Annotated in this window: 36 protein-coding genes (2 of these 36 running past the window's edge); 23 read left to right on the forward strand and 13 right to left on the reverse strand. The window is 43.4% G+C overall.

Annotation, left to right across the window (positions count from 1 at the left end; all coding sequences use genetic code 11):
* The 3 genes in view from BGP76_RS02600 to BGP76_RS02610 are tightly spaced (at most 33 nt apart) and all read left to right on the forward strand, a layout consistent with a single transcriptional unit that may run on beyond the window.
* Positions 1 to 1,058, forward strand: the 3' portion of a protein-coding gene (locus BGP76_RS02600; RefSeq protein WP_119843487.1) for a TolC family protein. The gene continues 292 nt to the left of window position 1, outside the view; the window shows 1,058 of its 1,350 coding nt (coding positions 293-1,350); the start codon falls outside the window, past its left edge; the stop codon is at positions 1,056 to 1,058.
* 33 nt (positions 1,059 to 1,091) lie between these two features.
* A complete protein-coding gene (locus BGP76_RS02605; protein WP_119844311.1) occupies positions 1,092 to 2,258 on the forward strand; it encodes an efflux RND transporter periplasmic adaptor subunit in 1,167 nt (388 codons plus the stop codon).
* Positions 2,259 to 2,261: 3 nt separating this feature from the next.
* Positions 2,262 to 5,741 (forward strand): efflux RND transporter permease subunit, encoded by a 3,480-nt coding sequence (locus BGP76_RS02610; protein WP_119843488.1) that lies wholly within the window; start codon positions 2,262 to 2,264, stop codon positions 5,739 to 5,741.
* A gap of 113 nt (positions 5,742 to 5,854) precedes the next feature.
* On the opposite strand, the gene BGP76_RS02615 is transcribed toward BGP76_RS02610, so the two are convergent.
* Positions 5,855 to 7,648, reverse strand: a complete 1,794-nt coding sequence (locus BGP76_RS02615; RefSeq protein ID WP_119843489.1) for an ATP-binding protein — start codon at positions 7,646 to 7,648, stop codon at positions 5,855 to 5,857.
* Positions 7,649 to 7,811: 163 nt separating this feature from the next.
* On the opposite strand from BGP76_RS02615, the gene BGP76_RS02620 reads away from it, so the two are divergent.
* Positions 7,812 to 8,489 (forward strand): SiaB family protein kinase, encoded by a 678-nt coding sequence (locus tag BGP76_RS02620; RefSeq protein ID WP_073119570.1) that lies wholly within the window; start codon positions 7,812 to 7,814, stop codon positions 8,487 to 8,489.
* A gap of 80 nt (positions 8,490 to 8,569) precedes the next feature.
* Here the strand turns inward: BGP76_RS02620 and BGP76_RS02625 are convergent, their stop codons facing one another.
* On the reverse strand, positions 8,570 to 10,057 hold the full coding sequence (locus BGP76_RS02625) for an NAD(P)/FAD-dependent oxidoreductase (RefSeq protein ID WP_073119569.1): 1,488 nt from the start codon (positions 10,055 to 10,057) through the stop codon (positions 8,570 to 8,572).
* Positions 10,058 to 10,220: 163 nt separating this feature from the next.
* Between BGP76_RS02625 and BGP76_RS02630 the strand changes: the two genes are divergently transcribed.
* The 8 genes from BGP76_RS02630 (at position 10,221) to BGP76_RS02665 (ending at position 24,201) form a co-directional block, all read left to right on the forward strand.
* Positions 10,221 to 10,721 (forward strand): paraquat-inducible protein A, encoded by a 501-nt coding sequence (locus BGP76_RS02630; RefSeq protein ID WP_119843490.1) that lies wholly within the window; start codon positions 10,221 to 10,223, stop codon positions 10,719 to 10,721.
* Between the two features lie 158 nt (positions 10,722 to 10,879).
* Positions 10,880 to 11,308: an IPExxxVDY family protein gene (locus BGP76_RS02635; protein WP_158584015.1), complete on the forward strand. Its 429-nt coding sequence runs from the start codon at positions 10,880 to 10,882 to the stop codon at positions 11,306 to 11,308.
* 14 nt (positions 11,309 to 11,322) lie between these two features.
* Complete coding sequence (pyk, locus tag BGP76_RS02640) at positions 11,323 to 12,747, forward strand: pyruvate kinase (protein ID WP_119843491.1); 1,425 nt, start codon at positions 11,323 to 11,325, stop codon at positions 12,745 to 12,747.
* An 80-nt stretch (positions 12,748 to 12,827) separates the two neighbouring features.
* Positions 12,828 to 14,651 (forward strand): hypothetical protein, encoded by a 1,824-nt coding sequence (locus BGP76_RS02645; protein WP_119843492.1) that lies wholly within the window; start codon positions 12,828 to 12,830, stop codon positions 14,649 to 14,651.
* Positions 14,632 to 15,924, forward strand: coding sequence for a glutamate-1-semialdehyde 2,1-aminomutase (gene hemL, locus BGP76_RS02650; protein WP_119843493.1), 1,293 nt, complete (start codon positions 14,632 to 14,634; stop codon positions 15,922 to 15,924). The genes BGP76_RS02645 and hemL overlap by 20 nt, the downstream gene beginning before the upstream one ends.
* A gap of 5 nt (positions 15,925 to 15,929) precedes the next feature.
* Positions 15,930 to 18,452 carry a primosomal protein N' gene (gene priA, locus BGP76_RS02655; protein ID WP_119843494.1) on the forward strand — a complete coding sequence of 841 codons (2,523 nt, stop codon included), beginning with the start codon at positions 15,930 to 15,932 and terminating at the stop codon, positions 18,450 to 18,452.
* Between the two features lie 98 nt (positions 18,453 to 18,550).
* A complete protein-coding gene (locus tag BGP76_RS02660; protein ID WP_119843495.1) occupies positions 18,551 to 22,765 on the forward strand; it encodes a CHAT domain-containing protein in 4,215 nt (1,404 codons plus the stop codon).
* Positions 22,766 to 22,779: 14 nt separating this feature from the next.
* Positions 22,780 to 24,201, forward strand: coding sequence for a M48 family metallopeptidase (locus BGP76_RS02665; RefSeq protein WP_147407351.1), 1,422 nt, complete (start codon positions 22,780 to 22,782; stop codon positions 24,199 to 24,201).
* Positions 24,202 to 24,207: 6 nt separating this feature from the next.
* Here BGP76_RS02665 and smc read toward each other — a convergent pair whose 3' ends face one another.
* Positions 24,208 to 27,753, reverse strand: coding sequence for a chromosome segregation protein SMC (gene smc / locus BGP76_RS02670; RefSeq protein WP_119843497.1), 3,546 nt, complete (start codon positions 27,751 to 27,753; stop codon positions 24,208 to 24,210).
* A gap of 56 nt (positions 27,754 to 27,809) precedes the next feature.
* On the opposite strand from smc, the gene BGP76_RS02675 reads away from it, so the two are divergent.
* Positions 27,810 to 28,295 (forward strand): hypothetical protein, encoded by a 486-nt coding sequence (locus BGP76_RS02675; protein WP_119843498.1) that lies wholly within the window; start codon positions 27,810 to 27,812, stop codon positions 28,293 to 28,295.
* Between the two features lie 81 nt (positions 28,296 to 28,376).
* On the opposite strand, the gene BGP76_RS02680 is transcribed toward BGP76_RS02675, so the two are convergent.
* The 6 genes from BGP76_RS02680 to BGP76_RS02705 form a co-directional block, all read right to left on the reverse strand.
* Positions 28,377 to 29,615, reverse strand: coding sequence for a hypothetical protein (locus BGP76_RS02680; protein ID WP_119843499.1), 1,239 nt, complete (start codon positions 29,613 to 29,615; stop codon positions 28,377 to 28,379).
* 22 nt (positions 29,616 to 29,637) lie between these two features.
* Positions 29,638 to 30,171 carry a YceI family protein gene (locus BGP76_RS02685; protein WP_073119551.1) on the reverse strand — a complete coding sequence of 178 codons (534 nt, stop codon included), beginning with the start codon at positions 30,169 to 30,171 and terminating at the stop codon, positions 29,638 to 29,640.
* Positions 30,172 to 30,566: 395 nt separating this feature from the next.
* The gene (locus BGP76_RS02690) at positions 30,567 to 31,907 is read right to left on the reverse strand and encodes an MFS transporter (protein ID WP_119843500.1); all 1,341 of its coding nucleotides are present in this window, start codon (positions 31,905 to 31,907) and stop codon (positions 30,567 to 30,569) included.
* Positions 31,908 to 31,914: 7 nt separating this feature from the next.
* Positions 31,915 to 33,279, reverse strand: coding sequence for an alpha-amylase family glycosyl hydrolase (locus tag BGP76_RS02695; RefSeq protein ID WP_119843501.1), 1,365 nt, complete (start codon positions 33,277 to 33,279; stop codon positions 31,915 to 31,917).
* 143 nt (positions 33,280 to 33,422) lie between these two features.
* Positions 33,423 to 35,426: a glycoside hydrolase family 97 protein gene (locus BGP76_RS02700; protein WP_119843502.1), complete on the reverse strand. Its 2,004-nt coding sequence runs from the start codon at positions 35,424 to 35,426 to the stop codon at positions 33,423 to 33,425.
* A gap of 132 nt (positions 35,427 to 35,558) precedes the next feature.
* Entirely contained in the window at positions 35,559 to 37,973 is a 2,415-nt protein-coding gene (locus BGP76_RS02705; protein WP_119843503.1) for a glycoside hydrolase family 31 protein, read from the reverse strand.
* Between the two features lie 326 nt (positions 37,974 to 38,299).
* On the opposite strand from BGP76_RS02705, the gene BGP76_RS02710 reads away from it, so the two are divergent.
* Complete coding sequence (locus BGP76_RS02710) at positions 38,300 to 39,388, forward strand: SGNH/GDSL hydrolase family protein (RefSeq protein WP_119843504.1); 1,089 nt, start codon at positions 38,300 to 38,302, stop codon at positions 39,386 to 39,388.
* 19 nt (positions 39,389 to 39,407) lie between these two features.
* Here BGP76_RS02710 and BGP76_RS02715 read toward each other — a convergent pair whose 3' ends face one another.
* On the reverse strand, positions 39,408 to 40,442 hold the full coding sequence (locus BGP76_RS02715) for a LacI family DNA-binding transcriptional regulator (protein ID WP_119843505.1): 1,035 nt from the start codon (positions 40,440 to 40,442) through the stop codon (positions 39,408 to 39,410).
* 501 nt (positions 40,443 to 40,943) lie between these two features.
* Between BGP76_RS02715 and BGP76_RS02720 the strand changes: the two genes are divergently transcribed.
* The 5 genes from BGP76_RS02720 (at position 40,944) to BGP76_RS02740 (ending at position 51,306) form a co-directional block, all read left to right on the forward strand.
* Positions 40,944 to 43,955 carry a SusC/RagA family TonB-linked outer membrane protein gene (locus BGP76_RS02720; RefSeq protein WP_119843506.1) on the forward strand — a complete coding sequence of 1,004 codons (3,012 nt, stop codon included), beginning with the start codon at positions 40,944 to 40,946 and terminating at the stop codon, positions 43,953 to 43,955.
* 23 nt (positions 43,956 to 43,978) lie between these two features.
* Entirely contained in the window at positions 43,979 to 45,595 is a 1,617-nt protein-coding gene (locus BGP76_RS02725) for a RagB/SusD family nutrient uptake outer membrane protein (protein WP_119843507.1), read from the forward strand.
* A gap of 75 nt (positions 45,596 to 45,670) precedes the next feature.
* Positions 45,671 to 46,756 carry a SusE domain-containing protein gene (locus BGP76_RS02730; protein ID WP_158584017.1) on the forward strand — a complete coding sequence of 362 codons (1,086 nt, stop codon included), beginning with the start codon at positions 45,671 to 45,673 and terminating at the stop codon, positions 46,754 to 46,756.
* Between the two features lie 146 nt (positions 46,757 to 46,902).
* Positions 46,903 to 49,668, forward strand: a complete 2,766-nt coding sequence (locus tag BGP76_RS02735; RefSeq protein WP_119843509.1) for an alpha-amylase family glycosyl hydrolase — start codon at positions 46,903 to 46,905, stop codon at positions 49,666 to 49,668.
* Between the two features lie 102 nt (positions 49,669 to 49,770).
* Complete coding sequence (locus BGP76_RS02740) at positions 49,771 to 51,306, forward strand: alpha-amylase family glycosyl hydrolase (protein ID WP_158584019.1); 1,536 nt, start codon at positions 49,771 to 49,773, stop codon at positions 51,304 to 51,306.
* 90 nt (positions 51,307 to 51,396) lie between these two features.
* On the opposite strand, the gene BGP76_RS02745 is transcribed toward BGP76_RS02740, so the two are convergent.
* From BGP76_RS02745 to BGP76_RS02755, 3 genes are read right to left on the reverse strand one after another with little or no spacing between them, the layout of a single operon-like run.
* A complete protein-coding gene (locus tag BGP76_RS02745) occupies positions 51,397 to 51,654 on the reverse strand; it encodes a Txe/YoeB family addiction module toxin (protein ID WP_073119533.1) in 258 nt (85 codons plus the stop codon).
* Positions 51,654 to 52,031 (reverse strand): type II toxin-antitoxin system Phd/YefM family antitoxin, encoded by a 378-nt coding sequence (locus BGP76_RS02750; RefSeq protein WP_255416040.1) that lies wholly within the window; start codon positions 52,029 to 52,031, stop codon positions 51,654 to 51,656. Before BGP76_RS02750 ends, BGP76_RS02745 begins: the two co-directional genes overlap by 1 nt.
* 17 nt (positions 52,032 to 52,048) lie before the next feature.
* The gene (locus tag BGP76_RS02755) at positions 52,049 to 53,173 is read right to left on the reverse strand and encodes a TlpA disulfide reductase family protein (protein WP_119843511.1); all 1,125 of its coding nucleotides are present in this window, start codon (positions 53,171 to 53,173) and stop codon (positions 52,049 to 52,051) included.
* 205 nt (positions 53,174 to 53,378) lie between these two features.
* Here BGP76_RS02755 and BGP76_RS02760 point away from each other — a divergent pair, with 205 nt between their 5' ends.
* From BGP76_RS02760 to BGP76_RS02775, 4 genes are all read left to right on the forward strand, one after another.
* Positions 53,379 to 54,560 (forward strand): proline dehydrogenase family protein, encoded by a 1,182-nt coding sequence (locus BGP76_RS02760; protein ID WP_119843512.1) that lies wholly within the window; start codon positions 53,379 to 53,381, stop codon positions 54,558 to 54,560.
* 81 nt (positions 54,561 to 54,641) lie between these two features.
* Positions 54,642 to 56,090: a Na+/H+ antiporter NhaC gene (nhaC, locus tag BGP76_RS02765; RefSeq protein WP_073119528.1), complete on the forward strand. Its 1,449-nt coding sequence runs from the start codon at positions 54,642 to 54,644 to the stop codon at positions 56,088 to 56,090.
* Positions 56,090 to 56,671 carry a 3'-5' exonuclease gene (locus tag BGP76_RS02770; RefSeq protein WP_073119526.1) on the forward strand — a complete coding sequence of 194 codons (582 nt, stop codon included), beginning with the start codon at positions 56,090 to 56,092 and terminating at the stop codon, positions 56,669 to 56,671. The genes nhaC and BGP76_RS02770 overlap by 1 nt, the downstream gene beginning before the upstream one ends.
* Before the next feature lie 7 nt (positions 56,672 to 56,678).
* On the forward strand, positions 56,679 to 57,671 hold the start of the coding sequence (locus BGP76_RS02775) for a PD-(D/E)XK nuclease family protein (protein ID WP_139280882.1). It continues 1,848 nt past the right edge of the window; only the first 993 of its 2,841 coding nucleotides appear in the window; the start codon lies at positions 56,679 to 56,681; its stop codon lies beyond the right edge, outside the window.

Raw genomic sequence — 57,671 nt, forward strand, 5'->3', positions numbered from 1 at the left:
CAGATCCTAATACTACGATTGCCACGGAGTTTGGGATTGATTACACCTCTACTTTTGGTTTGTCGGCGACTCAGATGATTTTTGATGGTTCGTTTATCGTCGGACTGGAGGCTGCCAAGACCTTTACAGAGCTTTCCAAAAAGGACAACATCAAGAACAACATCGATGTAGCAGAAGCAGTGTCCAAGGCCTACTTTGGTGTGTTGGTCAACCGGGAGCGTTTCGAACTTGTCAAAAGCAACTTTGCCCGGGTAGACTCTCTACTCAATGATACGCGCTTGCTGTACGAAAGTGGTATGGCAGAGAAGATAGACGTGAGTCGTGTCAAGGTGCAGTACAACAACTTGAAAGTAGAGTTGGACAACTATGAGGCAGTGGTGCATTTGACCGAGTCTTTGCTCAAATTTCAGATGGGCTTGCCCTCCAATGCTACCGTAGAGTTGACAGATGATATTCAGAGTATCAACTTTTTTGACTTCAGCCTAGCCAATAACTTTTCGTACGATCACCGGATCGAATATGCTCAGCTCAATGTGCGTCAAGATTTGAATGAACTAGATATCAAGAACGTCAGAGCACAATACTATCCCAAAGTTGATCTCTTTGCCAGCTACGGTCGCAATACAGGGAATACAGAGTTTAGTGGAGTGTTTACGGACCAGTGGTTTGGCGCGGGCGCAGTAGGGCTTCGGTTTAGTATGCCCGTTTTTGACGGCATGATGAAACGTCGACAAGTGCAGCAAAAGCAATTGGCAGCACGGCAAATCACCAATCAGTTTGAGTTGCTACAGTACAATATCGACTATGAGATCGAACAGGCAGAGGCCAATTACCGCAAGCAAGTAGAGAACATCGAAGCACAACGTGAAAATATGGGTCTCGCCCAGGAAGTCTATGACGTAGCAAAGATCAAATACGAAGAAGGTGTAGGGTCCAACATCGAAGTGATCGATGCAGATCGAGAATACAAAGAAGCACAAACCAATTTTTACAATGCTGTCTATGAGGCATTGATATCCAAAGTAGAATTACAAAAAGCATACGGAGTACTGCTATAACAACCGATGAACGATCCATATAAAAAATCAAAAATGAAGAATACTGTACTAATACTAACGGTCCTGTTCCTAGTCGTGGGATGTGGCAAGAACCAATCGGTCAGCGATCTGATAGAAGGTGCTGACGTAGAAAAAATCAGAGAAAGGAAGAACGAATTGTCTCTGCAGCAAAAAGAAATCGAAGCGGAGATTGCGTTGTTGGACGAGGCGATCATGGGGCAGTCTGAGGAGAAGTACTCGCTCATCACTACACTCCAAGCCAAGCAGCAGGAGTTCGTGCACTATGTGGAGTTACGTGGAGATGTCGCGACCAAGAAGAACGTATTGATCTACCCTGAAGTGTCAGGAGTGCTACTCAAAGTCTACGTCGAAGAAGGACAGTCTGTCAAAAAAGGGCAGTTGCTTGCGACGATCGACAATGGGGGAGCAGCGAGTCAGTTGCAACAGATGAAGACGCAACTGGAGCTCTCCAGAACGACCTACGAAAGACAAAAGAGACTTTGGGAACAAAAAATCGGGACGGAGATCCAGTACCTACAAGCTGAGTCTAACTATGAGGCGCAGAAAAAATCGGTGGAGCAGATGCAAAGCCAATTGGGGAAATTTAGAATCACTGCGCCGTTTTCGGGACTTATCGATGACGTGATCAAGGACGAAGGAACAGTGGTCGCTCCGACAGGCCCAGGTTCGGAGGTGTTCAGAATCATCAACCTCTCCGAGATGCGTATCGAGGTACCAGTGCCCGAAAACTTCATTGCGAGCATACACTCAGGGACCAAAGTGATCGTCTACTTCCCGGTATTGGATGAGACTGTAGAGTCAACCGTGAAGCAGACAGGGAATTTTATCAACCCAAACAACCGCTCGTTCAACGTGGAGATCCCTGTGCCCAATGACAACAAAAGTATCAAGCCAAACATGACGGCTCAGGTACGTATCAATGATTACTCTAGTCCCGAAGCTATTTTGATTGCACAGAGCGTGATTTCTGAAAATGCCGAAGGAGAACAGTACGTCTACGTGGCTACCGATATCACCAAAGAAAATGTAGCCATAGCGCAAAAGAGAATCATCACTACAGGAAAGACACAAGGAGACGATGTGGAAATCCTATCTGGAATCAAGGCAGGTGAAAACATCATCCAAGAAGGAGCTAGAAGTGTGAAAGACGGCCAGAAAGTTAAAATTCTAACAAGATAGTAGATGGATAATCAAGTCAATAATAAGAACAAAGAGTTTCGGTTGGCCTCATGGTCCATCGATAATCCATCAGTGATCTATGTGATGATTGGGATATTCTTTTTCATCGGCTTGTCGGCGTATTTCGACATGCCACGGGAGGATTTTCCAGAGATCATCGAGACCAAGATATATATCAGTACTCCCTATCCGGGAAATACTGCCGAAGATATAGAGCGGCTGATCACTGATCCTCTGGAGGATGAATTGAAAAACATCAGCAATGTGGTGGAGATCATCTCTACCTCACAAGAGGATTATTCGATCATCACTGTGGAGTTTGATGAGGAGATCACCGTGGAGTTGGCCAAGCAAAAGGTCAAGGACAAAGTTGATGGAGAGAAGGCCAACGAAGACTGGCCGCTGTTCAATGATGCCAAGGTAGAACCGAATGTGTTTGACCTGAACCTCTCAGAGGAAGTGGCAATCATGAATATCAACATCTCTGGAGACTATCCAGTAGATCGACTCAAGGAGTATGGTGAATACCTCGAAGATGAGATCGAAAATTTGCCCGAGATCAAAGGGGTAGATATCCGTGGGGCACAAGAGAAAGAAGTAGAAGTAGCGGTCGATATTTTCAAAATGATGGCTGCCAAGGTGAGTTTCGATGATGTACTCAATACCATTCGAAATGGAAACATGACGCTCTCTGCCGGGAATATCAAAACCAGTGGTCAGCGCCGTACCATTCGCATCATTGGTGAAATCGACAACCCTATGGAGTTGGAAAATTTCGTCGTGAAGACGGAGAAGAACTCACCCGTGTACCTAAAAGATGTGGCCAAAGTCAGTTTTAAAGAAGAAGATAAAACGACATATGCCCGTGAATTTGGTCACAGCGTAGTGATGCTAGATGTCAAAAAGCGTGCAGGAAAAAACATGATTCACGCAGCAGACGAAATCAAATTGATACTCCAAGATGCACGGGACAATTACTTTCCACATGACTTGACGGTCACTGTGTCGAACGATTCGGCTCCTCGTACGCTCAATCAAGTAGAGGACCTGGTCAACAACATCATATTTGGTATTCTACTAGTGGTTGTCGTACTGATGTTCTTCTTAGGTTTCCGCAATGCCTTGTTTGTCGGGTTTGCGATCCCTATGTCGATGTTCATGTCGTTCATGATCCTCAATCTCATGGGTTACACACTCAATACGATGATACTTTTTGGTCTCATCATGGGACTAGGGATGCTTGTTGATAACGGGATCGTGGTAGTCGAAAACGTCTACCGTCTGATGGAAGAAGAAGGAATGTCTCGAATCCAAGCGACCAAAGTGGGTATTGGAGAGATTGCCTTTCCGATCATCATATCTACTGCTACTACGGTGGCGGCTTTTGTTCCGCTCGGACTGTGGCCAGGGATATTTGGGCAGTTTATGAAGTACTTCCCGATTACCTTGTCAGTCGTATTGGGCTCGTCCCTATTTGTGGCGGTATTCATGAACTCCATGTTGGTTTCCAAGTTTATGGAAATAGGCGACAAAGAATTGAGCCTCAAGAGCCTCATTCGCTTGACGATTATTCTGGTTGGGTTTGGTACATTCATCATGATCGTGGGAGGTGATGCGCGTGGCTTGGGTACGCTGATGATATTCACGGCGATATTGTTTTGGGTCTACAAATATGCGATCAAGCGATTGGCGAATAAGTTTCAGAGAAGTGCGTTGGTCAAATTCGAGAATTTCTACGAAAAGCAACTGCTCAAAGCGGTAAGAGGAAACAATGTATACTGGTACTTCGGAGCAACTTTTATTTTGCTCATTGCTTCGTTCGTGTTTTTTGGGATGTCAGTAGGAGGAGGGAGAACCAAAATTGAGTTCTTCCCGGACAATGTGCCGAACCAGATCATCGTATACATCGAGTATCCTCAGGGTACAGCGATCGAAAAGACGAACCAGATCACCAAAGAGATAGAAGAGAAGATGTACTCTATCCTCAATGCCGAGGAGTACTTGGATGAAAATGGGGACAATTTCCTAGTGGAGTCTGCAGTCTCTCAGGTGGGCGAAGGAGCAGGAAATCCACAGACCGACGGTGGTTCAGCGGCAGAGATGCCTCACCGTGGCAAAATCACCGCTTCGATGCGTGAGTACAAGTACCGCCGAGGCAAAGATACGGAGGAGTTGAGACAGAAGGTCCAAGCAGGATTGACAGGGGTCTACCCTGGAGTAGCTATCTCTGTAGAGAAAGAGGCCTCTGGCCCACCTGCAGGATACCCGATCAATATCGAGATAGATGGCAAGGACTATGATGAGCTGATCGTCACTGCAGAGAAAATGAGGAATTTCATCAATGAGAAAAATATCGATGGGATAGAAGAACTCAAAATTGACGTAAACAAGGACAAGCCTTCGATGGTCGTAGATGTAGATCGTAAGAAAGCTGGAGAATTGGGCGTGGCAGTAGGCCAAGTAGGGAGTCAGTTGAGACGATCATTGTTCGGCGAGAAGGCTGGTGTCTACAAGAAATACGGCGATGACTATGATATCAATGTGCGCTTCAACGAGGATTTGAGATACAATACGAGTGCGTTGTTCAATCAGAACATCATCTTCAGAGATCAGTCTTCGGGACAGTTGAAAGAAGTGCCGCTATCGACCATAGCTTCGCATCGCAATACCTCTGCTTTCAGTGCGATCAAGCGTAGAGATACGCGTCGTGTGGTGACGGTATATTCTGGGTTGAAGCCGGGCTTTACTGATGCTGGTGCGATCGTGTCAGAGATTCGTGATGAAATGGCGAGTTTCACTGAGCTGCCTGAGGGGGTACGCATAGACTATACAGGACAGCTCGAGGAGCAAAACAAGCAAATGACCTTCTTGGTGGGGGCGTTCTTTACAGGGCTCGGATTGATTATGCTGATTTTGATTTTCCAATTCGGGGGTGTTTCCAAGCCAGCGATCATTATGGTTGCCATCTTTTTGAGTTTCATAGGCGTGTTTGGAGGATTGATCATCACGGGGTGGTCATTTGTGATCATGATGACCATGATGGGGATCATCTCTCTCGCAGGTATCGTGGTGAACAATGGCGTAGTGCTACTTGATTATACACAGCTGCTCATCGATAGGAGAAAGGACGAGCTGAACATGCCGAAGGAAGAATATCTCTCCAAAGCTGAAGTGAAGAAGGCAGTAGTCAAAGGTGGGAAAGCGAGGTTGCGCCCTGTATTGTTGACTGCCATCACGACCGTGCTTGGGTTGGTGCCATTGGCCATAGGACTCAATATTGACTTCTTTGCATTGTTTACGGAGTTCAATCCTCATATCTACATGGGAGGAGACAATGTGATCTTCTGGGGACCATTGGCTTGGACGGTGATCTTTGGTTTGATCGTAGCGACATTCTTGACACTGATCATTGTGCCGGTGTTGTTTACGATAGTCTATAGGATGAAATTCTGGTTTTACACGAGAAGAGTAAAGCGAGCGTAGATTTTAAAATTGATATAATGTAAAGCGAGGGACTCATGTCCTTCGCTTTTTTTATGTTCATTTTTGTCGAAAATGGGTCTAACGAGTGGTCTAGTTTAGCTTTTAGAAGCGGTTTATACTAGACTCAACTTAACTGTAAATGTAGTGCCCTTATTGGGTTCAGAGTCGCAACTTAGTTCTCCTCCGAGAAGACCAATGTACTTATCCACTATGGAGAGACCAAGACCTGTGGATCGTTCGCCTGCGGTTGCTTTTGCAGTCAGTACTTGGAATTTTTTAAACATATTCTGCTGATCCGAAGCGGTCATGCCGGGGCCTTCATCTGAAATGTTCGCAATGGCTAGGTGGTTTTGCGCAACTAGGTTTACATATACTTTTTTGCCGTGCGGTGAAAATTTAATGGCATTAGATAGGAGGTTTTCAAATACATGGAATAGGTATTGTTCGTCTCCCAAGACTGCTATTTCATTCGCCAAGTCAGTGACGATTTCAATTTTTTTGGATAACGCTTGGGTTTGATAGTTGCCTATGACATGGAGTAGAATCTGACTCAAGTTAATCCGTTCGAACTGTTCGGAAGTTTTCGATTCTATTTTTTCAATATCTAGTATCCGTGTGACCATTTTATTGAGACGACTAGACTCGGTAGCGATATGTTCGATCATTCGCAGTTGATCCGCATTTAGGTCTTCTTTACTCATTGTCAGGATTTGAGATAGCCCTGTGATATTATTGATCGGAGCTCTCAAGTCATGGGATAGGATGTGGATGAAGTTGTTTTTTTCCTCATCTCGACTAACGAGTTCTTCATTTCGCCGTGAGAGTAATATGTTTTGTTGCTCTATCATCTGGCGGTGTTTGGTTAGAATCTCATTTGCTTTAGATTTTACACGATTGCTATTGTAGAGGAAATAAGCGATGGTTAGAACCAGAACTATAGATATGAGTAGGATGTTTTGTACGTGATTTTGCTCTGCGGCTTGTTTTTCTTTTTCATCCAATTCATGATTTATGAATTTTTTCTCTTCTTGCAATAGTACTACGTCCTCATTTTCGCCTTCTGCGATAGAGTGGATTAGCTGGTTGACATCATCACCCAAGTACTTTCGTATCCCTTTTGTTTTTAGGATCTCAAATTCCTCACTAGAGAGGTATTCATTGAATGGGGTATGCCAGTCACTATTTATATTAAAAATGAGGCAATAGCCAAACCCTTTTTTTGATAAAAGATTTTGTCTTTTGATATTTTGGTTTTTATTGAGGGCCAAGATGTAACTCGGTAAATCTACGTAACCAAAGGTGTTTGCATTGGTAGCAATAGTCTGGATGATGTCATTGCTGGAGTTGATATGAGTGATGTTAAAGTCCACATTATGTTTGTCACGTAGCTCTCTCAGATAGATATCATAGGTAGTAGCTGGTACTGCTATGCCTTGATATTCACTGAACAGCGTAGAGAAGTCTTTTCTAGAGGTGAGGGTGGGAGCTTTTCGATTGGTAATGAATACTTGTATGTCAGGGAAATAGGGGGCTGAAAACTTCACTTCTTTTTCTCTTTCAGGGATTTTGGAGATGATGTCTAGCCCCAGGTCACCTATCTGCGAGCTGTCTCGGATGTAGGCATAGATTTCTCTGAAGTTGTTTTTTTTCTTCCAATTTAATTTAAGATTATAACCGTATTTATTCTGAAGGTAGTATTTGAAGCCTACCAGCATCTCGTACTCGAGCCCGCGTAACGTGCCATTTTCGTGAACGATTAAGAAGGGGTCAGTATTCCGGTAGTAGATCGTGATTTCGCCCTGTTCGTTTTTCTGAAAAGTCTCCCAAGATAGGTCTGACCCGCTCGACAAAAAGGAATACGCAATAAGGAAGGCAGTTAGCCAGATTATGTTTGGACTCTTTATCACGGTCTAAAGATATGTATTATGTCAAGGAAGATTTGTAATTAAGTCAAATTTTGAAACTACTATGAAGTATCTGTCTCTGCTTTTTTAAACTTTTTGATTATTTAGAGAATAATATTATATTTTTGTACTTTTAAAGGAAAGTGGGATTTGCTTTCATTCGATTATGAATCAACTATCAAAACAGATATTAGGTGCGTTTGATGAATGGAAAGAGGAACAAACCAAAAAGACAGAAATGATCGATCAGGCAAATAAAGAGACTAAGTCAAGTAAGCAGGTCAAGGATGTTAATGATTTCGATTTATACAATAAGATATATAATGAGAATATCCTATTGATGTATAAGGGAGCTATTACTTTCGACTTGGTGACTTCTGTGATAGAAACTTTGGATAGAAAGGTCGCTCAGGTAGAGTCTGACAAGAAGGTGCAAAAGCTGTTTTATAGCGCGGCTGTAGAAGTGGTTCATAATCTCTATCATCATATGGATGAGATCAAGGGGCAGTTCGAAGGAGTGTCAGAGCATGATGCTAAATCTGGATTGATTACTGTTTTAGCTAAAGAAAAATATTATAATATCCTTACGGGTAATTTTATTCCTACAAAAAATACTTACGACCTAAAAGCCAAAATCGATGAGGTCAATACGACGGATAAAGATGGATTGAGAGCGTTGTACAAGGAAACATTGAGTAATGGTCAGTTTTCGGATAAAGGTACGGCAGGGCTGGGGCTCATACAGTTGGCTCGTAAGACAGGAGAGAAACTCAATTATAAGTTTGATAAGGTCAATAGTGAATATTCTTATTTTACTTTTCAGATCAAAATTAATAGGGTGTAGGAATTAACAAAATAATAAACAAAAGGGGCTGAATTCTTGAATTCAGCCCCTTTTGTTTTAACACACACATGGTAAATGTGTTAAATGAATTCTACGTTTTTCAATTCTCCATTGTGGTAACTGGCGCAGCGCATAGCTTGGCGGAGGACGCCTGGTTTGAGCATGGATTTATTGAGTAGCATACGTACGCACTCTTGGATACCTTCTATGATAGAGGGATGAGGGTGGATCAGTTCTGCCAACTCCCCGATACCTTTTCCCATGGATATTAATAGCGCAACTGCTTCGATAGAGCTAGAGGCGTGTTCGCCGACTACTCGCATACCTAGTACCCTCATTTCTTCATCGTTAGATACAATGATTTTCATGAACCCATCAGTATTTCTCATTGCAATAGCGCGTGATATACAGCTATAATCTAAACAAACGACCTTGTAGGATATCCCTAGTTCGCGGGCTTTGACCTCATTGAGGCCTACGCCTGCGACTTCAGGTGCTAAGAACATGATCGTAGAGATGTTTTCGTAGATGAGCGGTCGTTCAGGTTCTCCAAATATTTTTTCGATGGCATAGCGGCCTTCTAGCTCTCCTACGTTTACCAATGCTATATCAGCAGTTATATCACCTACAGCGAAGATGTTTGGGATGGAGGTTTGGGTAAGGTCATCGATGATGCCCTTGTTGTCTTTGTTGATTTTGACCGATCCAGAGATTAGATTTTCGTAGTTAGGAACTCGACCTACTGATACGAGTGCTTTTTCTACATGGAAGATTTCTCTGGACCCATTGTTGTACTCCAGTGTGTAGACCACCATGCCGTTTTCAATTTTCATGTCCACGAGCTGAGAGTTGCGATGTATGAGTACTTCTTTGCTCTCCAGGTTGCTTTCTATGATGTCAACAATGTCCGAATCTTCAAAGGGAAGAATCCGGTTTCCTTTGTCTATCATGTGAACTTTGGTCTGTCCAAAGTTGGAGAAGATGGTAGCAAACTCACATCCAATCACTCCCGCACCGACGATTACGATACTTTTAGGGAAGCTTTTTAGGTTTTCGATACCATCACTGGTCAGAATGGTTTCTTCATCTATGGGTATGTTGTCGAGTTTTCTAGGTCGACTACCAGTGGCGAGTATGATATTGTCTGCCTCGATTTCTATATCTTCTCCTTCTAGTTTTTTGATAGATACGACCGTATTGCCGACCACTTTTCCGATTCCTTGTACATAGTGGAAATACTCCCCTTGACTGTTGAGATTGATGTTGTGCATGTGATGCTCGAGAAGGTCGCGGCGTTTGCCTACAGCTTTGTCTACTTCTGATTTGAGAATCTGAAAATTGTGGTCGGGACTAGGGACGTTGGTGGATTTGCAATGTACCCGAAGAGCGTAGGCTTCTCTGGATAACTCCCACCATGTTTTACTAGACAGTGCACCATTTTGTATTCCTGCACCACCTATTTTATTTTTTTCTATTAGAAGTACCTTTTTTTTGAAATCTACAGCTCTCATAGCCGCAGCGTATCCTGCTGGCCCTCCTCCAATTACACAGACATCATATTTCTCCATTCGAGTTGTTTGGTTTAGGTTGATAGATTGCTGGTTGAACTTAATATTAAGTAAATATTCCCAATTTCTGGAACGAAATTAGGGCTTATTGATTCCTGTCAGATCACACTAGGATTATTCTTATATTAGTTATTATTGTGGTTATAAACGTAGCCCGATTCATATGCTCGCAAGAAATATAGTAGCTCTTTTCCTTACCATTGTCTCTTTGGTTATACTCTATCCAGGGCTCACTTTTCCGATGTTGAACATTACTGTATCTACCGAACTACCTATATTAGGTAAGACCTATTTTCTTGACCAATCACAGAGTATTTTGCAAACCATTGATACGTTGTATAGTAGTAACAATCGTTTTGTAGCGATGTTGATTTTATTATTCAGTATTGTCGTGCCTATAGTCAAGGGTGTAGTAGTTGTTTCTGTCTTGCTGGTTAAGCAATTTGGACTGAAAATTAAACTATTCAAACTAGTCCATGCGATAGGTAAATGGTCCATGGCAGATGTCTTTGTTGTTGGGGTTTTTATGGCGTTTTTGTCTTCACAATCGAACGGTTTTATCGAGGCTGAACTGCTCAGTGGATTCTTCTATTTTTCTACGTATTGTTTACTTTCTCTATTGGCCATTCAGTTGGTTAAACTGCCCTTAGGAGAACCAAAATAGCGAGTCGTTGAACTAGGTATGTTTACGTAGTTTTTATGAAGGGGTAGATGCTTCAGTGTACGGATTATCAATAAAAGCTTATTCTAATATTAATATCTTCAACGAAAGTTTGATATTGTTGAAATTGTTAACACTTTTGAATCTCAATTATGTCCAGAGTGAAAAAGCTAAAGTTGAGAACAGATTATCGTTACGACTTTCACTTGATAGGAATAATTTCAAAATCCAAAGAATATACGGTTTCATGGGCTGTTAATCAAGCACTTGGGATCGTATTGAAAAAGGAATCGGATTTAGAAATAGAGATGAAAAATCAAGGTGTGATTCGTGTATCTAACTATCAGTTTGAAGACGATCTGTTGCGATACGCTCTATTGTCGAATGTCCTGATTCCCGGACCAACAGGGACCCAAAAACTACTTGTTCCGTCACTTGGAACTTTTGACTACTTATTGAAGATAGAGGAGTTTGAAGAAGCTTCGGATTTAAGTACTGTCTTTACCCAGCTGAGGAATGCAGCTAAAATAGATTCCTTGGTCAAGTTAGACGTCAATAAAATTAAGGAAAAGGAGAGTTTTTTATTTTAACTAAACAGTAATTGATGCAATCAAAAAGGGCAAAAATCATCGCTACTTTAGGGCCAGCGAGTGAAGACAAAGAAACGATCAAGAAACTCATTCATGCAGGAGCGGATGTTTTTAGATTGAACTTTTCACATGGCACTCACCAAGATCATTTGGAGAGAATCAATACGATCAATGAGGTCAACGAAGAGTTGGGAACTAATGTTTGTAAACTTCAGGATTTACAAGGTCCTAAGATTAGGATTGGTGAGATGGAGAATGGAGGAGCAGAAATTGTTTCTGGTCAGACCTTGACTATCATTACCGAGGATATCGTGGGTACTAGTGATAAGGTGAGTACGACGTACAAGCCACTTGCTACAGATGTATCTGAGGGTGATTTTATTTTGATTGATGATGGTAATCTTCAAGTAGAGGTTGTGTCTACTAATGGGTCGGAAGTAGTGACCAAGGTGATTCATGGTGGGGTTTTGAAATCGCGAAAAGGAATTAACCTACCAGATACGGCTATTTCATCTCCGTCATTGACTGAGAAGGATAGAGAGGATCTAGAGTTCGGTCTGGAGCACGATGTGGACTGGGTAGCGCTCTCATTCGTAAGAAATGCGAAGGATATCGAAGAGCTTCGTGAGATTATAACAAGCAAAGGAAAGACGACTAAGATCATCGCCAAAATCGAAAAACCAGAGGCTGTAGCAGATATCGATGAGATCATCGAGGCAACAGATGCGATCATGGTAGCGAGAGGTGATCTCGGGGTGGAAGTTCAGATGGAAGATGTACCTCCTATCCAAAAGAGCATTGTTAAAAAATGTAATAACCTAGGCAAGCCTGTGATCGTGGCGACTCAGATGCTAGAAAGTATGACTGATAACCCTAGACCTACAAGAGCAGAAGCCAATGATGTGGCTAATTCGATCTTTGATGGAGCGGATACTGTGATGCTGTCTGCAGAGTCAGCATCGGGTAAATTTCCTGTAGAGTCTGTACGTAGCATGGCGAAGTGTATCTCTGCGATAGAGAAAGCATCTGACGCCGTGTTCAACAAGCCATGGGAAGAGTCAGGTAGAACGGATTTAGGTGCTAGTAGCCTGTTGGTGAGCTCGGCATGTAGGCTGAGTAGAGCTGTAGGTGCTAAAGCGATCATCGGTATGACCAAGTCAGGTTACACAGGATTGAGTTTAGCGAAAAACAGACCTGAGGCTGATATCTATATCTTCACAGATGATAAGAGAGTATTGCACTCACTGAATCTAGTGTGGGGTATCAAAGTATACTACTATGATGCGCAGAAACCTATCGATGAGACATTCGATGATCTAGTAGCGATATTGAAAGAAAAAGGACATTTGGCAACAGGAGATACTTACGTGACTACTGCGGCTATGCCACTACACTGGCAGTCCAAAACGAACATGATGAAAGTAGATGTGGTAAAATAATTTACCGCATTTGATAGATTGCGAAAGCCAAATTTTATAGTTTTAAGCCGTTTTATTTTCACAAATAACCCACCGGCTTGATGCAACTTATAAAGTTTGGCTTTGCTTTTTTATCCCTTATAGTTTTCTCGTATTTTTCTGCTGTAGCTCAAGAGGATGAAGCTACCTATCTCAAAGCAAAAGAGTACTTTCAGGCTGGAGACTATACTTTTGCGATGGAGTATTTTCGCAAGGTGTCTGCTAACCCTAAATCCAGTGCGTACAAAATTTATGCTTCGTTCTACTATGCTTTGTCTGCCTATGAGGCGGGGGAGCTATATACGGCCAAATCCATGTGGCTACAGATGTCGCAGAAATATCCTAGTTGGCCAAATCAATCAGATGTTAATTACTGGTTATCGGAGGTTTACTTTCAAGAAGATGACTTAGCCAATGGTGTACTCTACGCCAAAAAATCTGGTTTGCCTGAAGGGGCAAAACTTATGTCGCAGCAGTTGGCTAAAATTGACAATGTAGAGCAGTTAGAAATTCTGCATTATCAGTTTCCTAACGACGAGCTTGTCGCTAAAGCACTTGCGACACGCATTGCATCAAAACCCGTGTCCTTCAGAAATAATGCGCTCCTAGATGGCGTTGTTGAAAAATTTGAGCTAAACCCAACAGAATTTGGGAGACCTGATATAGGAGAGAGCCAGCTTAAAGATACTTATCAAGTAGCGGTGCTGTTGCCGTTTATGTTTGATGGTTTGGATAATCCACGACGTACCGTTCGCAACAGGTTCGTCATGGATTTGTTTCATGGCATGAGAGAGGCTGCGGATAGGCTCAACCAAGATGGCAAGCGAGTAGAACTGTTAGCCTATGATACGAGGAGAGACTCTGCTGAGACGGCTAAGCTACTGATGATGCCAGAGATGAAAGGAATGGATTTGATCATCGGGCCATTATTTCCTATGCCTAGTAAACTAGTAGCTGATTTTAGCTTCCAAAATAAAATTAACATGATCAATCCGCTATCTACCAGTACGGAGGTGATCGGTAGCAATCCATTTTCTTTTCTGTTCAATTCCAGTATAGAGGCCAGAGCATTGACGGCTGCTCAGATAGCGATCGATAGTGTGAGCAATAAGAATGCGATGATCTTCTATGAAGACAACAAAAGAGATTCGCTGAGTGCCTATACTTATGCGCAGCGTATCATGGAGCATGGGTTCGAAGTAGTGATGCTGGAGCCTGTTCGTGATACGACAGTGAGAGCGACCTATGATTTGCTCACCGCAAAATATGAACGTAGATACAGTGAAGAGCAAAAGGATTCTATATTGAATGACGACCCCACGCGCATAATCAAACAGCGAAGATCTATCAAAGAGAAGGACGTAATTGATTATTATGAGGAATTCTTTAGAATAGCTCCAGACAGTATAGGTCATATCTATGTAGCGTCATCGGAGACTTTGATTGCTTCTAACTATATCAGCGCATTAGAGATTAGAGCAGATAGTACCAAAATTATTGGGCGTGGCGAATGGCGTGATTCGGAGACTTTGACACTGGAAGAAATGGAGCGTTTAGGCGTGTACTACATAGACCCTATGTTTGAAGAAATGACGAAACCGGCCTATATGGATTTCAGGAGAAATTACATGAGTCGATATAAGAAACTGCCTAGCCAGAATGTGATGATTGGGTATGACTTGATGACCCTAGTGGGCGATCTGATGATCAAATATGGTAATTATTTTCAGCAGGGTACAGTTGAAGAAGGTTTCGTGCCAGGACAGATTTTTATGGGCGTGTTATATGATACAAAAAATTATAATCAGTACGTTCCGGTGACGCAGTTTAGTGAGTCGGAACTCAGAATAGTAAATAAGCCAAGTGATGGAAAAAGGGAAGAGTAAAAGCGTATTTGCACAAGCACAATCAACAATACCAGGAGGAGTGAACTCTCCAGTGAGGGCATTTAGAGCAGTAGGGGGAGAGCCCGTCTTTATGGAATCTGCTTCTGGTGCGTATATGACAGATTTAGATGGCAATCAGTATATAGATCTCATCAATAGTTGGGGGCCTATGATTTTGGGTCATGGTAATACGCTGATATCTGATGCAGTCAAAGAGGCAGTTACTAAATCCTTGTCATTTGGAACACCGACTTATGCGGAGGTAGAGATGGCTGAGTTGATTTGTAGTATGGTACCGTCCATCGAAAAAGTGCGAATGGTTAACTCTGGTACTGAAGCGACTATGTCTGCGATTCGCGTGGCACGTGGTTATACCAAACGAGATAAAATCATAAAATTCGAAGGTTGTTATCATGGACACGGAGATTCATTTTTGATTGCGGCAGGGAGTGGGGCCGCTACTATGGGCGAACCAGATAGTCCTGGAGTGACACGTGGTACGGCTCAGGATACCTTGACGGTCGCTTACAATGATATGAAAGGACTGAAGGCTACAGTCGCCGAGAACAAAGACGAGGTTGCAGCGATTATCCTAGAGCCTGTAGCGGGAAATATGGGCTGTGTCACGCCTGTGGATGGCTATCTTCAAGCGATGAGGCAGCTATGTGATGAAGAAGGAATCGTACTCATATTTGACGAAGTGATGACAGGGTTTAGGTTAGCTCCAGGTGGCGCACAGGAATTATATGGTGTGACTCCTGATATGACGACTCTGGGTAAGATCATCGGTGGTGGAATGCCAGTAGGTGCTTATGGAGGGAAAACAGAAATCATGGACATGGTTTCTCCCAAAGGGCCAGTATATCAGGCTGGGACGCTTTCGGGCAACCCTGTAGCGATGGCTGCTGGTCTCCAGATGCTTCGCTTTCTCAACGAGAACCGGTCGTTATACCAGCAGCTAGAAAGTACACAGCAAAAAATCGTAGCAGGTTTCAAATCCAATATGGACAAGCTCGGGCTCAATTATAGCATCAATGCTGTGGGCTCTATGTTTAGCATTTTCTTTACGGATCAATCTGTGAAGGATTTTGAAACGGCTAAATCTAGTGATTTGGAGGTGTTTGGGAAGTATTTCAATGCAATGCTCGAACGTGGAGTGTATTTGGCACCATCACAGTATGAGACGTTGTTCTTGTCCACAGCCATCGGAGAGGCTGAAATCGAAAAGATCGTGACTTCTAATTATGAAGCACTGAAAGAAATTCATAGCTAAGCTGTTTGAGTCAGCTAGAAATAAATAGTTCAAACGAAGAAGATCAGCAGGATTTTGTCACCTATTTTGCTGATGTCATTATCCCTATTCCGCTACCTGGCACCTATACTTATAGAGTTCCCAGAGCCATGCAGGATTATCTCGTGCCAGGCTGTCGCGTCATCGTTCAATTCGGGCGAAAAAAGATATATACAGGCATCGTGTCAGCCGTACATACCCATGCACCTAAAGTGTATGAGGCCAAGCTAATCATAGAGTGCTTAGATACTAACCCATCGGTTAATGATTACCAACTGAAGTTGTTTTCATGGATGGCAGAGTATTATATGTGTACGGTCGGAGAAGTGCTCAATGCTGGATTGCCTAGTGGGCTTAAACTTAACAGCGAGTCATTTATTCAGCTCAATCCAGATTTTACTTCCACAGATGATGTTGTTTTTTCTGATCAGGAAAACAAAATACTGGATGCGTTAGAGACGAATGATCGCTTGTCATACGAGGATGTAGCTGCTGTTTTAGGAATCAAAATGATACATCCTGTACTCAAGGATTTGATCCAAAAAGGGCGAATTCTACTCTATGAACAAGTCAAAGACAAGTACAAGCCTAAACGGAAACGAATAATCGTATTGGATGATAAATATCTTGATGCTGAGCAAGAACTCCAAGCGCTTTTTGCTGACCTAGAAAAACGTCCAAAACAGCTCGATGTACTACTGAAGTATCTTAGTCAGATTGGGATGGATGGCAATCAGCGCAGCACTGTATCAGTAGACAAGTCTGTATTGACTGAGGCAGGTGTATCAGCTTCCGCACTGAAAACACTCTGCAAGAATGAAATTTTTCATGAGCATGAAGTGATCGTGTCGAGATTAGATTCTAGTGTGGGACGACCCAGTCATGAAGGGGTGCTTTCGGAGGGGCAGTTGGCTGCTTTGTCAGAGATTACTGAAGGTTTTCAGGCCAATAAGCCAGTGCTGCTTCATGGAGTCACGGGGAGTGGGAAAACTGAGATTTATATTGAGCTCATCAAACAGGCCATAGAGAGTGGAGGTCAGGTGCTCTATCTGTTGCCAGAGATCGCACTGACTACCCAGATCGTAGCTAGACTGCACAAAGTGTTCGGTAGTGAGCTGGGAATTTACCATTCTAAATACTCGGACAATGAGCGGGTGGAGATTTGGAATCAGGTCAACGAGGGTAAGGTGAATTTGGTAGCAGGTGTTCGTTCGTCGGTTTTTCTGCCTTTTCAGGAGCTCAATTTGATTATCATCGATGAGGAACATGAGTCCTCTTTCAAACAGTATGACCCTGCGCCGAGATATCACGCTAGAGATACCGCCATTTGGTTGGCAAATCTACATCAGGCCAATGTACTGCTAGGGACGGCTACCCCTTCGTTGGATAGCTATCAAAATGCACTGGATGGCAAATACCACTTGGTGGAACTATTGGAGCGATTTGGCTCAGGGAGTTTACCGAAGTTCAAGCTTGCCAATATTTTGACTTCTCGAAAGAACAAGCGTATGCAAGGTGATTTTACACCTGAGTTGATCGATGAAATCACTCAAGCATTGGAGCGAAAGGAGCAAGTGATTCTTTTTCAGAATCGAAGAGGTTATTCGCCTTACCTGATCTGCAATGATTGTAATCACGTGCCCAAGTGCCAGAGTTGTGATGTGAGCTTGACCTATCACATGCACTCGAACCATCTGGTGTGCCACTATTGTGGATTTAAAGATGCTGTGCCTGCTACCTGTGAGGCCTGTGGTTCTACTGCTATTCGCACCGTAGGCGTGGGGACAGAGAAGATCGAGGAGGATCTCAAGATTTTACTTCCTGAGGCACACATCCAGCGTATGGATCAAGATACGACACGTAGCAAGTATGCTTATCAAAACATTATTGATCGTTTTGAGAATGGGGAGACGGATATCCTAGTTGGGACACAAATGCTCAGCAAAGGGTTAGACTTTGATAATGTGTCATTGGTGGGGGTGTTTGATTATGATCGCATCGTTCACTTTCCCGATTTTCGATCTCATGAACGTGCCTTTCAGTTGATTACGCAGGTAAGTGGACGTGCCGGACGAAAGGATGACAAAGGATTGGTCGTGATTCAAACCGGAGAACCAGAGGGAGGACTTCTGCAGTTGATTTTGAGAGGGGATTATAAAGGGTTCTTCCAACAGGAGATTCTTGAGCGGTCTAGCTTTAATTACCCGCCTTTTTATCGGATGATCAAAATCGTGTTGAAGCATAAAGAGCAGCATGTTTTACAACAGGCAGCGATGGCTTATGTGGCTACATTGATGGCCGAATTAGGGAAGAAACGAGTGCTTGGTCCTCAGACGCCAGTAATAGGCCGCATCCGAAACCTCTATATTGAGGAAGTGTTTCTCAAGGTGGAGAAGAAAGGGGTGAGTATACAAAAGGTTAAAGAATTGGTGTATCGATTGAGCATTGACTTAAAGAAGAAGAAAGAATTTAATTCACTGCGTTTATATTTTGATGTAGACCCCGTTTAAAATACAATCATTGGTGTCATTGCTCGTTGGTAAATTGATGCCATGTGCATATTTTTGAGAAATGCACGCTAAATAACGTTGAACAAGAACAACAACAAATGAAACTAACAAAAACCTACCTGACCGTACTACTGCTATCGGTGGTATTCGTAGCAGGAGCACAAACCAAATATGATAAGAAGTTAGAGAAAGCGGATGAGGCCTATGAGTTAGGTCAATACGAATCTGCTCGTTCTGAAATCGAAAAAATAAAGAGTAAATCCACTAAGAAATTAGGAGCTAACAATGACTTTATGCCGATTGCCTTAATAAAGGAGGCTATGTACGATGTGGCATTGGGTAAGCTTGATAATATTGAAAATTCGGTATCCAAGGGACTGGAGTTGAGTGTGACTATCAATGGAGCTCATAGTGAGGTACATGCGTTATTACTTAAGGAAGCCACTGATGTGATGATACAGTATGGTAACTACGTGATAGCTAAAACATATCTAGATCAGGCGAGGGTTATTCTGGATGGAGCGGGAATGGATCCTGATTTGGCAGCCAGTATGGATGTTTTGGAAGCGCAGATTTTGGTAGGGAGAGGGTTTTATACGGCAGCCTTGTCTTTGATTGATGAGCGTATGCCGTTTTATCTCAAGAGATCATTGGACGAAGACGGTAGGCGAAAAGTAGTGAGAGAACGTAAGCGTGAGCTTGCCCGCATGATGATATTTAAGGGGAACGCTTACCGAAAAATGGGTAACTACCTCAGTGCTGATTCTTCTTTTGTTTATGCAGATCAATGGATTAAGAAAAATTTAGGCAGAGCAGATATTTTGTATTCCGAAAACCAATTTTGGAATACCTACCTATTGGAAGAAAATGGCTTGGAGATAGGGACCGTTGTAGACTTGTATGAAAAAGCATATTTCAATACGATTCGTAAGTATGCGCGTTCGCACTATGTCACGGTGATGATTCAAGAGCGTCTCATCAAAAGTTACATTAAAGATGGAAACAAGGGTAAACTAAGAACCCAAGAGGAGTTATTTACTAAGACCATCAAACAGGACTATGGTAAGAATAGTATGTATCGTCTGATGCTAGAGACCTTAGAGTATGATGTACTTATGGGGGGCAAGGATGTAGGTCTAGAACGTGATGTGGATAAGATTTTGAGTGGAGAGTCTCTCATTCCTCCATTTCATCCGAAAAGAATAGAGCTTTTGGTTTTTGCCAATAAGATTGCTGTAATCAACGGTAGAGTAGATAACTCACACGTATATCTGAAAAAAATTCTAGATATCAAAGAAGTACTGTACGGAAAGGAATCCCCAGAGTACAACCTATCCAAAGTGCACTTGGCAAACTTCTATGTTGACTACACAGAGAAATTTGATGAAGCACTGGAAATCTATAATACGAGCTGGGACGAAATCGTCAAAAAAGAAATCACAGAAGGGCATTTAGATTATGTAGATATTCTTGATCATCAGGCAATCTTCTATGAGGAGAATGATCAGTATGACAAAGCTTCAGAAATATTGGATATTGCGTTGGAGGCATCTAGACGTAAGTATGACGATCAAGATCCAAAGTATGCGTTGGAATTAGATAAGATTGCTAACCTGCAGTATAAGATTGGTGAGTATGAGGATGCAGAGAAGAATATTGACATTGCATTGGCAATTTTGAAAAATTCAGATACTGAGTTCTCACAATCGTATTATGCTCAGTCTTTGATTACGCATGCTACTTTACTTGCGATTAAAGGAGAGTATGATGATGCGGAGGACAATATCAACAAGTCAGAGACTTTACAAAAACATGGTGTGCGTACCGTGGAGACTTCTGGTATTGAGATTGAAGATGAGCTTTCAGAAGTATATTTGGATATCGGTAGGTATAGAGAGGCCCAAAAGCTCATCGAACAGGACCTTAAGAAAAAACAAACGCGATTTGGAGACGACTCTAGACATCTCAATGATCCATTGATCTTGAAAGCTCGTGTCAAAATGATCCTTGGAGATTATACTGTAGCGGAGCAACTCGCTCAAAGAGCAAATGATATTACGACTAATATCTTTGGTACTGAATCTTCTAAAGTGACACCAAGTTTGATGACACTTGCCAACATCAATACGCTCGTAGGGGACTATGAGACAGCCATTGATATCTTAGAAAAGGTTATTGAGATTAGAGAGAAACAGTTTGGTAGATCTCATATCGATGTAGCACGTGCTGTATCAGAACTCGCACTTGTTAAGTTCTATAACAACGAGCCTACTGACGAAGTAGAAGAGTTGTTCTTGAGAGCAGAGAAGATCATAGGTAGAAAATTAGGGGCTTCAAACCCGATTTATGCCACGATTTTGAAAAATCTGGCAGTTGTATATATCGCTGATGCTCGTTACAACGAGGCATTCTCGTTCTTGGATGAGGCTGAATCTATATGGAGCAAAAAAATAGGTGCACGAAACAATATTAATGCTGCTGCAATCAATATTCTCAAAGGGGATATTCACTATAGTAAAAGGGAGTATGGCAAGGCAGAAGACTATTACGAGTCAGCTAAGAAGCTTTATGTCAAATTCTTTAATAACAATCACCCGGAGTATGTCAAAGTGCAGTCTAAGCTGTCCAAGACTTATTTCATGCAAGGTGATGTGAAAAAAGCACAAGGCGCTTTGGAAGAAGTACTGGCGAACTATTCGACTTTTATCAAGGAGTATTTTCCTGCATTGAGTGAAAGAGAGAAGGCTAAGTTTTGGAATACTATTAAATCCGATTTTGAGTTTTATAACACTTTGGTCATTAACTACAATAGAAAAAATGGTGACATGATCGGCAACCTGTACAATAACGCCCTACTAACAAAGGCGTTGTTACTCAGTTCGTCAATTAAGATTCGTCAACGAATTTTAACTTCTAATGACGAAGAGCTTAAGGCAATTTATAAAGATTGGGAAGCCAAAAAGGATTTGTTGACAAAGGTGCTTTCCATGAGTACCGAACAGCTGATGCAAGCTGGCATAGATGGACAAGTACTACTCGGACAGGTAGAGGACTTGGAGGTACAACTCAGTGAGAAATCTGAAGATTTTAGTTCAAGTTTTGATAAGAAGGTAGTGACATGGGGTGATGTAAAAAATGCTTTGGGACCTAACGAAGTAGCTTTAGAAATGATTCGTTTCAGGGTGTTTGATCATACCTTTTCTACGGACTCTATCATGTATGCAGTCTTGTATGTGAAAAATGAAGGTAAGAAAAGTGCCCCAGGGTTGATTCTACTCAAGAACGGAAAAGATTTGGAGTCCAAGTATTTAAAATACTATCGAAACAGCATCAAGTACCGTGTAGACGATCCAAAGTCTTATGAAAATTTCTGGAAACCAATACAGGACGTAGTGGGTAACCCAGGTAGTATTTACTTATCAGCAGATGGTGTGTACAATCAGATCAATCTAGAAGCTATAAAATTAGAGGACGGGTCTTATGTACTGGACAGGTCGAATATTGTCTTGGTTAGTAATACGAAGGATTTATACCTAGACAAAGTGACCACACGACTGACACAGCAGGCTAATACTGCTACGATGTTTGGAGATCCACAATACTATGTCGCAACCCCTCCAGGAGAGTGGACGGGTAGAGCTTCTATGCGTGGTGGCAACCCTGATGTGGTTGATCGCTTAGTAGGTACGGCCAAAGAAATTGAAGGGTTAAAGGATATGCTGAGAAGTGACGGCTGGATTACAGAAGACTACATACAAGATGAGGCGACCGAACAAGCGGTTAAGAATATGGATAATCCTAGGATTTTTCACGTAGCGACTCATGGATTCTTCGCACCTAATGCGGACTTGTCTGCTGAGGATATCGCTATGAACGAAAATGCTGCGGCACAAAACCCATTGTTAAAAACAGGGCTATTGATGGCTGGTGCTGGTGATGTACTTAATGAGACCACCTCTAATTTCAATGTAGATGATGGGATACTTACGGCTTATGAGGCAATGAACCTGACCTTAGATAAGACTGATCTTGTGGTCTTGTCAGCCTGTGAGACTGGGTTAGGAGAGATAGAGGCTGGTGAGGGTGTATATGGTCTTCAAAGAGCTTTCTTGGTAGCAGGAGCTCGTACGATTATTATGTCACTGTTCAAGGTGTCTGATGAAGCCACGCAGAAGCTTATGGTTAAGTTTTATAACAAGTGGTTAGAGACGGGGGATAAACGTGAGTCTTTCATCTTTGCGAAGCAGGAGATAAAAGAGGAATACAAAGACCCGATTTTTTGGGGACCATTTATAATGATTGGATTGGATTGATCGAACAAGTGAAATTGAAAATCTATATAGTAACAGCCATCATTATGATGGCTGTTACTTTTTATAGTCATGCACAGTATGACTCGACTTATGTATTGAAGGAAATTTGTGTTGCTGATTGTGCCAAGGAGATTTTTGGGAGTAGAGAGGGGGGTACGCTGGGGGAATATGATGACATGTATTCCAAAAGAATACTTGATGTCAACATGGAGCTCAATTTGTATCTGATTGATATGGCAGAGAAAGGAAGCTTTTATGCGTCAGATACCATTAGTCGATATACCAACCAAGTGATGAGAGAACTAGCAAGTAATGCCAAACTAGAGGTATTTACAATGGGAGTTTTGATTGCTTGGGATTCAGAGGTCAATGCATTTAGCCCAGGTCAAGGCTCAGTGGTTCTCAACAATGGTTTATTGGCACAGTTGACTACTGAGGAGGAGTTGGCATTTGTGATCGCACATGAGTTAGCACATATAGAACTAGATCATGTACTGACCTCTATTAAAAACATAGAGCGTATCAAAGCGGAGATTCAAAATCTCCAAAAAGCGTATCGAAAGTCACTGTTGAAATATGATGTGTACACTCTTGCTTTGACAGATTTAAGAGAAGAATTTTATGAGATGGCCGAAAAGTATCGTGAGCAAGAATTGGCAGCAGATTCGTTAGGTTATTTGATATATAAGGAGACTTACGCAAACAAGACTGCACCTCTAGAACTGATTGAATTATTGGATATTGGCTCAAACGGAGGTATACTGTTAGGAGACAGACTTTTAGACGATTTGTACTTTGAAGAATATCCTTTACAAATAGATTGGCTCAAAGGGGACTTGAGCGTGTATGCTAGAGAGCCTGATCATCTAGGTTCTGGATTGTTTGAGGTTGGTAAGGTTAGTACACACCCGTTTAATGAGAAACGAATAGTAGCACTGAAACAGTTGATCGCGGAGGATGTTGAGGACGGGGGTAAGAGGTGTGAAGTTGGAGATAGTCTAGCAATGTTTAGCGAGCCTTCTTTGTTCGAAAATGTACATTCACTGTATAAGGCAAAATCTTTTGATAAGGCACTATATGCTGCTTTGCAGTTGAAGTCTATTTATCCTAATAATAGTTATCTAAGCCAAATGATAGGTCAGGTACTGTGGCAAGTGGCATTGACTAAAAAATCAGGGGAGTTTGATCGCTTTTTCAATCGCTGGACTTATTCCTATTCGGAAGAACTGAGACTAGTCAGTAATTTGGTTCGTAACATTGACTCAGAGCAAGCAATGTATTTGAGTTATCATTTTATGAAGCACAGCGGTAATTTTGATATTCATGATAGATCACACTATGAATTGCTGAGCGAACTATGCAAGGCTATGGGTAAGAAGGCAGAACACAAACAACTAAGGCAGCGTTACAAAGTGATGTTTTCCGAATCTTTGTAGTAGAGACTAAACCAACTCTTTCAAATCCACGGGAACGACTCTGGAGACACCCTGCTCCACCATGGTGACACCATAGATGACGTCAGTCGTAGACATGGTGCGTTTGTTGTGTGTCACGATGATGAACTGCGACTCGTTGGAGAAGTCACGGATGATATTGTTGAACTTGTCAATATTCGCATCATCTAGTGGCGCATCGACCTCATCGAATATACAGAAAGGAGCGGGTTTTAGCAGGTAGATCGCGAAGAGCAGGGAAGTAGCGGTTAGGGTTTTTTCTCCCCCAGAAAGTTGGTTGATGGATAAGGGACGCTTGCCTTTTGGCTTAGCGATGATCTCAATAGAAGATTCTAGTGGATTGTCGGGATCGGAGAGGAATAGGTCACATTGATCTTCGTCTGTAAATAGAGATCTAAATACCCGGATGAAATTCGCTTTGATGTTTTCAAAAGCCTCTGTAAAGGTCTCTTTGGCTACACTGTTGATTTCCTCTATGGTAGAGATTAGTGATTCTTTGGCTTTGAAGAGGTCTTCGCGCTGCGCAGTGATGAAGTCGTGACGCTCTTTGATCTCCTCGTAGGCTTCCATAGCCATCGGGTTGATAGGTCCCATGCCATCTAGTTTGTTCTTCAGTTTTTTGACCGTGTCTTTTAATTCCTCTTCGTCGAATCCCTCATATCGTTCATTTTTATCATCTTCATCTCCCTTGTCGATCAGCAGTTGGTCTATGTCTACATTGAATTCTACTGAGAGACGTTCCTTTATACCACTCAATTCCAGACGAGTTTCGTTGAGCTGACCTTGGATGCTCATGAGTTGCTCGTCGTTAGATTCACGCGTTCGTTGTACCTCACGAGAACCTTTTTCTACCTCATCTATTTTTTCACGCTCACCGTAGTAGGCCTTCTCAGCTTCTGTAACCCCCACTTCGATGCTTTCTTTCTCCTCATACATCTCGATGAGTTGGTCGTCGTTAGAGTCGGACTTTTCGATGAGTTGTCTGATTTCCTCATCGGTTTGTTTGAGGTCACTTTGGTTTTTTTCGATTCTTTCTTTGGCAGCTTGTAGGTTGGAGGCTTTGTGAGAGATCTCTTGTGCTATGCTGGATACTTTGTTTTGCTGCTGGTGAAAGAGTAGGTTCTCTTGGTTGAAAGCGGATGATTTTTCGTTCAACTGATCGTTGAATGTAGCAATCTCTTCTTTGAACGAACGGTTCTTGAGTTCTAGTTCTGAGAGGACTTGTTGCTCTGAGGTTTGTTTGGGTTCTATCTCAGCGATTTCATCTTGTAGGATGTTGATCTGCTCCAAGATGTCTTCACTCTTCATCGCATTCTCTGAGAGCAATTTGGAGAACTGTTCTTGTTTCGTGGTTAGCGAGATATACTCTTCATTGACCTTGTTGAGGTCATGTAGTACAGTTTCTAGGTCTTGTTCGTAGTTGTTCTCTCTGAGACGTTCTATGTCGGCAACTTTCTCTTTTAGATTTTGCTTGACTTCATCGAGCTTTTGTGTCAACTTCTTGATCGTGACGGATAGTTTTTCGAGATTTTTAGCCCGACCTATTTTCTTGCCTTCGAACAGTCCTATCGATCCACCTGACACACTGTAGTGTCTGTTGATCACCTTTCCACTTTTGGTGATCAGAACGGCATTTTTGTTGTCAACTTGACCTGTTTCGTTGTTGGTGATGTAGACATTGTCTAGGATGTGGCCAATTAGTTTTTTGTACTTCTGATCGTATTCTACCACTTCGGTAGCGGGTACCGCATCATGTAGTAGCTCAGATTGGGTAGGGCGGAAGTTGTCGAATCTGTCAAGGATAAAGAAATGTGCTTTGCCCTTCGCTGCATCACTGAGGATATTAATGGCTTTGAACGCTTCTGCTTCGGTTTCTACAATGTAGTAGTTCATGAAGGGCTCCAGATAGTTCTCTACTGTGATGCGGTACTCTTCAGGGCAGGTCAGTACATCGGATAGTAGGGGGGCATTTTTGCTCCATCCTTTTTCTTTCTTTAGGAATTTGATCGCCTCGGGAAAGCCTTCCAGATTGTCCACTAAGGACTTGGTTAGGTTGTATTCGTTTTGAGACGAATCCAGTTTTCTATTGACTTGCTGTAATTCCTCGCGGATGACTTCTATTGTCTTTTCCGAATGTTTGATGCGGTTTTTGAGTTCCTCATCTTTTGATTTGAGGTAGTCGTATTCTTCTTGTTTCTTTTTCTTCTCCGTTTCTACTTCGGTGATACTTTGCTCAAAGTCACGGAGATTTTCGGACCTAGAACTACTGTCGTTGGCTGCTTTTTCTAGCTCTTGTTTGAGAGAACTCATCTGGATATTTTTGATTTCCAGAGATTTGGTTAGCTGATAGACTTCTTCTTTTTTGAGTGAAAAATTGTTATTGAGTTCTTCTGCTTGTGCTTTTATCTCGGCATTCTTTTCTTTCTCCTGCTCATATTGGGTTTGCAGGTCATTGAGACGGTGATTGGTCTCGCTGAGGATTTTTTCTGCACTCTGCTTTTCGTTTTCTAAGCTAGATACTGAAAATGCAGCACGCTCGCTACTCTTTCGGTCCTGCTCTATGAGGTCTTTTAGATTGTCGCTTTTGTCATTGAGAAACCTTAGTCGCTCATTCTTGATTTTCTTTTCACTCTCGTAGCTTCTGATTTTTTGTACGTGTTCGTTGAGAGTTTTTTGACGTGTAGCGAGTAGTTTTTCCTTACTGATTAGTTCAGTCTTGGCTTGTTCTAGTTGTGCTTCTCGTTCGGATAGTTGTTTGTTGAGACTAATCTTTAGGTCATTGCAGGACTGAATCGCCGTATTGAGCTCGTTCAGTTTAGACTTTTGCAACTGGACAGTTTGTTTGGCTAGCTCGACGCTGTAGCCTTTATAGTCTTCCTTGATTTGGTAGTATTTCTGTGCTTGTTTGGCCTGACGCTCTAGTGATTTGAGGTTTTTGTCTATCTCATAGAGTAAATCCTCGACTCTTTCTAGGTCTGCATCCGTGTCACCAAGCTTTCGCATGGTTTCCTTTTTTCGGATTTTAAATTTTGAAATCCCTGCAGCCTCCTCAAAAAGACCTCTTCGTGAGTTGTCTTTGTCATTGAGAATGTTGTCGACCATGCCTAGTTCGATAATCGCATAGCTGTTCGATGCGATTCCTGTATCGAGAAATAGGCTTGTAATGTCCTTGAGTCGGCAGGTCACCCCATTGAGTTGATACTCGCTCTCACCAGATCGATAGTATCGTCGGGTAATAGTGACATTAGAGTATTCGGTAGGGAGGAGGTTTTTGGTGTTTTTGAACGAAAGAGAAACTTCCGCAAGTTGTGTTGCTTTTCTGTTTTTGGTCCCGTTGAAGATGATGTTTTCCATCTTTTCGGAGCGTAGGGATTTGACTTTTTGCTCCCCGAGTACCCACCTGATAGAGTCTACTACATTGGATTTTCCACAGCCATTTGGACCTACGATTCCAGTGATCCCTTCATCAAAATTAATGACAACTCGGTCACCAAAACTTTTGAAGCCTTTAATCTCTAATTTGGTTAATTGCATGTGGTTTTCGGAAATTCAGAATCGACAAATTTAAAATAATTCCTTAGATTTGATTCATGGATGATTCTAATATTTTGTATTACATCGTACTCGCCGTGATCTATATCATATCGCGTGTACTGAAGAAAAAAAAGCAAGACCAAACGACTGCTGAATCATCCACGGATGATACGGGTTCGGGTAGTCAGCAGACAGCTCAGTCACAGCCCACTTTCGAAGATTTATTCAAGCAAATTACGGGGGAGAGTTTTGGGACACCAAAGACTACTGAGCCTGTGACTCCTGTGGGCTATAGCGATGACATAGAGACAGAATATGACCCAACTCCAGAACCAGTGTTGGAAGACTATGTGTACAAGGAGGAAAGGACAAAACCAAGAGAGAAAATAGCAGATATCATTGACAAGAATCGTCGCGCCGAGAATTATGAAATCCGAGAAGATGAAGGAGATGAAGGAGATGCGATTCGCGAAATGCTCCAAGATGAAGACGGTCTACGTCGTGCCGTGATTGTTAGCGAAGTGTTTGGACGTAAATATTAAAGGTTTTTTTTAGCCTCTTGTGGTTAGGATATAAAAAAGGCAGCTCCATAGAGCTGCCTTAGTTTTTTGTAGTGATTTAGTTTAGAATGCTATCGTAGCTTCTAGTACAATGCCATTGAACTCAGCTCCTTGATATAGTGTACCGTCATAAGCTGCACCATCGTATGTTTGATTGACATATTCTAGTTTAGCCATTACATTCTGTGTCATGAACCATCCACCACCGATGTTGAATCTTGCGATTTCTTCATCTAATGCAGCATCTGTTTTGTTTCCTGTCACACTGTTATATCTACCCGCAGCATAGAACTGCTCTTTGCCTCCAAATCTATATAGTGCTTCAGCGCCCAGTTGTGTGTAGTTGCCTCCTATGTCACTGTTGCCATTGTTAGCGAGTTCATATACGCCAAAGAATTCAAAGCCTTTGAACTTAACGAATGGGTTGATTTGTATAGCGGTTTGATACCCAAACCCTGGATTGACACGGCCTGCAAAATCTCCACCGTCTAGTACTTTGAAGTAGTTAGCACCTGCTCGATCACCTCCATATATGTAGTCTCTGGTGCTTTTGTCAGAACTAGTATATAATGATCCTGTCAATCTGAACCGTAGATCGTCATTCATTTGCTTGTCATAGCCTACTTTTCCATAGAATACGAATCCATCATCTCCAGGGGTCGGACTTTGATTTAAGCGACCATTAGTGAACCCTACCACACCTAAGAAACCTGCATTCTGTACTGTAACTTCAGCAAAAGGCTCTGTAGTGAATGCATCCATTAAATAGTTGCCTACAAAAGGATTGAAAATAGTATTGGCATTGTCTGATCTTCGGAAGTGCGTGTCTCCGTAGTTGATGTCGTCCATACCAACTTTGATTGTGGTGTATTGCATTACACCTGCTAAGAAACCTGGTTTAACAAAGTCTAATTTATCGATTTGAATATAGCCTCCTTTGACATAGGCTTCTGTGTGGTGTCTTGAAGATAGGTATGTACGCATGTGCAATCTCAACCCATCATCCAACTGTACATCTAGGTTTAGATTGGCACTTGGTAAATTGAAATTATTAGATAGTTCAGTCAAAGAATCACCTGAGTTGGTTTGGCTTAAACCTTGGAATTGAAGGTTGAAGTCACCACCCACACGGACTTTGATTCCGTCAAATTGAACTGTGTCATCCTTGCTGGTCTCGAATACATTGATTCCACGTTGGTCGTTGTATCTATAATATTGCAAGTCGTTGCGCTGTGCGAATGTAAGCCCAGTGATGAACATGAGCGCAAAACTGAGCATGATGCTGATTTTATGATTTTTCATGATATTGGAATTAATAGGTTTATTAGTATTGAAATTTGATGTCGTATTTGATGGTTACCTCATCTCCGGTGATCAGTGAGCCGAACATGGCAGTTGGCGGCTCTATGCCATACTGTGTCATGTCTATTTTATTGGCTCCTTGTATATGGATTTGACTGTTGTTGTCAGAGATTACTTTTCCACTGATAGCGATTGTTTTGGTTTGACCTGCCAAGGCTAGTTTGCCAGAGCCAGTAACTTTTCCATCTGAAATCGTGAGTTGATCAGCTTGTAGTGTGATCTGAGGGTGATCCTCTTCTAGTAGTGCATCATAGGTTTTTCCATCCATGATTGATTTTCCACTTTTGATGGATTTGGTAACCATGGTTACTTTTAGGTTCTTGATGCTATTGCCATCCTTGTCTCCCCTGATGTCGAATGTATTGACTGTGGATTCCCAGTCATGTACGGTAGATGTACCGAAGATCGTGATGGAACTTTTTTCCTTGTTAAGTTTCAGCTGGGTTTGTCCAGCTAGTAAGGCTATCACAGCGAAAATGATTGTTGTTAATTTCATAAGAGCGGTTTTTTTTGAGTGAATCGTAATTCCTTTTCTTGAATTACTTATAGCAAATGTAGATAGCTGTCTAATCCAAAAACATGACGTAGGTCGTCTGATTAGATGATTTGGATTGGGTGTTTGCTTCCTAGGTGAGGCCTAATTCAACAATAGAACTAATGGATGAATAACCATTTGGTCTCCGTCGTATGTGAGAGAGAGTAAAAGAGTCTTTTGTTAAAAGGGAGTGGGTCTCAAGAATTGGAGACCAACGAAGTTATATAGTGGGGGATAGCAATTGTGATAAGGGCTAGGTGGAGGCCTATATATGAGTTAGCTAACAATCGTTTATTAACAAAAAAGACTGCCCAATAGACAGTCTTTTTTGTTAATAAGTTTTATATGAAATGGAGTTATACATCTTTTACGCGGAGGCAAAGTGCTGCGGCGATGATGAATGAAATCCCAGAGGTGAGCAGTGCAAAGACTGGATTGCCACCATAAATATACTTGACCATAGGGCCGCCGATGAGTGCGTTTAATATCTGAGGTAGTACAATGAAAAAGTTGAATATCCCGATGTATACGCCCATTTTTTTGGCGGGGATAGACCCAATCAATATGGCATAAGGCATGGCTAAGATACTCGCCCACGCTACACCGATACCGATCATGGCTAGTATGAGCCAGTTCTCGTTCGGAGCAAAATAGATAAATAGGAAACCCGCAGCACCGGTGAGCAGTGAGATGGCGTGTGTTTTGACGCGTCCTACCTTATTGGCAATCGCAGGGAGGAAGAAAGCATAAATGGCAGAAATACCGTTGTAAACTCCGAATAGTATCCCTACCCAGTCGCCTGCATTTTGATACTGAATAGAACTAGAGTCGCCTAAAGGCAACCCGTAGATGTGATGCGCAACGGCAGGTGTGGCATACACCCAGAGCCCAAATAGCCCAAACCAAGAGAAGAACTGAACGGAACTCAACTGCCGCATGACAGTGGGCATTTTCTTAAAGTCGGTGAAGATACTCATCAGTCCTTCGCTTTCTTCTGCTGTGATTTCCTCGTCTGAGGTGAATCGGTCCAGTTCCTCTGGTGAATATTCTCTAGTGGTGAAGATGGTGACGAGTATGCTGCCTACCAATACGATCGCACCGATCACAAAGGAGATAAGTAGGTTCATAGGAACTTCTCCTGCAGCAGTAGCATTGCTCACACCGAACCAGTTGGTCATGGCATAAGGTAGCCAAGAGCCGACGACTGCTCCGATACCAATGAGTACAGTCTGTATGCTAAAGCCGAGCGTTCGTTGATCGGAGGGCATCATATCTGCCACCAGTGCACGAAATGGCTCCATCGCAATATTGAATGAAGCATCCATAATCATCAGCATCCCAGCACCTACCCATAGCGCAGGCAACAGAGCGGTAAGCATACCGGCATTGGGAAGAAAGATCAGACCAAAGGCTGCTAGTAGTGCACCTGTCAAGAAAAACGGTTTCCTACGCCCCAGTTTGGTCCATGTACGGTCGCTGTAGTGACCGACGATGGGCTGAACGATCAAACCGGTGAGGGGTGCTACGATCCAAAACCAGGAGAGTTCGTGCACGTCTGCTCCAAAAATCTGAAGGATACGACTGGCATTGGCGTTTTGCAATGCAAACCCCATTTGGATTCCCAAAAAGCCAAAGCTTAGATTCCATACGTCCCAAAAGGACAACTTAGGCTTAGATAATTTTTCGTCTTTCGTCATGCTTGATTCAATTAGTGAAGATCAGGTATTGCCAAGGGTCGAGCGTTAGTGTTTCTGATGATAGCGTATAGTTCGTGCCCGTGAAGTAGTCTGCATAGTCGCCATATACACCTTCGTCGGTGAGCTGTAGGCTTTGTGGTTGATCGCTCATGTTGATGATCCCGATAACTTGATTGCCATCTTTGATTCTTTTGAAAGCATAAATGTTTTCGTCGGCGTTGATGCGCTCAGGTGGTGCACCAAAACCTCCATTCCAGAGGGCTGGATTGTCTTTCTTGAGCGAGAGGAGTTGTTTGTAGAAACGACTGAGTCCTTTTGGATCAGTCCAGTCGATACTGTCTTTCTCGAAAAATTCAAGGCGTTTGTCTAAACCTACTTCCTGTCCATTGTAGATCATGGGGAAGCCATAGGCTGAGAAGATGAATGTAGCAAAGGCTTTGTGTCCTTCACCATAGCGTTCGAAGACTGTGCCTGCCCACGAGTTTTCGTCATGGTTGGTCGTGATGGTCATACGAAATGCCTTGCGACCATATTTGGCTTGGTCTTTTTTTATAAAGTCGGCTATGTCATCAGCAGTTTTATGCCCCTTAGCTACATCTTCAGTTAGGTGTAGTAGTTCCCACGAGTAGGAGGCATGGAACATGCGGTGTAGACGTGGTTCGTCCCATTCGGCCAGCCAAAAGAGGTCTTTCATTGAGTTGAGTTGATCAGTAGCCTCTTCCCAGAAGTAAAGGGGGATTTCATGTGCAGCATGGTCACAACGGAAGCCATCGATATCGGCTTCTTTGATCCAAAATGCCATTTCCTCTATCATAGATTTTCGCGTGCCAGGATTGCGGTGGTCTAACAGTGCGATATCTGTCCAGTCTGCTTCGTAGGTGATGTTACCTAGGCTGTCTTTGGCGTAGTATTCAGGATGTGCTGCGATCCATGGATGATCCCATCCAGTGTGGTTGGGTACCCAGTCGAGGATGACGACCATACCCATGTCATGCGCTTGTTGGACGAGGGATTTGAAATCTGCCAAACTGCCAAATTCTGGATTGATGGCACTATAATCGGCGATGGCATAGTAGCTCCCCAGTGTTCCTTTTCGGTTTTTAAGGCTGATGGGTTGAACGGGCATGATCCAGAGCATTTCTACTCCGAGTTCTTTGAGACGAGGCAAATGCTGCGCAAATGCTTGGATGGTTCCTTCTGGTGTGGCTTGTCTGATGTTGACCTCATAGACTGCCATAGCAGCGGCACGTTCTGGGAAGGTGACTGTAGTGTCTTTGGTAGGAGTTGATGAGTCTGTAGTAGAGCTAGAGTTTTGTTGGCATGCTGCCAGCAAAACGAATAAGGCTATAATGTAGTTAATCTTGGTCTTCATGTCTGGTGTCTCAATCTGCTAAACAAAAGTTGCTGAGCCATGACTCAGCAGGTATAAAGAAATCTTGGTGATTGGACGTTGAAAACTAACCAATGATTAATAGTACTGTATTCAACGTCCAATCCTTATCCAAGATCGGGGTATTACTTTTTAGGAACTAAACTGATCGCTGCTCCTCCACCTGGTGACAAAGTGAGCGTCAGGTTTGAAGTAGAAGTTACTTCCATTTCTTTGATTTCATAAGCTGACGGATTGGTCTGGTAGTGCGTATCTGCCGCATCTCCATAAATAGTCGCTGTGTAGGTCGTATTCGGGTCTAGGAAGGCAAAAGAGATGTCTAAGTCTCTACCTTCTTCGTTGGTGATCGATCCGAGGAACCATCTGTCTCCGTTTCTTTCTTGTCTCGCTACGGTTACGTAAGCACCGATTTTGCCATTTAGTACTTTGGTGGTTTCCCAGTCTGTGACGACATCTTTGATGTACTGGAATGCTGGATGACCCTCATAGTTTTTTGGTAGATCGTTGGCCATTTGCATCGGAGCGTAGATCACAGTGTAGAGTGCTAGTTCCTTGCCTATCGTACTTTGTACTTGCTCAGAAGTCGTTGCTACTTCTAGATCGAAAACACCTGGTGTGTAGTCCATCGGTCCCGCGAGTAGTCTAGTGAAGGGTAGTACCGTCACGTGGCTTGTAGGATTACCGCCCATAGCATTGTATTCCTGACCTCTGGCACCTTCTCGGGAGACCATGTTAGGATAAGTTCTTCTTTTTCCTGTCGCTTTGATGGGCTCATGTGCCACGATCATGGTTTTGTACTTTACTCCCATATCGATCACACGCTGAAAGTGGTTGACGAAGTACTGCCCGTGGTGGTAGATACCTGTTTTTGGTAAGGTGTCACCATTTTCTACATAACCCGTTTTGACGGCTTTCATGCCGTATTTGTTGAGGAAGTTGTAGGCATCATCGAGTTGCTCTTCGTAGTTTTCGATATCGGCACCTGTCTCGTGGTGACCGATGATGTAGACACCACGGTCTGCGGCGTATTTGCTCAACGCGTCTACGTCATAGTCAGGGTAGGGTTTGGTGAATTCAAATTTGGTACCGCCACCCATCCAGTTGCCATCCCATCCGTAATTCCAGCCTTCGACGAGTACGCCTTTGAATCCATTGGCCGCTGCGAAATCGATGTATTTCTTGACATTCTCTGTGTTGGCTGCATGTTTTGGTCCCTGGTGCCAAGTCCCTACGTTGATGAACATCTCCCACCATACGCCGACGTATTTGCCTGGTTCTACCCACGATACATCACCTAGTTTGTTTGGCTCGTTTAGGTTGAGGATCATGTAGTTGGTCATGAGGTCTCCTGGTTGCTCACCGATTTGAACAGTTCTCCATGGTGTTGAGAATGGAGCTTTCAAATAAGCTTTGACAGGGTTGGTTTTGCTGTAAGGAACCAAGTCACACTTGAGAGAATTGTCGCCTTGGTTTTTGATCACCATACTAGGATAATCGTATAGCGCCGCCTCATGGAGGTGTAGGTAGAGATCGTTGGTCGTCTCTAGTGTAAAGGGGGTGTGCACTCTCTCGATCTCGCTGATGGGAGAATTGGTATAGATGTATTCGTAGCGGTTGCCTGCATAGGCAGGAATCCACCATGCACTATGATCGCCTGACATGTTGAACTCTGTGAGTTCGTCCATCACTTTGAATTCCTTGAGTGCGTCTTGGCTTGGGAACTCGTATCTCATTGCGATTCCTTCGTCAAATGCTCTGAAGATAACGTTCAGTTTTAGCCCTTCTGGGTTTTGGAGGTTGATCGTGAGTTCGTTATAGTTGTTTCGGATGAGTCGCTGTTCGCCCCATGGTTGCTCCCAAGTGTCGTCAAATGTATTGGTACTGGTAGACACGATGGTTAACCCTTCGTTGATGGCCATGCTATCGCCTAGAATGAAACCAAGTGCAGAGCTATCTATGACAGACTTGTTTTGGTAGCTGGAGTAGTAGGCAGGCTTACCTTCTTCGGTCAGATAGAAAGTGATCTTGGTGTTGTCGTTAGGAGAGCTTACCTCTGTCAAGGGGTTTTTCTGCTCTGGCTGGCAAGCAAATAACCCTGCTAGCAATGCGATAATAGCGATTCTTCTCATTGTTTATTTATTTCAAAAAAGTATAACCTGTTGAATTTTACTGGGCAGTTTGACTTTTTCTTTAGCCCCACTCATTCTTCTTGGTAGTATTTGTTCTGTTTTCTATGCTTAATTTAAAAACTATTGATCAGGTCAAGACCATGATATTTTGATTTCATTGATCCCTAGATTTATGTCTGTATAAGGTAGTTTCGGTATATAATAGTCACTAATGCTATCCCCCAATGGATCAAAATCTGTCAAAGGGCGAATGAATCGGTAGTCTTCTTGGCCAGTTTTTAGGGTATTCAATTCTTTCATGTCATATCCATGGAAGTATATTCTAGCCTTTGAAAATACGGACTTATAATCTCCTTTTGTTTGGGTTAGTGTCAGCGTCTTTTGTTTTGGGCTAAAATGCATGGTTCGTTGATGAAACCCTCCGCCTTCAAAATCATAGCTCGTACCATCGTCCTCATAGTATACAAAACTGTTGTCTGCTTCGCCATTATAGAGGTGGATTTCTAGTTGCTCATGAGGTGTTTCTTTGGTGGTACTGACTTTGGATTGCATGGGGATTATCGCAGATTCCTTGGCGAAAACAGGTAGTTTTTCGATAGGGCACTCTACGATGGTTTCTTTGCCTCCTTCGTAGTAGTTGTCTGTGAATAGGTCGTACCATTTCCCTTCTGGGAGGTAAATTTTTTCAATTACTTTTTGACTAGAAACAGGGGCTACCAAGATGGAATCTCCAAAAAGGAATTCGTTTTCATAAGCTTGATCGTAGACTTTCTCGTCATGTGTATAATCCATAGCGAGTGATCGATTGATCGGAATACCGCTCTCGGATGCTTCGTAGAACATGGCGTAGAGATAGGGCATCAGTCTGTATCGTAGATTGATGTAGTTTCTGGAGATTTCCTCCGTATGTTCGCCATATGCCCATGGCTCGCTGTCTCTGGTATTGACGTTAGAGTGTCCTCTGAAGAATGGCGTGAAGGCTCCCATGGAGATCCACCGAGCAAAGAGTTCTTCGGTGGCATTGCCTACGAATCCCCCTGTATCGAATCCTGCAAAAGGAATCCCAGATAGTCCCATGCTATTGAGCATGCGCATGCCTAGCAGCATGTGTTCGTCTGAGGCGACATTGTCACCTGTCCAGACGGCAGCATAGCGCTGTATTCCTGCGAAACCCGCACGAGTCAGGTTAAAGGGGCGCTTGCCATTTAAGTTTTCTTTGGCACCCTCAAAGGTGCTTTTGGCCATGAGCATCCCGTAGACGTTGCGGGCATTGCGCGTACTGGCACTGTCACCATCAAAATCAAATTCGATCAACTCAGGTAATGTTTGCCCCCAAGTGGCGATTTCGTTCATGTCGTTCCAGTAGCCTTCTATGCCAAGTGCTGTATAGGTTTTGAGCTGGTTTTGCCACCAGTCTCTCGCTTTTTGGCTCGTGAAATCTGGAAAATGGCACCACCCCGGCCAGACCTGCCCTTCGTAGTTGGTGCCGTCAGGGTATTTGATGAAGAGGTCTTGTTCTAGTCCATCCTCGTAAGCTTCATATCCTTTTTCGATTTTGATCCCAGGATCACACATCACGACTACTTCAAAGCCTAAGCTTTTCAGTTTGAGAATCATACTCTCTGGATCGGGAAATCTTTCACCGTCCCAAGTGAATATTTTGTACTTTTCCATGTAATGGATATCGAGTACGATGACATCTGCAGGGATTTCTTTGTCTCGAAAGTTCTGGGCAGTACTGAGCACCTCCTTGTCAGGATAGTAGCTGTAGCGGCACTGTTGGTAGCCTAGCGACCATTTGGGCGGCAAAGTCATTTTGCCAGTCAGCGTACTGTATGCAGATACAATCTGGGCTACACTGTCATCATGGATGAAAAAGTAGTCCATATCTCCTGCGTCTGCCGAAAAACTGGAAAATCGATTGTTGGATGCGCCGAAATTGAAATGAGTCTTGAAGGAATTGTTTAGGAAGATACCGTAGGATAGTCTGCTGTGTACACCTATATAAAAAGGGACGGAACAGTAGATCGGATCTGCCTCTGTGCCATAGCCGAAGTGATCTGTATTCCAGTTTTGGAAGCCCCAGCCGCGTTTGTTTAGTGGCCCAGTCTTTTCTCCTAAGCCTATGAATTTCTCCTCAGCTTGTAATTTTTTGTATGTAGTGACTTGCTCTCCTTGCCACGAAGTACCAAAAGCAGTATCGTCCTCGTTGAGGACATTTCCTTTCCTGTCAAGAAACCGGAAACGTAAAGGAGCTTTGCTGATTTCAAGCGAAATAAGTGAAGTGGATACTGTGATCGTATCGGTTTCTTCCTTGATTTGATGCAATGAGGGTTGTGCTTTGCTCACGACACTATACTTGAGTTCGTTGAACTCATCGTTTTGCGTGATTCTAACTCTGATGGTAGATGCAGAGTAGACCTGTACTTCGAACAGTTCTTGATCCGTCTTACCTACGAGCCCACATTCAGTAGTTTGATAGTTAGTCAGACTGCCCAATGCTGCGCTCCGTGATAGAGCCCGCTTCTCGCTTTTGTTTATAATCATGAGTCTATAGGGTTAACAAAAGCAGACAAGTGTTGATTTCAAGAAGGGAATAGTAATCTTTAAAAGCAAGGTAAAGCTAGAAATAGCCTATGTGTATTGCAAGGTGTTGCATGCAGAGGGTAGGGGTTTAAGTGGTTTTTTGACTGTTATATCACAGTTTTCATGCGAAATTATCGTTTGCAACCGTTTGCGGTGAAAAGCGAATTATTTTGAATATATCTAAGCTAAGGAGATGTTAAATCAAGGGTAATTCCAGATTTGAATCGATTGGACATCTCTTTTTGCACTAGATTTATCGAACCATTATTAGAATAAAACGTCACATCATGAATCAGTGGAAAGCATTATTATTTCTCATCAGTATAACTACTTTGTCAGCCTGTTCTGATCCACAGCCTATTGTATTAGAGTTCTCTAATGGGGAGATAGATTACTCTGGAAGGATTGATAGTACCAGCGGAGTTGCTGCCGATTTGTATTGGTCAGGCACTTCGATTAAGTTGGATTTTGAAGGAGAATCTATCTCTGCATTGATGCAGGATGAGAGAGGGGATAATTATTACAATGTCATTATTGATGAAGACAGTATGTATGTTTTGAGACCTGATACGACCAAAAAGTATTATCAGTTGGCGTCCGGTCTGTCTGGAGGGAAACATAGCGTTGAGTTGTTCAAAAGGACAGAATGGGACAGAGGGAAGACGATCTTTTATGGTCTCAAAATAGAGGGGGATGCGAAGGTGTTGCCTAAATCGAGGGAAGAGAAAAAGAAAATTGAGTTTTACGGTAACTCGATTACAGCGGGGTATGCTGTAGACGATTTCTCTGGGAAGGATCGTTCGGATAGTATTTTCACCAATCACTACTTGAGCTATGCGGCGATTACGGCTAGGCATTATGATGCTGAGCGTCATACGATTTGTAAGAGCGGTATAGGGATAACGATTAGTTGGTTTCCTATGATTATGCCTGAGATTTATGACAGAATCAATCCAGAGGATCCAAGTAGTTCATGGGATTTTTCACTGTATACCCCCGATTTGGTAGTGATTAATTTGCTACAAAATGACTCTTGGTTGGTGAATATGCCAGAGCGAGAGGAGTTCAAAACCAATTTTGGTGATACTGCTCCGACGGACGAATATCTGACGCAGGCGTATCAGGGTTTTGTGTCTCAGATCAGAGGACACTACCCTAGTGCAAGTATCATTTGTATGCTGGGTAATATGGATGCAACTCAAGAAGGATCGAAATGGCCTGGTGTTGTAGAAAGTGCTGTTGATGCGCTTCAGGACGAAAATATCTATACTTATTTTCAGCCTTTCAAAAATACAAGCGGTCATCCCTCGATCGAGGAGCAGCAGATCATGGCAGATGGATTGATACAGTTCATCGATGAGAATATTACTTGGTAGAAGGAGAGGTGAAGGAAGCCTATTTCTGTGTTGATAGCGTAGAGCCACGGACGATGATGTCGGTCTTTAGGACTTGATCCACAGGAGGTAAGTCTTCGTCTTTGGCCTCTAGTTCGAGTATCAATCGACGCGCTGCGGCTTTACCCATTTCTATTCCTGGCTGGGCGATAGAGGTGAGTTGTGGTTCGGTGAGCGAGGCGAATTGCCAGTTGCTAAACCCCATGATCGCGATATCTTCGGGGATTTTGAGTCCTGCATCTTTGATGGCTTTCATGGCACCATAGGCTGCCACGTCATTGTTGGCGAAGATTGCGTTGGGGCGTTCGGATAGTTTTAACAGTTCGTTGGTACAGCGGTATCCTTCTTCAAAATCCCCCTTGCCACAATACTGAACATAGCCTTCTTCAAAGTAGAGTTTATGTTTCTCTATGCCTCGTTTGTATCCTGCCAGACGCTGCTTGCTGATGTTGAGGTTTTGTGGACCTGCTAGATGTGCAATTCTTAGGTGATTTTCTATCACGAGGTGATCTACCGCCGACTCTGCACTTTCGAAATCATTGATGGTGATGGTGCTACAGTGGAGCTCGTCGGTGGGAACTCTGTCAAAAAACACCAATGGGATATTCTTTCGTTGTATTTCACGAAAGTGGTCAAAATTGGTCGTTTCCTTAGAATAGGAGATTAGCAGTCCGTCTACTCGGTGGGCCAATAATGCCTTGGTATCGATCACTTCTTTCTCATAATCTTCATTGGATTGACAAAACATAACTGTATAGCCTTTCTTATACGCTACCTCTTCTATACCTGAGATTACGGTCGAAAAGAAGAAGTGTACGATTTCAGGAATGATGACACCTATCGTATTGGTGCGTTTGCTCCTGAGACTCATGGCTATGGTATTGGGTTCATAGTCGAGCTTTTCGGCCAGTGCATTGACTAGGCGCTTTGTTTCAGGGCTGATGTCTGGATGATCTTTGAGTGCTCTCGAAACAGTAGAGGGCGATATGCCCAGTTCTTTGGCTAGATCCTTTATAGTGACGGCTGACTGTTTCATGGTATAGTTTAAATCACAATAATATCAGAGAATGTTCAATTATCAATTGTTGGGCATCCAGGTTTGGACTAGATGTAGTTAGTATTGAATATGTGGTTGTGTAAAAAGTACAATTTACGCTTATTAGTTTTGTATGTCCAAGAGATGTGTACTGAAAAAGGGTGTTTTTGAAAAATTCGTAAAAATTGTTGAAAATATTTTTTCACCGCAAACGTTTGCGGTTTCGGTTTCGGACGAAAAAGTGCTGTTCAGGACATTGAAAACTCTTGTTTGATAAAATATTATCGCTATAATTGGATGTTGACTAAAGTGAAGCATGTGTGAAGAAAGACTATCTCCCGCCCTTCATGATTAGTAATAACCTAATCTTTTGTTAAGAATTTTTTAATAATGCCATAAGTGAGATAAGTGTCGATTTCTAAGAAAGGATAAGTATTCTTTAAAAGCAGACTTAGAATAGTACAATTATTGAAAAACTTAATTATTTTAAAATCAAAGGTTATGAAAAACTATTACCTGTTTAATTTCAGGGGACTATTGGTTTTAGGCGCATTGCTGCTGACTACAGCGATACAAGTCTATGCACAAACCAAGGTCGTCACTGGAGTAATTAAAGATGCTGAGTTAGGAGATGCCCTCCCGGGTGTCAATGTCTTGATTCAGGGGACGCAAACTGGTACTGTATCCGATTTTGATGGGAGATATTCCATCTCTATTCCTTCGGACGAAACAGTTCTCGTATTTTCTTTTGTGGGATACCAATCTAAGGAGACTACTGTTGGATCGAGATCGAACATAGATGTAACCATGGACTATGATGTATCTGCACTCAATGAAATCGTCGTAATAGGATATGGAGAAGTTGAGAAGAAGGATGCTACAGGTTCTATCGTGGCACTGGGTAGTAAGGACTTCAACAAAGGAGCAATCTCTACACCACAAGAACTAATCGTAGGTAAAGTACCTGGTGTAGTGGTCACTACTGGAGGTGGTGCTGCGGGGACAGGTTCTACTATTAGAATTCGTGGTGGATCTTCTCTGAGAGCCAATAACGATCCGTTGATCGTAGTAGATGGAATGCCGCTAGAGAGTTCTGGTATATCTGGAATGGCCAACCCACTCGCGACCATCAACCCTAATGATATCGAAACTTTCACAGTACTCAAAGATGCTTCTGCGACCGCTATCTATGGGTCTAGAGCTTCTAATGGTGTGATTATCATCACTACTAAGTCAGGTGGAGGAGACAAACTCAAGTTCAGCTACAATGGCAATGTATCGATCGGTGTACCAGTTAAGACGCTAGATGTCTACAGCGGTGACGAATACAGAGCATTGATCCAAGATAGAATCACTAATCATGGATTGACGGACGTAGCGGATAATACGCTAGGTACTGCTAACACGAACTGGCAAGACGAAATCTATCAAAATGCGATTTCTACAGATCACAACTTAAGTGTATCTGGAGGAGGTGAGATATTGCCATATAGAGTGTCTGTGGGATATACCAATCAAGACGGTATACTCAAGAAGAACAATATGGAAAGAACCAGTTTGAACGTATTGTTGACGCCATCATTGCTCAACGATAACTTGAAACTGTCTATAAATGCCAAAGGATCCATCATCGAAAATGATTTTTCCAACCCAGATGCGATTGGTGCAGCGGTACAGTTCGATCCCACGCAACCGATCAAAAACGGAAATACGCGCTATGGCGGATACACCGCTTGGACCACTGACCCGAATGATATCAATAGCTTACCCATCACGATTGCAACGAGCAATCCAGTGGCACAGCTAGAGTATCGTGACAACAAGGCGACAGGTAAAAGAATGATCTTAGGTGGTAAAGCGGAGTACAGATTACCATTTGTAGATGGATTGAAAGCCACTGTCAACGTAGGGTATGACTATTTTAACTCCGTAGGGCATGATGTGATGGATACCTTGGCGTCATGGTCATACAGAGAGCCTAGCAATCAGGTGAAAAAATACGAGCAAACAAAGGAGAACTCTTTGTTAGATTTCTATCTCAACTATAACAAAGGGCTAGAGTCTATTGATAGTAAGATTGATCTGACTGGCGGGTACTCTTACCAGCATTTCTACAACGAGGGCTTTAGTAGCAACAGACCTGTTGCCATGACTGATGGTGTTTTTGAAGGAGCCAACAGAGATGATTATAAGAATGAATACTATTTGATCTCTTTCTTTGGTAGACTGAACTATACTTTCAAAGGTCGTTATCTTTTGACGGGTACGGTCAGACAAGATGGTTCGTCAAGATTCGGTGAAGACAACCGATGGGGGCTTTTCCCATCAGTAGCCTTTGCATGGCAGATCAAAGAAGAGAGCTTCTTGAGAGATGTAGATGCCTTGGAGACTTTGAAACTAAGAGTGGGCTGGGGACAGACAGGTCAGCAGGATATTGGGGATACCTACTATCCATATATCCCAACATATACGGGTAGTCAGACAGGGGCATACTATCAGTTTGGCAATAGCTTTTATCCTACGCAGCGACCAAACGCTTATGATGCCAATATCAAATGGGAAACGACTACCACGCAAAACATCGGATTGGACTTTGGGTTCCTAGATGGCCGAATCAGTGGTTCGGTGGATGTGTACCACAGAGAGACTGAGGATCTGATCAACGAAATTCCGATTGCGGCAGGGACTAACTTCAACAACTTCCTAGTGACTAACGTCGGTTCTTTGGTCAACCAAGGGGTGGAAGTAGCCTTGACAGGTGCGATTATTTCTACACCAGACTTGACATGGGAGCTATCTGGTAACCTGACATATAATGAGAACGAGATCACCAAGATGACACTCGTGGATGATCCGTCCTATACTGGAGCACCTACAGGCGGTATCAGTGGTGGTGAGAATAACAATATTCAAATCAACTCAGTGGGTAGACCGATCAATACTTTCTACATGTTCGAGCAGATCTATGATCAGAACGGCATGCCTATCGAAGGATTGTATGTTGACAAGACAGGAAATGGCGGAAATGTATCAGGGGATAACCTGAACAAGTATTACCTCCAAAATCCAGCACCAGAGTATTTGATAGGGATTTCTTCTCGTGTTAACTACAAAGGATTTGACTTCTCGTTTTCGGGAAGGTTGAACTTGAATAATTACGTGTACAATAACAACGCGTCTAATCTTGGTATCTACCAAAACCTCTACAACCAAGCAGGCTACAACGCCAACATCTTGACTGATGTAGAGAAGACGCAGTTTATGAGGGCACAGTATTGGTCAGATTTCTACCTAGAGAATGCTTCCTTCTTCAGAATGGATAACATCACCTTGGGGTACAGCTTTGAGAAGTTCTTCACGGACAAAGTCAATGGTAGAATATCCTTTACTGTCCAAAACGCATTTGTGATCACAGACTATACAGGATTGGATCCAGAAGTATCAGGAGGAATAGATAACAATCTCTATCCAAGACCAAGAACCTACATGGTAGGTCTAAATCTTAATTTCTAAGAATCGATTTAAAAGACAAAGAGATGAAAGAATCTAAAATAATATATACAGTAGTGCTTTTCGTAAGCATACTATTGGGTGGATGTGTGAATGACCTAGATGTCAGTCCGATCGATCCAGACGTCAATACGCCAAACAACGTGTTTGACAGTGAAGAAGCGTACAAAGAGGCATTGGCCAAGTTGTATGCCAGTTATGCTCTCAGTGGTCAACTAGGTAACGGTGGAGGAGATCCAGATATCTCTGGGATCGACGAGGGATTTGGTAACTACATTCGCCAGTATTGGAGTTTGCAGCAGTTGTCTACGGATGAAGCGATCATGGCATGGGATGATGCTACGATCAAGAATTTTCACTGGCAGACTTGGGCACCTAATGATACATTTATTGCAGCGATGTACTCTAGGATATTCTATACTGTGACCATCAGTAATGAATTCATTAGAAATGTAGATGCAGCCATAGGAGATGCGTCAGGGACGTTCAAGACGGACTTAGAAGCATACAAAGAAGAAGCGAGATTTATCAGAGCATTTTCTTATTGGCATGCGATCGATATGTTTGGCAATGTGCCTTTCGTGACCGAAGAGGATCTGCCAGGCGCTTTCTTTCCAGAGCGAATTTTGAGAGCAGATTTGTTCGATTATATAGAGACAGAATTATTAGACATAGAGTCTAAAATCACTGCAGTAGGTAACAATGAGTATGCACGTGCTGATCAAGGTGCAGTATGGATGCTGTTGGCTAAACTGTATTTGAATGCCGAAGTGTACACTGGTACAGAGAGAAATAGCGATGCACTGACTTATGTAGAGAAGATCATCGGTGGAGGTTACAGTTTGGAACCTGTATATGAGAACTTGTTTCGTGCGGATAACAACCTGAGCAACGAGATTATCTTCCCGATTGCTTTTGATGGACAGAATACACAGCAGTACGGTGGGATGACTTTTCTTCTCCACGCATCTGTAGGTGGCGATATGCCGCTCAACGGAATCGATGGTGGATGGGGTGGTATTCGTGCCATTCAAGACATGGTAGAGAAATTTGGCGTATCAGAGTCAGATTTTTCGACGGCTGACCCTGAGTTTACAGCCATCACGGACAAAAGAGGAATGTTCTACTACGATCCAGCGAGCTGGGAGTGGGACATCACCAATGTAGGTACTTTCACCCAAGGGATCGGTGTGACCAAGTTCAAGAATATCAGTTCGGATGGAGGAGAAGCGCCTAATGCACACCCTACTTTTGTGAGTACTGATTTGCCAGTATTTAGATTGGGAGATGCGTATTTGATGTACGCAGAGATCGTCGTAAGAGGCGGAGGTGGAGACATGGGGACCGCGGTAGGCTATGTAAATGACCTCAGAACGAGAGCGGGTGTAGGCTCTATCACTGCTGCAGATATGGATTTGGATTTCCTTTTGGATGAGCGATCTAGAGAGCTATACTGGGAAGGACACAGACGTACTGATTTGATTCGTTTCGGCGAGTTTACTGACGGTACAGAACACTGGGAGTGGAAAGGAAACGTTCAGTCTGGTGTAGCCACTGATGCTTATAGAGACCTTTTTCCTATCCCGTCCAATGACCTCAATGCCAATCCGAATTTGGAGCAAAACGATGGTTACCCGCAGTAAAGAAGTGGACGTGTCAGTTCGGCTGGCACGCTCATGCTATTCTTTATTATCAATCAAAGACTAAAAAGAAATAAGATGAAAAATTTTATATACATCACATTGACACTGTTGGTTGGCTTAGGGCTGGTGACAGGATGTGAACAAGAAGAGGCTAAAAAAGTAGTAGATCTATCTGGTGAAAATTCTGAAGCACCGATGATAGAGAATGCAGCGACAGGGTCAGCTGATCTTAGTATGGAGACGTCTGGTGACGTATTCGAAGTATTTAATTGGACGGCTGCTGACTATGGTCAAGCCGTGGCAGTAGGCTATGTCTTGAAAATAGATATAAACTCCGATTTCAGTACAGCAACCAATCTGATGACTACTGAAGAGTTGACCGCTAGTGTGACGATCAAGCAGATCAACGATGCTGCGATCCTATTGGGTGCAGTGACAGGAGAGGAGATCGATATCTATATTAGAGTCGTGTCTCAGATCAATGGCGTAGATGAGTCAGCGATCGCATCGTCTGATGTAGTGAGAACGGTGACGCCTTATGAGGTTATCATAGACTACCCAGCGATCTACGTGCCAGGGGCGTATCAAGGTTGGTCTCCAGGTGCAGAAAACGGGAGATTGTACTCTTATGACTTTGACGCAGTATACGAAGGAATCATTCGTGTCATCGACGCAGCTAATCCTACTGGAGATGTCAGTTTTAAGGTTACTCCTCAAGCTGATTGGTCACCTACTGCTTGGGGTGGTACATTGACTGCCGCAGGTACTGGGTACACTGGTGATCTTGATGCATCAGGTGGAGATTACTCAGTAGCGGCAGGCGTATATGCTTTTACCGTAGATACTGAAGGTATGACTATTGAGATGACCAAAGTTGATGATTGGGGTATTATAGGTGATGCCACTCCAGGTGGATGGGATAACGATACTGACTTGATCTACAACGGTCAACTCAAAGTGTGGGAAATCACAGTTGATTTAGTAGTAGGAGGCCTCAAAATTAGAGCCAACGATGAATGGGTCTCTGACTATGGAGATGACGATGCGGATGGTACGCTGAATGCAGGTGGAGCGAACATCTCTGTAACCGAAGCAGGCAGCTACACGCTACAGTTCGATTTGGAAGGCTTGACCTATACGATGACTAAAAACGAAGAATAGTTTATTGAGACTACCTCAGGATTCGTCCTGAGGTAGTTTTTTGCTTTTTAGTAGGCTGATGCCTGTCTTACCCCACTTATTACTAAGTCTTTGTCAATAGTTCTTAGTTCTCATTACAACTATACAATTATTAAAAAAACATTCCTATGAAGATTCGGCTCCTAGTCTTTCTGATGTGCATGACCACTTGGTGTTATGGACAGTTTACTACCGATCCTGCGATACCTATTGCCGACCAACCGATGACCTTGACCGTCGATGTGACGGGGACGCCACTGGCGGACTATACTGATGATATATGGCTATGGGCTTGGGTAGAGAATGCCACCGCAGATGCCGATGCACCGACCAATGTCAATCCTGCTACAGATGATCAGAGTGATGCACTAATGACCAGATCTGATTCAGATGCCAACGAGTACACGATTACGCTGACGCCTACCACTTTCTTTGGCAAAGAAGCCAGCGAAATAGAAGAAATGGGCTTTTTGCTCAAAGGCCGTGACTGGGCCAATGGACAAACGCCAGACTATGCTATAGAGATTGTCTCTAATCAGTTTGTAGTTAAAATAACTACGCCCAATACGAGTACACTGCTAGTGGATGCAGGAGAGACGGTATCCGTGGCAGCTTCTGCCAGTGCCGCTGCTACACTTACGCTAAAAGTAGATGGAGTAACTGAAACGACTGTATCCAGTGCTACCGAGTTGACTTATGATTTGACCGCTCTAGCTAGTGGTACTCATAGCGTGACTGTCATGGCTGACAATGGAAAAGACCAGTCTGCAGATGAATTTACCTACACGGTTCGTGGGGTGACTGTCGAGCAAGAAAGACCTACAGGAATAGTCGACGGGATCAACTATCACGCTGCTACAGATAAAGTAACCTTGTCGGTATGGGCGCCCCTCAAAAGTTCAGTTTACGTGGTGGGAGAGTTCACCGACTGGCAAGTAGATGCAGCCTTTCTGATGAAGAAAGACGGAGAGCATTTTTGGCTCGAAGTGGATGGCCTCACAGCTGGTAAAGCCTATGGCTTTCAGTATTTGGTAGATGAAACGATTTGGATAGCTGATCCTTATGCAGACATGATTTTGGATCCAGATGATGTCTGGATCACTGATGATTCCTATTCCGATCTGATAGATTATCCAGCGGGGGCGATGCATGACAACTGGTATGAAAACAGGGTAGCGGTCTTGGAGACAGGGCAGAGCGAGTATGTCTGGACTGATAGCAACTTCGAGCAGCCCGACAAAGAAGATTTGATTATCTATGAGTTATTGGTTCGAGATTTTCTCGGAGAGGAAAACATGAACTACCAAGCACTCATCGATACACTGGATTATATCCAAGGTTTAGGTGTCAATACCATCGAACTGATGCCGATCATGGAGTTCAATGGGAATGATAGCTGGGGCTACAACCCGACGTTTATGTTCGCTGTAGATAAAGCCTACGGTACAAAAAATGACCTAAAGGAATTTATCGACGAAGTACACGGTAGAGGCATGGCGGTCATACTAGACATGGTGATGAACCAAAACGATATTCCATCACCCTATGCTCAGATGTACTTTGACTATGATGCCTTTGCACCGACGGATGAGAATCCATGGTTCAACAGGGTACCAAAGCATCCTTACAACGTATTTGCTGATATCAACCATGAAAGCAGTTACACGCAGACATGGTTGGACTCGATCAATCACTATTGGATCAAGGAGTTTCATTTTGATGGCTATCGATTTGACCTATCCAAAGGCTTTACGCAAGTGGATTCTGGAGATGATGTAGCCAAGTGGGGCAACAAGGACGATAGCCGCATCGCGATTTTGAAGCGAATGGCTGACCAGATTTGGGCGCATTCGCCGGATGCCTATGTGATCCTAGAGCACTTTGGTGACAATGACGAAGAGACGATTCTTGCAGACTATGGCATGATGCTTTGGGGCAATAGTCATGGAGATTTTAAAGAGGCGAATCTGGGCTATGCCAGTGGTAAGTCAGTAGAATGGGCTTATGCTGGTACACGGGGTTGGCAAGACAATCATGTGGTCGCTTACATGGAAAGTCATGACGAGGAGCGCCAGATGTTTGATATGCTAACCTATGGTAGCAGTGATGGCAACTACAGTACACGTGACTTGAAAAGCGCGGCAGATAGACTCAAAATGTCAGCGACGTTTTTCTTCAACATCCCTGGGCCAAAGATGCTGTGGCAGTGGGGCGAGTATGGTTATGACATCTCGATCGAAGAAAACGGCAGGACAGGTAGAAAACCTGCCCATTGGGAATATTTAGAAGAGGCCAATAAAGCGAGTGTCTATCAAACTTACAAGGAAGTACTGGCACTCAAGGATCGTTATCATGTCTTTGCAGATGGAGACTTTACTTGGCAGCCAGATGGAGAACTTAAGACCATTCACCTGTCCAACGCCGATACGAGTGTGGTGATCCTGACTAATTATGGGTTGAAATCTCAGTCTATCGCTCCGGAGTTCCAGCATACAGGTACGTGGTACGATTTTTTTACGGGAGAAGAACTAGAGATAGATAATCTCAATATTGAATTGATCTTTGATCCAGGAGAGTATCACATCTATACCGATCACAAACTACATACACCGGATATCGATGTAGTATTAGGTGTAGCAAGCGTGGGTAACGAAGGGATGGAGGTGTATCCAAACCCATCGAGCAACCAATTCAAAGTGGACTTAGGATCGTCAGGCTGGAATCAGTCAGCGGTCAACTGGTCACTTATCGATATCTTAGGCAGGACAGCGTTAGCAGGCAGCGGGCAGGTGCAAGACCTTTCTATCCCTGTGCAGCAGATTCGTAGCGGAGTGTACACACTACGGGTGTCGCAGGGTACACATGTGCTACAGCGTAAAGTCATTGTACAATAAATCCATAAGCCAAAATCTATCATGATGAAATTTCAATCCGCAATCAATATTGGTCTTTCTGCTCTAATTCTCTTATTTTCTTGTCAACAAACGGATCAGAAAATGCCAGAGACCATGAAGCAAAAAGAAGACTACAACAACGCAGTATTCTACGAAATATTTGTGCAGTCCTTTGCCGACTCTAATGGTGATGGGATCGGAGACATCCCAGGGATGACTGCCAAGCTGGATTATCTAGACGACCTTGGGGTCAATGCGATATGGCTCATGCCTATGTCACCTTCGCCGAGCTATCACAAGTATGACGTGATAGACTATGTAGGAATACATCCAGATTACGGGACGATGGAGGATTTTAAGGTTTTTATCAAAGAAGCACACGCAAGAGACATTCGTGTGGTGATGGATTTTGTGATCAATCACAGTTCGTCCGAGCACCCGTGGTTTTTGGATTCCAAAACAGGAAAGGATGCCAAGTATAGAGACTACTATGTGTGGGCTGACAAGGATTCTATCGCAGAACAGATCGCCAAGAAAGAGACTTCTTTTGACTCTGATAATATTCGCCAATGGCACCCCGTTACGGAGGAGGATACCGTTTCGGAGCATTATTATGGATTCTTCTACGGAGGGATGCCAGACTTCAACTACGATAACCCTGCGGTTCGCAAGGAGTTTTATGATGCAGGTAAGTTTTGGTTGGAAGAGATTGGTGTAGATGGCTTTAGACTGGACGCAGCAAAGCATATTTATCCAGACGATAGAGCGGAGGATAGCCATGCGTTTTGGAAGGAATTTAAGTCCGAAATGGAAAAGGCCAACCCAGATGTCTATCTCATCGGGGAAGTTTGGTCAGATGCCAAAAATGCCTCGCCTTATGCAGCAGGTTTTACTTCTCTGTTCAACTTTGACCGTGCCTTTAGTATTCTCGAATCGATCAATGCAGGAGAGCAAAAAGCAGCGCAGATCGCTGGTCATGGCTATGAGATGAATGCGGATGTACACATGGCTGATGTCATCAACGAGTCGCTACCATGGTTCAAGAACTACAACAAGGATTTCATTGAAGCGAGTTTCTTGAGCAATCATGACCAAAACCGCGTGGGTTCTGTGTTGGGAGGAGATAAGGAGAAGATTAAACTTTCTGCAGCGATCTTGATGACACTACCGGGTACACCCTATATCTACTATGGCGAGGAACTAGGGATGCTAGGGATGAAGCCAGACGAGAACATCCGAGAGCCTATGCTGTGGGATGTGAAAGCCAAAGATAGCTACCGTACGACATGGATGACGCCAGCGTATAGCACAGAGAAGACGGTCACGCCAGCTTATATACAGCAGAAGGATTCCCAGTCGATCTACTCGGTGTACAAGGAACTGATAGCACTAAAGGAGACTGATTTATTCTCAAAAGGGGATATCAAGAAAGTGGAGACAGAAGATAACGCGGTATTGGCTTTTGAAAGAAACTACGAAGAAGAGAAAGCTATCGTCTATCACAATCTATCTGCAAAACCCGTAACTCTTCCCTACGATGCAGTAGGGTATGAGGTAACGTGGAGCAACGGAAAGACAGATGTCAGTAGCGAAGGAATACAGTTAGGAGCTAGAGCGAGTGTAGTGCTCATCAAATGATATATAGTAATTAGTCTAAGTTTTGAGCCACCCAGACGGGTGGCTTTTTTATTGGTCCTGTATTGAAAAAGGGTTGTAGCAGTTAGCCATTTAATCATAATGAAACCTACACTTGGCTATATGAATTTCATCATCTTTTACTTGATAGATGAGTCTATGCTCACCATCAATGCGTCTTGACCAAAACCCTTGAAAATTATGTTTTAGTGGCTCTGGTTTCCCAATTCCAGTATAAGGCTCACGAGAAATAGCTTTTAGTAAATCATTTATTTTCTTGACGTATTTTTTGTTCGTTTTCTGCCAATACAAATAGTCTTCCCAAGATTCGTCTACGAAAATGAATTTCATTAGGACAAGAGGTCTTTTTCAAAGGAATCTTTACTTTTTAATTTTTCAATTGCTGAATCCAGTCGCTTCTTATTGGTAACGGATGACATTTCATGTTGCGTCGCACACAAGGAATTATATTCGTCCAGTGACATAACGACGATCCCACTGTCTTTGCCTCGATTTATAATCAAAGTTTCAAAATTATCAATGACACTATCCACGTAGTGTTTTATGTTTTTTCTAAAATCTGATAATGTAGCTATTAACATGATTTTTATATTTGGTACGTTATTATGTACAATAATAGGTGTGTAATAATGAAATTCAAAATAGTATTCATCAGTTTGTGTCGGTAAACCGAACACTCGACTATTCTCAAAGGTTAGCGATTCCATATATTAGGAGATTTTAACTATTCTGGATCTCCGAATAGGGATGCGATTTTTGTTACCATGTCCTCACCATGGATGTCCTTGGCGATGATGATGCCTTCTTGGTTGATCAGGAAGTTTTTGGGTAGTGCCGTGACTGAGTAGTCTTGGCTGCTTTGCGTTTGGTAGCCTTTGATATTGGAGACGTTGACCCAGTTGCGGTTGTCTTTGTCGAGCGCTTTGACCCACGCCTTCTTGTTGTGCTCCATCGCTACGCCGTAGATTTCAAAGCCCTGGTCTTTGTACTGGCTGTAGAGCTTTTGTAAGGTAGGATTCTCTGTGCGACATGGCGAACACCAGCTTGCCCAAAAATCTATCAGTGTGTAGGTCTTTTTGGAGGAATGCAGTGAGATAGTAGTGCTAGTTGTGTCCTGTGCGAGTATATCTTTCGCTGGACTGCCGATGGCGATGCGTTTCATTTTTTCTACCGTTTCGGTGACATAGGATGCTATAGTTGAGTTGGGGTACTTGGTAGCAAAGGCAGCCGCAAGACTGTCGTAGAAAGGGATATCTTGGTCATTGGTCCATCGGATAGTAGATGGATAGATCGCGAGAGATGTACCCATTTTCCGAACGGCATGGACTAAGGAGTCGCGATAGGCTTGTTCAGCATGCAGTTGTTGACTGCCTAGTTTTTCGATCAAGTCGGCATCTGCGGGGTTGTTTTGATCACGGAGCGCGTAGAGTTGCTCCCGGACAGGGTAGACTGTTTTTTGGAGTATTGATTTTCGGAATTGCTCGTATGCTTCGTACTGATCAGTGTCCTCTGATCCTGCTACAGCATAGTTTGATCCAGAGATTTGGACTTTGATGTGCTGGCCTGAGTCTGCCAAGATTGGAATCTGTAAGTCTCCAGCCTCTAGGATATAATAGTGTGGAGGGAGGTCGTAGTTTTTGAGTACACTAGTTCCTTGTCCTACTAGGAGTGTATCGACAAGCGCACGTTGCTGCTGCACCGGATTGGTTACTTGGTAGAGCAGTGCATCGTTTGACAGACCTGTTACTTCGAGAGAAAATACTGAAGAGGCTGACTGATCACTGGACGTGCATGCGGAGAAATAGACAAGGACGAGGAGGAGTAAGAACGAGGATGTTTTTGATGTCATATACTTGTAATAATTCTTGTTTTTAGGTTACTACGAAAGTAAACCGCTTTGAATCAATGTTTACATGATTTTTTTTGAGATGCTACTGCGCGCAACCATTCCCATCCATAAAGAGCCGTTGGTGTGATCTTCTTCTTTTTACCTTCCAGACCCTATACTGAATATTGATATCTACTATTATATTTGGATACCCAAAAATGATAGTATGAATGTAAAAGATGAGCTCCGTTTTGACGATACGGAAATTGCCTTTGGTGACAAGAGTAACTTTGATCTAAAGCGGATGTATTTTCTATTCTCAACCATGAATAGTCCTGTGATTGCCAAGACAGGGATTTGGTTGACCCAGGTGGCGCTAGGTATTCATCTACCCATCAAGTTTTTTATCAAGAAGACCATATTTGCACAGTTCTGTGGAGGCGAATCTTTGAAGGATTCTATGAAGACCGTAGAGAAGCTTGGCGCGTCGAATATCCATACCATTTTAGATTATTCTGTAGAGGGGGAGAGTAAAGAATCTGTTTTTGATCAAAACAAAGAGGAGATCATCCAGTCGTTGCACCTCGCTAACCAGTCGACACACATTCCTACGGGGGTCATGAAATTGACAGGATTCGTATCCTTCTCGCTACTGGTCAAGCGTCAGCAAGGCAAATCTTTCGATACCAAAGAGGAGCAGCGTTGGCAACAGTTTCTAACGCGGGTGGATGAGATCTGTAGCTTTGCGGTGAAGAGTGGTAAGTACCTCTTTATTGATGCGGAAGAGTCTTGGATTCAGGAGCCTATAGATGAGATCGTCAATGACATGATGCGCCGATATAATCAAGACAAGGTCTATATTTTCAATACCTATCAGATGTATAAGAAAGCTTCGTTGGCTAATCTGAAAGCCATACATGAGGTAGCGAAGACTGAGGGATTCAAAATAGGTGCAAAGCTCGTCCGTGGCGCATACATGGAAAAGGAGCGTGAGCGTGCCGAGGAAAAAGGCTATGATGACCCCATACAGCCGAGCAAAGCAGCTACCGATCAAGCCTACGACGAGGCTTTGGCGTATTGTGTGGAGCACATCGATAATATCTACCTCTGTGCGGGCACGCACAACGAGAAAAGTTCTAAATACCTCACCGAACTGATGACTGATCATAACTTAGCCAAGGACGATCCGAGGGTTTTTTATGCACAGCTCTATGGGATGAGCGACAATCTGTCCTACACATTGGCACATTTTCAATACAATGTAGCCAAGTACGTGCCTTATGGTCCTGTGAAGAAAGTGCTGCCGTACCTCATGCGCAGGGCAGCAGAGAACACCTCTATCGCAGGGCAGAGCAGTCGTGAGTTTCGGTTGGTCAAAAGAGAGATGAAACGCAGGAAAACAAAGTAATCCGAGAGATAGCCTGCTTTTGCTTGACAGCAAAGGTAAAAAATCGCTATCTTCCGATTTTTTAGTATGAGTAACGATTAGATGGTAAGAGAGAAACGAGAAGCCAGCCTACTGGAGGCATTTATACCCATCCTATTTCTGATTATATTTCTAACCATCAATGTGGCGGTTTTTGGTGATGCCGCTCTGGACGGATCCAATCAGATTGTACTCATTCTTTCTGCGGCAGTGGCTTCACTGATGGCTATTCGACTAGGTTTTAATTGGGACGAAATCCTTGGGGGGATTACCAAAAGTATCCATTCGGCCATGCCCTCGATTCTTATTTTACTCATGATAGGTTCGTTGGCAGGGAGTTGGTTGATCAGTGGTATCGTGCCAGCGATGATCTATTATGGCTTGTTGATATTGAATCCTACGATATTTCTGTTTGCGGCCTGTGTGGTGTGTGCGATCGTGTCCATGGCGACTGGTAGCTCGTGGACTACTTCGGCGACTGTCGGTATTGCTTTGATAGGGATCGGGCAGACGATGGGGATTCACGAAGGTTTGGTGGCAGGAGCGATTTTGTCAGGGGCTTACTTTGGAGACAAAATGTCACCGCTATCGGATACTACCAATCTCGCACCAGCCATGGCGGGTACAGATTTGTTTACGCATATCCGTTATATGGCTTACACGACGGTACCGTCCATAGTGATCACTTTGATTGTGTTTTTGGTGTGGGGATTTACTTTTGATTCGGCATCAGGTGATTTAGGAACCGCTTCTGTACTGAGTGCCATCCAAGAAAAATTTTACATCTCATGGGAACTCTTCATCGTGCCTGCACTGGTGATATTCATGATTGTTCGCAAGGTTCCTGCCTTGCCTGCTCTGTTGATCGGCGCTTTGTTGGGGATTGTGTTTGCACTCATCTTTCAACCCAATATAGTTGCTGAAGTATCAAGCTATGATGGCGCCAGCTGGAAAGTGATGTTCGTCGGCAGTATGAAAGCCCTCTATGGGTCAGTAGGGGTCACGACCTCACATGAGATGGTCAACGAACTGCTGAGTTCTGGCGGTATGTATGGTATGCTCAATACGATTTGGTTGATCATCAGTGCCATGGTATTTGGTGGTGTGATGGAGAGCAGCGGCATGCTGAGACGCATCGCACGTGCCATCATCTCAGTGGTCAACTCTACAGGGTCGTTGATCGCCTCTACGGCGGGGACATGTGTGTTCTTCAACGTTACTGCATCGGATCAGTATCTAGCGATCGTCGTGCCAGGACGGATGTATGCTGATATATACAAAGACAAAGGCCTAGCGCCAGAAAATTTGAGTAGGACATTGGAAGACTCAGGGACAGTGACTTCTGTACTGATTCCATGGAATACTTGTGGAGCCTATCACTCATCCGTTTTGGGTGTGGGTACACTCACGTTTGCACCTTACTGCTTTTTTAACATCATTAGCCCATTGATGACCGTGCTGTTTGGATACCTGAATATTAAGATTCGCAGACTGACCAAAAAAGAAGATTGATGGAAGTAAGAAAAATAACAAAGCAAGAAGTAAATGATCTGCCACTCATCAAATATGAGGGCGAAAGCATCATCATCAATCACCCAGATGATGTAAAAGAAGCTGCTGAGTACCTCAGCCAATATGACCTGTTGGGGTTCGATACCGAGACCAAGCCAGCATTCAAAAAAGGGCAAGTGCACCCTGTAGCGCTCCTGCAGCTTGCCACGCCTGATAAAGTCTATTTGATCCGTCTGCTACAGACGGGACTGCCGCAGGAGATTATCGATATTTTTGAGAATCCAAACATCACGATCGCGGGTATAGGGATTCGTGATGATATCAAGGATTTGAAAAAAATCAAGGAGTTTAAACCCCGTGGGTTTGTCGATCTCAACGAGAAGGCGAGACAGCTAGGGTTCGAAAGCATCGGTGCACGCAACTTTGCTGGGATGTTCATGGACGGACGCATCTCTAAGGGGCAGCAGGTCTCCAACTGGGAAAACGAAACGTTGACGGATGCCCAGATCAGTTATGCCGCGACGGATGCTTGGATATGCATAGACGTATTCGAGCAGATGGACGAGTTAGAAGATAAATAGGCATAGCGTGAGCCACCCAACCAGATTTCTCCAATCATTAGCGTTGCGCTGCAAGGAGCAGTTTGAAGAAAACTGTGGCGCGCTGCATGTGATTTTTCCTAACAAACGTGCCGGGCTGTATTTTGCGAGCTATCTGGCAGAATACTACGACAAGCCGGTTTGGTCTCCAGTCATCACTTCCTTTGAGTCCTTCGTAGAGGAGCAGCAGGACAAGAAGCTAGCCGACGAACTACAACTCAGTTTCATCCTCTACAAAGCCTACAAAATCCTCGTGCCGAGTGCTGAACCCTTCGATGCATTTTTGCCGTGGGGTGAGATGATTCTCAAGGATTTCAATGACATAGACAATTACCTCGTAGAAACGGAGCATATTTTTAGCGTCATCAAATCCCAAAAGGAGCTGGACGACTCCTTCCAGTTTCTCTCCGAGGAAGACAAAAAAATCATACAAGGCTTTTGGCAAGGGTTCCTGCCAGAGCCGGACAAGAAGCAGACGGAGTTTATCAAGACTTGGTCTATTCTCGACCGGCTGTATGTGCAGTTTAACGAACTGCTGGCGGAACAAAACCTGATCTACAAGGGACGGTTGTTTCGAGACTTTTGCGAACAAAATGATGTGCTAGAGCAGCGTCAAGTCTGGTTCGCAGGCTTCAATGCCCTCACCAAAGCTGAAGAGCAAATCATCAAGGGATGTTTGGCGGGAGGTAACAGCGATATCTTCTGGGAGATCGACCAATACTACTACCAAAACGAGTTTCAAGAAGCAGGACTGTTTTTTAGAGCGTACGGTCAGGATGATGTGTTGGGGCCATCTATCAAAAGGGATGTGATCGAACAGCTCAACAGTCCAGACAAACGAATCGAGTTGGTCTCAGCACCTTTGAAGATGGGGCAGATCATGGCTGCCAATCAAAAGCTAGACGAACTAGCCGCCAGCCCCGAGGGACTCAAAGACACGCTAGTCATCTTGGCTGACGAGTCTTATCTGCCCAATCTGCTG

The sequence above is a fragment of the Reichenbachiella sp. MSK19-1 genome, assembly GCF_003590315.1.
Taxonomy (GTDB): Bacteria; Bacteroidota; Bacteroidia; order Cytophagales; family Cyclobacteriaceae; genus Reichenbachiella; species Reichenbachiella agariperforans.

Bases quoted from the DNA above. Each gene is read 5' to 3' on its own strand.
- BGP76_RS02605 (WP_119844311.1), top strand. From the start codon at position 1,092: ATGAAGAATACTGTACTAATACTAACGGTCCTGTTCCTAGTCGTGGGA.
- BGP76_RS02610 (WP_119843488.1), top strand. From the start codon at position 2,262: ATGGATAATCAAGTCAATAATAAGAACAAAGAGTTTCGGTTGGCCTCA.
- BGP76_RS02620 (WP_073119570.1), top strand. From the start codon at position 7,812: ATGAATCAACTATCAAAACAGATATTAGGTGCGTTTGATGAATGGAAA.
- BGP76_RS02625 (WP_073119569.1), bottom strand. From the start codon at position 10,057: ATGGAGAAATATGATGTCTGTGTAATTGGAGGAGGGCCAGCAGGATAC.
- BGP76_RS02630 (WP_119843490.1), top strand. From the start codon at position 10,221: ATGCTCGCAAGAAATATAGTAGCTCTTTTCCTTACCATTGTCTCTTTG.
- pyk (WP_119843491.1), top strand. From the start codon at position 11,323: ATGCAATCAAAAAGGGCAAAAATCATCGCTACTTTAGGGCCAGCGAGT.
- BGP76_RS02645 (WP_119843492.1), top strand. From the start codon at position 12,828: ATGCAACTTATAAAGTTTGGCTTTGCTTTTTTATCCCTTATAGTTTTC.
- hemL (WP_119843493.1), top strand. From the start codon at position 14,632: ATGGAAAAAGGGAAGAGTAAAAGCGTATTTGCACAAGCACAATCAACA.
- BGP76_RS02660 (WP_119843495.1), top strand. From the start codon at position 18,551: ATGAAACTAACAAAAACCTACCTGACCGTACTACTGCTATCGGTGGTA.
- smc (WP_119843497.1), bottom strand. From the start codon at position 27,753: ATGCAATTAACCAAATTAGAGATTAAAGGCTTCAAAAGTTTTGGTGAC.
- BGP76_RS02675 (WP_119843498.1), top strand. From the start codon at position 27,810: ATGGATGATTCTAATATTTTGTATTACATCGTACTCGCCGTGATCTAT.
- BGP76_RS02680 (WP_119843499.1), bottom strand. From the start codon at position 29,615: ATGAAAAATCATAAAATCAGCATCATGCTCAGTTTTGCGCTCATGTTC.
- BGP76_RS02685 (WP_073119551.1), bottom strand. From the start codon at position 30,171: ATGAAATTAACAACAATCATTTTCGCTGTGATAGCCTTACTAGCTGGA.
- BGP76_RS02690 (WP_119843500.1), bottom strand. From the start codon at position 31,907: ATGACGAAAGACGAAAAATTATCTAAGCCTAAGTTGTCCTTTTGGGAC.
- BGP76_RS02695 (WP_119843501.1), bottom strand. From the start codon at position 33,279: ATGAAGACCAAGATTAACTACATTATAGCCTTATTCGTTTTGCTGGCA.
- BGP76_RS02700 (WP_119843502.1), bottom strand. From the start codon at position 35,426: ATGAGAAGAATCGCTATTATCGCATTGCTAGCAGGGTTATTTGCTTGC.
- BGP76_RS02705 (WP_119843503.1), bottom strand. From the start codon at position 37,973: ATGATTATAAACAAAAGCGAGAAGCGGGCTCTATCACGGAGCGCAGCA.
- BGP76_RS02710 (WP_119843504.1), top strand. From the start codon at position 38,300: ATGAATCAGTGGAAAGCATTATTATTTCTCATCAGTATAACTACTTTG.
- BGP76_RS02715 (WP_119843505.1), bottom strand. From the start codon at position 40,442: ATGAAACAGTCAGCCGTCACTATAAAGGATCTAGCCAAAGAACTGGGC.
- BGP76_RS02720 (WP_119843506.1), top strand. From the start codon at position 40,944: ATGAAAAACTATTACCTGTTTAATTTCAGGGGACTATTGGTTTTAGGC.
- BGP76_RS02725 (WP_119843507.1), top strand. From the start codon at position 43,979: ATGAAAGAATCTAAAATAATATATACAGTAGTGCTTTTCGTAAGCATA.
- BGP76_RS02730 (WP_158584017.1), top strand. From the start codon at position 45,671: ATGAAAAATTTTATATACATCACATTGACACTGTTGGTTGGCTTAGGG.
- BGP76_RS02735 (WP_119843509.1), top strand. From the start codon at position 46,903: ATGAAGATTCGGCTCCTAGTCTTTCTGATGTGCATGACCACTTGGTGT.
- BGP76_RS02740 (WP_158584019.1), top strand. From the start codon at position 49,771: ATGCCAGAGACCATGAAGCAAAAAGAAGACTACAACAACGCAGTATTC.
- BGP76_RS02745 (WP_073119533.1), bottom strand. From the start codon at position 51,654: ATGAAATTCATTTTCGTAGACGAATCTTGGGAAGACTATTTGTATTGG.
- BGP76_RS02750 (WP_255416040.1), bottom strand. From the start codon at position 52,031: ATGGAATCGCTAACCTTTGAGAATAGTCGAGTGTTCGGTTTACCGACA.
- BGP76_RS02755 (WP_119843511.1), bottom strand. From the start codon at position 53,173: ATGACATCAAAAACATCCTCGTTCTTACTCCTCCTCGTCCTTGTCTAT.
- BGP76_RS02760 (WP_119843512.1), top strand. From the start codon at position 53,379: ATGAATGTAAAAGATGAGCTCCGTTTTGACGATACGGAAATTGCCTTT.
- nhaC (WP_073119528.1), top strand. From the start codon at position 54,642: ATGGTAAGAGAGAAACGAGAAGCCAGCCTACTGGAGGCATTTATACCC.
- BGP76_RS02770 (WP_073119526.1), top strand. From the start codon at position 56,090: ATGGAAGTAAGAAAAATAACAAAGCAAGAAGTAAATGATCTGCCACTC.